General features: G+C 69.9%; 46 protein-coding genes and 1 pseudogene (2 of these 47 cut by a window edge). 19 read left to right on the top strand and 28 right to left on the bottom strand.

From position 1 onward, the window contains the following. From panB to ACZ4N5_RS11160, 3 genes are all read right to left on the bottom strand, one after another. Positions 1 to 500, bottom strand: partial view of a 3-methyl-2-oxobutanoate hydroxymethyltransferase gene (gene panB / locus ACZ4N5_RS11170; protein WP_467756827.1) — the 5' portion only. It extends 388 nt beyond the left edge of the window; 500 of the gene's 888 nt are visible here — the first part of the coding sequence; it begins with the start codon at positions 498 to 500; the stop codon falls past the left edge of the window. Positions 501 to 754: 254 nt separating this feature from the next. After that, positions 755 to 1,342, bottom strand: coding sequence for a TetR/AcrR family transcriptional regulator (locus ACZ4N5_RS11165; protein ID WP_467756826.1), 588 nt, complete (start codon positions 1,340 to 1,342; stop codon positions 755 to 757). A 53-nt stretch (positions 1,343 to 1,395) separates the two neighbouring features. Continuing rightward, a complete protein-coding gene (locus ACZ4N5_RS11160; RefSeq protein WP_467756825.1) occupies positions 1,396 to 2,094 on the bottom strand; it encodes an NADPH-dependent F420 reductase in 699 nt (232 codons plus the stop codon). A gap of 232 nt (positions 2,095 to 2,326) precedes the next feature. On the opposite strand from ACZ4N5_RS11160, the gene ACZ4N5_RS11155 reads away from it, so the two are divergent. The 4 genes from ACZ4N5_RS11155 to ACZ4N5_RS11140 all read left to right on the top strand — a co-directional run bounded on the left by ACZ4N5_RS11155 (position 2,327) and on the right by ACZ4N5_RS11140 (position 7,309). Next, positions 2,327 to 3,928 carry an MFS transporter gene (locus ACZ4N5_RS11155; RefSeq protein WP_467756824.1) on the top strand — a complete coding sequence of 534 codons (1,602 nt, stop codon included), beginning with the start codon at positions 2,327 to 2,329 and terminating at the stop codon, positions 3,926 to 3,928. Positions 3,929 to 4,026: 98 nt separating this feature from the next. Then, complete coding sequence (locus tag ACZ4N5_RS11150) at positions 4,027 to 4,647, top strand: TetR/AcrR family transcriptional regulator (RefSeq protein ID WP_467756823.1); 621 nt, start codon at positions 4,027 to 4,029, stop codon at positions 4,645 to 4,647. 200 nt (positions 4,648 to 4,847) lie between these two features. Beyond that, complete coding sequence (locus ACZ4N5_RS11145; protein ID WP_467756822.1) at positions 4,848 to 5,885, top strand: endonuclease/exonuclease/phosphatase family protein; 1,038 nt, start codon at positions 4,848 to 4,850, stop codon at positions 5,883 to 5,885. Between the two features lie 203 nt (positions 5,886 to 6,088). Next, entirely contained in the window at positions 6,089 to 7,309 is a 1,221-nt protein-coding gene (locus ACZ4N5_RS11140) for an MFS transporter (protein ID WP_467756821.1), read from the top strand. 85 nt (positions 7,310 to 7,394) lie between these two features. Here ACZ4N5_RS11140 and ACZ4N5_RS11135 read toward each other — a convergent pair whose 3' ends face one another. Both ACZ4N5_RS11135 and ACZ4N5_RS11130 read right to left on the bottom strand, forming a co-directional pair. Further along, positions 7,395 to 9,440 carry an NAD(+) synthase gene (locus tag ACZ4N5_RS11135; RefSeq protein WP_467757115.1) on the bottom strand — a complete coding sequence of 682 codons (2,046 nt, stop codon included), beginning with the start codon at positions 9,438 to 9,440 and terminating at the stop codon, positions 7,395 to 7,397. 174 nt (positions 9,441 to 9,614) lie between these two features. Then, complete coding sequence (locus ACZ4N5_RS11130) at positions 9,615 to 11,555, bottom strand: S53 family peptidase (protein WP_467756820.1); 1,941 nt, start codon at positions 11,553 to 11,555, stop codon at positions 9,615 to 9,617. 304 nt (positions 11,556 to 11,859) lie between these two features. Here ACZ4N5_RS11130 and ACZ4N5_RS11125 point away from each other — a divergent pair, with 304 nt between their 5' ends. Both ACZ4N5_RS11125 and ACZ4N5_RS11120 read left to right on the top strand, forming a co-directional pair. Further along, a complete protein-coding gene (locus tag ACZ4N5_RS11125) occupies positions 11,860 to 12,360 on the top strand; it encodes a SigE family RNA polymerase sigma factor (RefSeq protein ID WP_467756819.1) in 501 nt (166 codons plus the stop codon). Then, positions 12,357 to 12,992, top strand: a complete 636-nt coding sequence (locus tag ACZ4N5_RS11120) for a hypothetical protein (RefSeq protein ID WP_467756818.1) — start codon at positions 12,357 to 12,359, stop codon at positions 12,990 to 12,992. The genes ACZ4N5_RS11125 and ACZ4N5_RS11120 overlap by 4 nt, the downstream gene beginning before the upstream one ends. A 213-nt stretch (positions 12,993 to 13,205) precedes the next feature. On the opposite strand, the gene ACZ4N5_RS11115 is transcribed toward ACZ4N5_RS11120, so the two are convergent. Continuing rightward, positions 13,206 to 13,829 carry a DUF305 domain-containing protein gene (locus ACZ4N5_RS11115; protein ID WP_467756817.1) on the bottom strand — a complete coding sequence of 208 codons (624 nt, stop codon included), beginning with the start codon at positions 13,827 to 13,829 and terminating at the stop codon, positions 13,206 to 13,208. Next, positions 13,826 to 14,497, bottom strand: a complete 672-nt coding sequence (locus ACZ4N5_RS11110) for a DUF3105 domain-containing protein (RefSeq protein WP_467756816.1) — start codon at positions 14,495 to 14,497, stop codon at positions 13,826 to 13,828. Before ACZ4N5_RS11110 ends, ACZ4N5_RS11115 begins: the two co-directional genes overlap by 4 nt. A 209-nt stretch (positions 14,498 to 14,706) precedes the next feature. On the opposite strand from ACZ4N5_RS11110, the gene ACZ4N5_RS11105 reads away from it, so the two are divergent. Further along, positions 14,707 to 15,141: an RrF2 family transcriptional regulator gene (locus ACZ4N5_RS11105; RefSeq protein WP_467756815.1), complete on the top strand. Its 435-nt coding sequence runs from the start codon at positions 14,707 to 14,709 to the stop codon at positions 15,139 to 15,141. 52 nt (positions 15,142 to 15,193) lie between these two features. On the opposite strand, the gene ACZ4N5_RS11100 is transcribed toward ACZ4N5_RS11105, so the two are convergent. Both ACZ4N5_RS11100 and ACZ4N5_RS11095 read right to left on the bottom strand, forming a co-directional pair. Next, positions 15,194 to 15,727, bottom strand: a complete 534-nt coding sequence (locus ACZ4N5_RS11100; protein WP_467756814.1) for a hypothetical protein — start codon at positions 15,725 to 15,727, stop codon at positions 15,194 to 15,196. 124 nt (positions 15,728 to 15,851) lie between these two features. Continuing rightward, on the bottom strand, positions 15,852 to 17,057 hold the full coding sequence (locus ACZ4N5_RS11095; RefSeq protein ID WP_467756813.1) for a globin domain-containing protein: 1,206 nt from the start codon (positions 17,055 to 17,057) through the stop codon (positions 15,852 to 15,854). A 326-nt stretch (positions 17,058 to 17,383) separates the two neighbouring features. Between ACZ4N5_RS11095 and glnA the strand changes: the two genes are divergently transcribed. Further along, positions 17,384 to 18,745, top strand: a complete 1,362-nt coding sequence (glnA, locus tag ACZ4N5_RS11090) for a type I glutamate--ammonia ligase (RefSeq protein ID WP_467756812.1) — start codon at positions 17,384 to 17,386, stop codon at positions 18,743 to 18,745. 162 nt (positions 18,746 to 18,907) lie between these two features. On the opposite strand, the gene ACZ4N5_RS11085 is transcribed toward glnA, so the two are convergent. From ACZ4N5_RS11085 to ACZ4N5_RS11060, 6 genes are all read right to left on the bottom strand, one after another. Beyond that, positions 18,908 to 19,039 carry a hypothetical protein gene (locus ACZ4N5_RS11085; RefSeq protein WP_467756811.1) on the bottom strand — a complete coding sequence of 44 codons (132 nt, stop codon included), beginning with the start codon at positions 19,037 to 19,039 and terminating at the stop codon, positions 18,908 to 18,910. 345 nt (positions 19,040 to 19,384) lie between these two features. Next, complete coding sequence (locus ACZ4N5_RS11080) at positions 19,385 to 19,576, bottom strand: hypothetical protein (protein ID WP_467756810.1); 192 nt, start codon at positions 19,574 to 19,576, stop codon at positions 19,385 to 19,387. A 1,271-nt stretch (positions 19,577 to 20,847) separates the two neighbouring features. Continuing rightward, complete coding sequence (locus ACZ4N5_RS11075; RefSeq protein ID WP_467756809.1) at positions 20,848 to 21,120, bottom strand: hypothetical protein; 273 nt, start codon at positions 21,118 to 21,120, stop codon at positions 20,848 to 20,850. Between the two features lie 335 nt (positions 21,121 to 21,455). After that, entirely contained in the window at positions 21,456 to 22,475 is a 1,020-nt protein-coding gene (locus tag ACZ4N5_RS11070) for a TolB family protein (protein ID WP_467756808.1), read from the bottom strand. Next, positions 22,472 to 23,824, bottom strand: coding sequence for an MFS transporter (locus ACZ4N5_RS11065; RefSeq protein WP_467756807.1), 1,353 nt, complete (start codon positions 23,822 to 23,824; stop codon positions 22,472 to 22,474). The genes ACZ4N5_RS11070 and ACZ4N5_RS11065 overlap by 4 nt, the downstream gene beginning before the upstream one ends. Before the next feature lies 1 nt (position 23,825). Further along, complete coding sequence (locus ACZ4N5_RS11060; RefSeq protein ID WP_467757114.1) at positions 23,826 to 24,698, bottom strand: alkaline phosphatase family protein; 873 nt, start codon at positions 24,696 to 24,698, stop codon at positions 23,826 to 23,828. Between the two features lie 318 nt (positions 24,699 to 25,016). On the opposite strand from ACZ4N5_RS11060, the gene ACZ4N5_RS11055 reads away from it, so the two are divergent. Beyond that, positions 25,017 to 28,013 (top strand): bifunctional [glutamine synthetase] adenylyltransferase/[glutamine synthetase]-adenylyl-L-tyrosine phosphorylase, encoded by a 2,997-nt coding sequence (locus tag ACZ4N5_RS11055; RefSeq protein WP_467756806.1) that lies wholly within the window; start codon positions 25,017 to 25,019, stop codon positions 28,011 to 28,013. 123 nt (positions 28,014 to 28,136) lie between these two features. On the opposite strand, the gene ACZ4N5_RS11050 is transcribed toward ACZ4N5_RS11055, so the two are convergent. Together ACZ4N5_RS11050 and ACZ4N5_RS11045 are read right to left on the bottom strand one after the other, a co-directional pair. Then, a complete protein-coding gene (locus ACZ4N5_RS11050; protein WP_467756805.1) occupies positions 28,137 to 28,982 on the bottom strand; it encodes a phosphatase PAP2 family protein in 846 nt (281 codons plus the stop codon). A 123-nt stretch (positions 28,983 to 29,105) separates the two neighbouring features. Next, positions 29,106 to 30,140, bottom strand: a complete 1,035-nt coding sequence (locus ACZ4N5_RS11045; protein WP_467756804.1) for a LacI family DNA-binding transcriptional regulator — start codon at positions 30,138 to 30,140, stop codon at positions 29,106 to 29,108. Between the two features lie 469 nt (positions 30,141 to 30,609). On the opposite strand from ACZ4N5_RS11045, the gene ACZ4N5_RS11040 reads away from it, so the two are divergent. The 8 genes from ACZ4N5_RS11040 to ACZ4N5_RS11005 all read left to right on the top strand — a co-directional run bounded on the left by ACZ4N5_RS11040 (position 30,610) and on the right by ACZ4N5_RS11005 (position 44,520). Continuing rightward, entirely contained in the window at positions 30,610 to 31,884 is a 1,275-nt protein-coding gene (locus ACZ4N5_RS11040; RefSeq protein WP_467756803.1) for an extracellular solute-binding protein, read from the top strand. A 131-nt stretch (positions 31,885 to 32,015) separates the two neighbouring features. Continuing rightward, positions 32,016 to 33,020: a carbohydrate ABC transporter permease gene (locus ACZ4N5_RS11035; RefSeq protein ID WP_467756802.1), complete on the top strand. Its 1,005-nt coding sequence runs from the start codon at positions 32,016 to 32,018 to the stop codon at positions 33,018 to 33,020. 13 nt (positions 33,021 to 33,033) lie between these two features. Then, positions 33,034 to 33,942 (top strand): sugar ABC transporter permease, encoded by a 909-nt coding sequence (locus tag ACZ4N5_RS11030; RefSeq protein ID WP_467756801.1) that lies wholly within the window; start codon positions 33,034 to 33,036, stop codon positions 33,940 to 33,942. A 237-nt stretch (positions 33,943 to 34,179) separates the two neighbouring features. Beyond that, positions 34,180 to 35,859 (top strand): glycoside hydrolase family 13 protein, encoded by a 1,680-nt coding sequence (locus ACZ4N5_RS11025; protein WP_467756800.1) that lies wholly within the window; start codon positions 34,180 to 34,182, stop codon positions 35,857 to 35,859. A 418-nt stretch (positions 35,860 to 36,277) separates the two neighbouring features. Beyond that, the gene (locus ACZ4N5_RS11020; protein ID WP_467756799.1) at positions 36,278 to 36,724 is read left to right on the top strand and encodes a transposase; all 447 of its coding nucleotides are present in this window, start codon (positions 36,278 to 36,280) and stop codon (positions 36,722 to 36,724) included. A 355-nt stretch (positions 36,725 to 37,079) separates the two neighbouring features. Then, a complete protein-coding gene (locus ACZ4N5_RS11015; RefSeq protein ID WP_467756798.1) occupies positions 37,080 to 38,462 on the top strand; it encodes an alpha-amylase in 1,383 nt (460 codons plus the stop codon). 144 nt (positions 38,463 to 38,606) lie between these two features. Continuing rightward, positions 38,607 to 44,006, top strand: a complete 5,400-nt coding sequence (gene pulA / locus ACZ4N5_RS11010) for a pullulanase-type alpha-1,6-glucosidase (RefSeq protein WP_467757113.1) — start codon at positions 38,607 to 38,609, stop codon at positions 44,004 to 44,006. 157 nt (positions 44,007 to 44,163) lie between these two features. Then, positions 44,164 to 44,520, top strand: a complete 357-nt coding sequence (locus tag ACZ4N5_RS11005) for a 5-carboxymethyl-2-hydroxymuconate Delta-isomerase (RefSeq protein ID WP_467756797.1) — start codon at positions 44,164 to 44,166, stop codon at positions 44,518 to 44,520. 109 nt (positions 44,521 to 44,629) lie between these two features. Here the strand turns inward: ACZ4N5_RS11005 and ACZ4N5_RS11000 are convergent, their stop codons facing one another. From ACZ4N5_RS11000 to ACZ4N5_RS10990, 3 genes are all read right to left on the bottom strand, one after another. Beyond that, on the bottom strand, positions 44,630 to 45,331 hold the full coding sequence (locus ACZ4N5_RS11000) for a TetR/AcrR family transcriptional regulator (protein ID WP_467756796.1): 702 nt from the start codon (positions 45,329 to 45,331) through the stop codon (positions 44,630 to 44,632). 151 nt (positions 45,332 to 45,482) lie between these two features. After that, positions 45,483 to 47,411, bottom strand: coding sequence for a hypothetical protein (locus ACZ4N5_RS10995; protein WP_467756795.1), 1,929 nt, complete (start codon positions 47,409 to 47,411; stop codon positions 45,483 to 45,485). Between the two features lie 50 nt (positions 47,412 to 47,461). Continuing rightward, positions 47,462 to 47,971: a tetratricopeptide repeat protein gene (locus ACZ4N5_RS10990; RefSeq protein WP_467756794.1), complete on the bottom strand. Its 510-nt coding sequence runs from the start codon at positions 47,969 to 47,971 to the stop codon at positions 47,462 to 47,464. A 156-nt stretch (positions 47,972 to 48,127) separates the two neighbouring features. Between ACZ4N5_RS10990 and ACZ4N5_RS10985 the strand changes: the two genes are divergently transcribed. Beyond that, positions 48,128 to 48,565 (top strand): hypothetical protein, encoded by a 438-nt coding sequence (locus tag ACZ4N5_RS10985; protein ID WP_467756793.1) that lies wholly within the window; start codon positions 48,128 to 48,130, stop codon positions 48,563 to 48,565. A 119-nt stretch (positions 48,566 to 48,684) separates the two neighbouring features. On the opposite strand, the gene ACZ4N5_RS10980 is transcribed toward ACZ4N5_RS10985, so the two are convergent. From ACZ4N5_RS10980 to ACZ4N5_RS10950, 7 genes and pseudogenes are all read right to left on the bottom strand, one after another. Further along, a complete protein-coding gene (locus tag ACZ4N5_RS10980) occupies positions 48,685 to 50,244 on the bottom strand; it encodes a DUF1996 domain-containing protein (RefSeq protein WP_467756792.1) in 1,560 nt (519 codons plus the stop codon). Positions 50,245 to 50,731: 487 nt separating this feature from the next. Then, positions 50,732 to 51,718 (bottom strand): SDR family oxidoreductase, encoded by a 987-nt coding sequence (locus tag ACZ4N5_RS10975; protein WP_467757112.1) that lies wholly within the window; start codon positions 51,716 to 51,718, stop codon positions 50,732 to 50,734. A 230-nt stretch (positions 51,719 to 51,948) separates the two neighbouring features. Beyond that, the gene (locus ACZ4N5_RS10970; RefSeq protein ID WP_467756791.1) at positions 51,949 to 52,581 is read right to left on the bottom strand and encodes a winged helix-turn-helix domain-containing protein; all 633 of its coding nucleotides are present in this window, start codon (positions 52,579 to 52,581) and stop codon (positions 51,949 to 51,951) included. A 330-nt stretch (positions 52,582 to 52,911) separates the two neighbouring features. Beyond that, a pseudogene (locus ACZ4N5_RS10965) lies at positions 52,912 to 53,193 on the bottom strand (DUF6891 domain-containing protein); the annotation flags it as partial. Positions 53,194 to 53,450: 257 nt separating this feature from the next. Continuing rightward, positions 53,451 to 54,479, bottom strand: coding sequence for a glutamine synthetase (gene glnII, locus ACZ4N5_RS10960; RefSeq protein ID WP_467756790.1), 1,029 nt, complete (start codon positions 54,477 to 54,479; stop codon positions 53,451 to 53,453). Between the two features lie 418 nt (positions 54,480 to 54,897). Next, on the bottom strand, positions 54,898 to 55,572 hold the full coding sequence (locus ACZ4N5_RS10955) for an RlpA-like double-psi beta-barrel domain-containing protein (protein ID WP_467756789.1): 675 nt from the start codon (positions 55,570 to 55,572) through the stop codon (positions 54,898 to 54,900). A 242-nt stretch (positions 55,573 to 55,814) separates the two neighbouring features. Then, positions 55,815 to 56,174 carry an arsenate reductase family protein gene (locus tag ACZ4N5_RS10950; RefSeq protein ID WP_467756788.1) on the bottom strand — a complete coding sequence of 120 codons (360 nt, stop codon included), beginning with the start codon at positions 56,172 to 56,174 and terminating at the stop codon, positions 55,815 to 55,817. A gap of 164 nt (positions 56,175 to 56,338) precedes the next feature. Here ACZ4N5_RS10950 and ACZ4N5_RS10945 point away from each other — a divergent pair, with 164 nt between their 5' ends. Continuing rightward, positions 56,339 to 56,647, top strand: a complete 309-nt coding sequence (locus ACZ4N5_RS10945) for a hypothetical protein (protein WP_467756787.1) — start codon at positions 56,339 to 56,341, stop codon at positions 56,645 to 56,647. Between the two features lie 404 nt (positions 56,648 to 57,051). On the opposite strand, the gene ACZ4N5_RS10940 is transcribed toward ACZ4N5_RS10945, so the two are convergent. Further along, positions 57,052 to 57,671 carry the 3' portion of a winged helix DNA-binding domain-containing protein gene (locus tag ACZ4N5_RS10940; RefSeq protein ID WP_467756786.1) on the bottom strand. Its footprint extends 634 nt past the window's final position, so 620 of the gene's 1,254 nt are visible here — the last part of the coding sequence; its start codon lies beyond the right edge, outside the window; it ends in the stop codon at positions 57,052 to 57,054.

Below are 57,671 nucleotides of genomic sequence, written 5' to 3'. Positions count from 1 at the left end.
GCCATCACCGGGATGCCGGACTCCACCAGCAGCTCGATCTGACGGTGCGAGCGCTCGCCGCCCTCCAGCTTCACCGCGCCCACCCCGGCCTCCTTGACCAGGCGGGTCGCCGAGCGCAGGGCCTGCACCGGACCCTCCTGGTAGGACCCGAAGGGCAGGTCGCCGACGATCAGGGCGCGGCTGGTGCCTCGTACGACCGCGGCGGACAGCATGGTCATCTCGTCCATGGTGACGGGGACGGTCGTCTCGTACCCCAGGTGGCAGTTGCCCGCCGAGTCGCCGACGAGCATGACCGGGATGCCGGCCTCGTCGAAGACGGACGCGGTCATCGCGTCGTAGGCGGTGAGCATGGGCCACTTCTCGCCGCGCTCCTTGGCGGCGGTGATGTCGCGCACCGTGATACGGCGGGTGATCTTGCCTCCGTACAGCGCCTTGCTGCTGTCGGTGGCCTTGAGGGCACCCTCCGCAGGCTGCTTCTGGGCAGCAGAGAGCTGCGTCATCGCAACGGCTCCTTCTGTCATCTCGAGGCACCCTGACGGCGTCCCCGGATCACCTCCATGGTGGCACCTCGTGCTACGCGCGGCTAGACCGGGCCCGCCGGACTCGATGTCGTCCTCGCCACGCCCGCCTCTTCCGGCAGTCCTGGAAGTCCTCGCAGTCCCGGCGGTCCCGGCACTCTCCGGCCGAGGACCCGGCCCAGCCCGGAAACACCCTGCGAACCCCGCCCTCACACGGGACGCGGCCGTGGCCGCGGTCAGGCGCCCGATCCGCGCAGTCCGGCCAGGGCCAGGTCAACGGCCTGCTCGGCCCACGTGGGGCGGCCGCCGCGTCCAGCCATGTAGTCGGCGTAGAACGAACCGAGGAGCGCTGAGACGACTGCCTCCAGGTCGGCGTCTTCCGTGATCTCTCCCCGGGTCCGGGCTTGTTCGAGCACCTGGCGCAGCAGTGCCCGCCGGGGCAGAACGGTCCGCTCGCGGAGCAGGGCGAGCAGTTCCGGGGTGTGGGCCTCCTCGGCCAGGCAGGTTCCGATCAGGGCCATGCCGCGCACCCGCTCCACCGTGCCCGCGAAGTCCTTCAGGACGGCCACCAGGTCCGCCCGCGTGTCCCCGCTGGTGGGCGGGGCGTCCGCCATGCGCATGGCCTCCAGTGCGGCGGTGACCAGGTCTGCCTTCGTCTTCCATCGCAGATGGATGGTGGACTTGCTGACCTGCGCCGCTGTGGCCACCTGGCTCAGGCTCATGCGCGTGTAACCGTGGGATGCAAGGAGCTCCAGGGCCGCGCGCAGGATGGCCGTGTCCTTCTCCTCGGACCGTGGTCGTCCCGCGCCCTTGACGGTGTTCATATCGCGCATTCTGGCAGATGGGGATTTCCGGTACCGAGCGGTTCGGTCCGGGTTCAGGCGCTCGTGCGGGCACCCTGGACATGGAAGTTGAAGTCGGCGTGGCCCAGGGCGCCCCACAGCCGGAGCCAGATCGGCAGGAGCATCTCTGTGCCGCGCGCGGTAGTGATGTCACCCAGTTCGACGACGTCGCGTGACGGCCAGCCGAAGGACACCAGCAGTTCGGTGACGGCCTTCTTGGCCCCGGTGTCGTCTCCGGACACGAAGACGTTGTGCTCTCCGGCCACGCGGGACGGTTCCACCATGACCTGGGCGTTCATGGTGTTGAGGGTCTTGACGACCCTCGCCTCGGGAAAGGCGCGCTGAATCTGCTCGCCGAGACTGTCGGTGTTGACCGGGTTCAGAGACGGCGGCATACCGCCGGAGAAGTCCAGCGGGTTGGCGATGTCGATGAGTGTCTTGCCGGCCAGGTTGTCGCCGCCCGCGGCCTTGAGGACCTTGAGCGAGGCGCTGCCCGCGGTGGTGTTCACCACTGTTTCCGCGAAGGCCGCAGCATCGGTGAAGGACAGCAGGCGCACCTGTTCGTGCCCGGCCAGCCAGTGGCCGACGGGCGGGTTGCCGTAGGCGTCGGGTTCGGTGCGGGCCAAGGTGGCTCCGGGGTCGCGGGTGCCGAGGACGACTTCGTGGCCCAGGGAGGTGAGCTTGCCGGCGATGGTCTGGCCGACGACGCCGGTGCCGAGGACTGCGTAGCGCATGGACGAGGTCCTTTCCAGGGATCGGTGCCGACGAGTGGTCCCCGTGCGGCACTTCCTAAAATCTAAACCGAGCGGTTCGGTATTTCAAGTGGAGCGGTGGGATACGCCGGGGAGCGGAGGGGCCGGAGTGCCGAGGGAGTGAAGCGGTCGGCTCAGGTCTCTTCGTAAGTTCTGCGTAAAGCCTTTCCGATACGAGACGGTGTCGTATCGAATTCCCCCTAGGGTGGTTGGCATGACAACTTCCGCTCCTCCGCTCGACCGCCGGGTACCCGAGGCGGTGCACCGGCGCCGCTGGGCGATCCTCGGCGCGCTCATGCTGAGCCTGCTGATCGTGGTGCTCGACAACTCCATCCTGAACGTCGCGATCAAGACGATCTCGACCCCGGCGCCCACCGGGATCGGCGCCACCCAGGGTGAGCTGGAGTGGGCCATCAACGCCTACACCCTCGTCTTCGCCGGGCTCCTGTTCACCGCCGGCCTTCTCGGTGACCGGCTCGGCCGCAAGAAGGTGCTGCTCGCCGGACTCGCCGTCTTCGGCATCGGTTCCGCGCTCGCCGCCGAATCCGGCTCGCCGGTCCAGCTCATCGTGTTCCGCGCGCTGATGGGCCTCGGCGCCGCCTTCGTGATGCCCGCCACCCTCGCCGTCCTGATGAACGTCTTCGAGCGCGACGAGCAGCCCAAGGCCATCGGCATCTGGGCCGGCGGCGTCGGCCTCGCCATCGCGATCGGCCCGATCACCGGCGGCATCCTGCTCGACCACTTCTGGTGGGGCTCGGTCTTCCTGATCAACGTGCCGATCGTGATCCTCGCGATCGGCCTGATGATCTGGCTGGTCCCGGACTCCCGCGACCCGAACCCGGGCCGCCTGGACCCGGTCGGCGTGGTCCTCTCCATCATCGGCCTCGTCCTGCTCGTCTACGGCATCATCAAGGGCGGCCAGCTCGCCGACTTCACCGACCCGCAGGTCCTCGCGACCATCGGCGCCGGTCTCGTCGTCCTCATCGCCTTCGTGGTGTTCGAGAAGCGCAGCGACCACCCGTCCATCGACGTCACCTACTTCAAGAACAAGGTCTTCTCGGCGGCGATCTCGGCCATCGCGCTGGTCTTCTTCGCGCTGATGGGCGTGACCTTCTTCTCCGTCTTCTACACCCAGAGCGTGCGCGGCTACTCGCCGCTGCAGACCGGCCTGTTGATGCTCCCGCTGGCCGTGGCCCAGATCATCTTCGCCCCGCGCGCCCGGCTGGTCGTGGACCGCTTCGGCAACCGCGCCACCTGCACGGCGGGCCTGGTGATCATCGCCGCGATGCTGGCCGCGTTCGCCACGCTGGAGGCGGACACCCCGATCTGGATCCTCGAAGTCATCTTCTTCCTGATGGGCACCGGAATGGCGCACATCATGACCCCGACCAGCGTCGTCATCATGCAGGCGCTGCCGCGCGAGAAGGCCGGTTCCGCCTCCGCGCTGAGCAACACCTTCCGCCAGGTCGGCGGCGCCCTCGGTATCGCGGTCCTCGGTTCCGTGCTCTCCACGGCCTACCGCAACGGCATCGAGAGCAAGCTCGACCTCGTCCCGGCCCCGCTGCGGCACACCGCGGGCGAGTCCATCGAGGCCACCCTCGGTGTCGCCGCCAAGCTCGGCCCGCAGGGCAAGGCCCTCATCACCCCGGCGAACGACGCCTTCCTGCACGCCATGCACGTCACCGCCCTGTGCGGCGCGGGTGTCGCGGTCATCGGCGCGGTGGTCGTCGCGCTGTTCCTGCCGGGCCGTCCGGCGGCCCCGCAGGAGGGCAAGGACGAGGCCGAGTTGGTGACAGCCGACCTCGGACAGGACTGACATCGGCGTGAGCGACCGTGGGCACCCCTCACCGGGTGCCCGCCGTCGCCGTACACGGGGGAGAATGACACCTGGTCAACGATGGAACGGAGTTCGACGTGAGCCTCGCGGACAGCCGAGACAGGCAGGCGTGCCCCGGCCGTGGACGCCCCCGCAGCGAGGCGGTGGAGCGCGCCATCGTCGAGGGCGTGATGAAGCTCCTGGAGGACGGGGTTCCGCTCGCGGACATCTCCATCGAGCGCCTCGCGCGCACCGCGGGCGTCGGCAAGGCGACGATCTACCGCCGCTGGAGCGGCAAGGAAGAGCTCTTCGTCGACGTGCTGCGCGGTGCCGAGCCCGCGGACCCCGAACTCCCCGGCGTCTCCATGCGCGACGACCTCGTCGTCCTGCTGGAGTCGCTGCGCCGGCGCGGCCTGGTCAGCCGTTCGTCGGCGATCCTGCACAACGTCTACGCACAGATGAAGAGCAGCCCCAAACTGTGGGCCGCGTACGACGCCACGGTCATCGCCCCGAGACGCCAACTGGGTTACGAGGTGCTGCGCCGCGGCCAGCAGAACGGCGAACTCCGCGACGACGTCGACATCGAGCTGCTCAACGACATGTTCGTCGGCCCGATGCTCGTCCGCTCCGTCATGCGCCCGGACACCGAACTTCCCGAGGACCTCGCCGAACAGATCGTCGACACGCTGCTGGAGGGCCTGCGCCCCGCCCGGCCGTGACACGACCACTTTCTGACGGGGCGAATGTGCGCGTTTCGTCACAGAGGGCGCAACGCGTGCCAGGATGCGGAACTCCGGACGTGAAGTTGAACGTCCCCTTGCCTGTACGGCCGTCATGGACGGCGAGAACGACACCGGACATCCCCTAGGGTCGTAGTCGAGGGGCAGACGGTGCGCACGGCAGTTTGTGAGGCGACGGTATGGCGCAGGCGTATATGACGGAGACGGGCAGCGACGGCCAGGGGCCGGAGCGCAGAGAGTCCCGGCTTCGGCGCCTGCTCGACGGCTGGCGCGGCGACCGCGGCATCTGGCGGCGCGGGCTGATCCTCGCCGCCCTCGCGCTGCTGCTCGCCCTCGTGATGCTGACGCACGGGCGGATCCCGAACCGGATCGGCAACCTCGGAAGCCTCACAGAGACGTTCCTGCCGTGGCTCGGGGTGTTCATCCCGGTCCTGCTGGTCCTCGCGTTCGTGCGGAAGTCCGCCAGCGCCCTGATCGCCGTGCTGCTGACCGGCGTGGTGTGGCTGAACCTCTTCGGTGGACTGCTCACCGACAAGACCGGCGGGGGTGGCGATCTGACCGTCGCCACCCACAACGTCAACGCCGACAACCCGGACCCGTCCGGCACCGCCCGTGACGTGGCCGCCTCCGGCGCCGACGTGCTCGCGCTGGAGGAGCTGACGGCCTCGGCGGTGCCGGTGTACGAGAAGGCGCTCGCCTCGACGTACAAGTACCACTCGGTGCAGGGCACCGTCGGGCTGTGGAGCAAGTACCCGCTCAGTGCCGTCCGGCCGGTGGACATCAAGCTGGGCTGGACGAGGGCCATGCGGGCGACCGTGGCTGCGCCGGCCGGCCGGGTCGCCGTGTACGTGGCCCATATGCCCTCGGTGCGGGTGAAGATGAAGGCCGGGTTCACCGCCCGGCAGCGCGACAAGAGCGCGAACGCGCTGGGCGAGGCGATCGCCGACGAGCCCCTGAAGCAGGTCGTCCTGCTCGGTGACCTCAACGGCACGATGAACGACCGGGCGTTGAACGCGGTCACCGCCCAGATGCGTTCCACGCAGGGCGCGGTGGGCAACGGCTTCGGGTTCAGCTGGCCGGCGTCGTTCCCGATGGCCCGGATCGACCAGATCATGGTCAAGGGCATCGAGCCGGTGACCTCGTGGACCCTGCCCGCGACCGGCAGCGACCACCTCCCGATCGCCGCCCGCGTCAAGGTGGACGCAACCGCTTCTTAACTCTGTGGAATCGCTTCTTCATCTCCTGGAATACTGGGCCCGGCAGACATTGTTCACTGGCTGAACTTAACATTCGTCCGACCAGTGATCCGCTGCCCGCGCACATCGCCGTGCGCGGGCGCGTCCGTGCCCGCGCGTGTTCCCGCATGCCGCCCGCGTTCGTACGGAGCCCCGCTCGTCCCCGCTCCTTCGAAAGGCCTCTCATGCCTCTGGCCCTGCTCGCCCTCGCCGTGGGCGCCTTCGGCATCGGCACCACCGAGTTCGCCATGATGGGCCTGCTGCCCGACGTCGCCGACGACCTGCACATGTCCATCCCGGCCGCCGGACACCTCGTCTCCGCGTACGCGCTCGGCGTCGTCATCGGCGCCCCGCTGCTCGCCGCGGCCACCGCCAGGATGTCCCGCCGCAAGGTCCTCATCGCCCTGATGGGCCTCTTCGTCGCGGGCAACGCGCTCTCCGCCCTCGCCCCCGACCAGAACTGGCTGCTCGCCGCCCGCTTCCTGAGCGGTCTGCCGCACGGCGCGTTCTTCGGCGTCGGCGCCGTCGTCGCCACCGGCCTGGTCGCCCCCGAGCGCAAGGCCCGATCCGTGTCGCTGATGTTCCTCGGCCTGACCGTCGCGAACATCGCCGGTGTCCCGGCGGCCACCCTCGTGGGGCAGCACCTGGGCTGGCGGGCCACCTTCCTCGGGGTGAGCGTCATCGGCGTGGCCGCCATCGCCTCGCTGGCCCTGCTGATCCCGCACACCCCCGAGCACACCCCCGTCGGCGGCCTGCGCGGCGAGCTCGCCGCGCTGCGCCCGCTGCCCGTCTGGCTCGCCCTCGGCACGACGGTCGCGGGCTTCGGGGCCCTGTTCTCCGCGTACAGCTACATCACGCCGATGCTCACGAACGCCGCCGGATACACCGAGGGCAGTGTCACGCTGCTGCTGGCGCTCTTCGGGGTCGGCGCGACGGCGGGCAACCTGCTCGGCGGCCGGCTCGCGGACCACGCGATGCGCCGCACCCTGTTCGGCGGCCTGGCCTCGCTGGTGGTCGTGCTGGCCGCCTTCCCGCTGCTGATGCGTACGGAATGGAGCGCGGCGGTGGCGGTGGTGCTGCTCGGCACGGCCGCCTTCGTCACCGGCTCGCCCCTCCAGCTGATGGTCATGGAGAAGGCCGCCGCGGCGCCCTCCCTCGCGTCCTCCGCCAACCAGGCCGCGTTCAACCTCGCCAACGCGGGCGGCGCGTGGATCGGCGGGCTCGCCCTGGCGGCCGGCTTCGGCGCGACGGCGCCGGCCGTCGCCGGCGCGGGGCTCGCGGTCGTGGGGATCGGGGTGGCGGGTGCGGCCTACGCGGTGGACCGGAGCCGCGCGATGCGTCCGGCCCGGCGCGCGCGGGTGGTCGCCGCTGGCGTCCCCGACCGGCCGGAGGCGCTGCGCCGCTGAGACCGGCCGGGGGTGCTGCGCGGCTGAGAGCGGCCGGGGGTGCTGCGCGGCTGAGAGCGGCCGCGGGTGCTGCGTCGCTGAACGGTCAGCCCTCCGCCTCCGGGAGGTCGAAGCGGGCCAGGTCGCGCAGCCAGGTGCGGGCCGAACTGTCGGACGGCGCGCGCCAGTCGCCGCGCGGTGAGAGCGAACCACCGGCCGAGACCTTCGGCCCGTTCGGCATGGCCGAGCGCTTGAACTGCGCGAACCCGAAGAATCGGCGGCAGAACACGTCCAGCCAGCGCCGGATCTCCGGCAGGTCGTACGCGACCCGCTCGGCCTCGGGGAAGCCCGGCGGCCAGGCACCCGCGCCCTGGTCGTGCCACGCGTGCCAGGCCAGGAAGGCGATCTTCGACGGCCTGAAGCCGTAGCGCAGCACGTGGAAGAGGGTGAAGTCGTGCAGGGCGTACGGGCCGATCTTCGACTCGGTGGACTGCATCTCCTCGCCCGGTACGAGCTCCGGGCTGATCTCCGTGTCGAGGATCGCTGCGAGCGTCCGGTCGGTGTCCTCGCCGAACTGGTGGCTGCCGATGACCCAGCGGATCAGATGCTGGATCAGTGTCTTCGGCACACCCGAGTTGACGTTGTAGTGACTCATCTGGTCACCCACGCCGTACGTGGACCAGCCGAGCGCCAGCTCCGACAGGTCACCGGTCCCGAGCACGATGCCGCCACGCTGGTTCGCGAGCCGGAACAGGTAGTCGGTGCGCAGTCCGGCCTGCACGTTCTCGAAGGTGACGTCGTACACGGGCTCGCCGGAGGCGAAGGGATGGCCCATCTCGTCCAGCATCAGCCGGGCGGTCGGTGTGATGTCCAGCTCGGCCGCGGTGACGCCGAGGGAGCGCATCAGCTCGTGCGCGTTGCCCTTGGTGTGGTCGCTGGTGGCGAAGCCGGGCAGGGTGAAGGCGAGGATGTCGCTGCGCGGGCGGCCCGCCCGGTCCATCGCGCGGGCGGCGACGATCAGCGCGTGCGTGGAGTCCAGACCGCCGGACACCCCGATGACCACCTTCGGGCCACCGATCGCCGCGAGCCGCTGCTGGAGCCCCGCGACCTGGATGTTGTAGGCCTCGTAGCAGTCCAGGGCCAGCCGGTCGGGGTCCGCGGGCACGAACGGGAAGCGCTCGACGCGGCGCCGCAGGCCCAGGTCGCCGGTCGGCGGGTCGAGCCGGAACGACAGCGTCCGGAAATCGGCGGTGCGGGCGGTGTGGGTGCGCCGGTTGTCGTCGAAGCTGCCCGTCCTGAGCCGCTCCTGCCGCAGCAGGTCGAGGTCGACGTCCGCCACGGCGAACTGGTCGTCGAGCGGGAAGCGGTCGGACTCGGCCAGCAGCGTCCCGTTCTCGTAGATCATGGTCTGGCCGTCCCAGGACAGGTCGGTGGTCGACTCGCCCAGACCGGCCGCCGCGTACACGTACGCGGCGATGCAGCGTGAGGACGCCGAACGGCACATCAGCTTGCGGTCCTCGGCCCGGCCGACGGTGATCGGGCTGCCGGAGAGGTTGGCGAGGACGGTGGCGCCCGCCAGGGCCGCTTCGGCGCTCGGCGGCACCGGCACCCACATGTCCTCGCAGATCTCCGTGTGCAGCACGAGGCCCGGGACGTCGTCGGCGGCGAACAGAAGGTCCACGCCGAACGGCACGGACTCACCGCCGACCCGGATCGTGCCGCCGCGCTCGTCGTCGCCCGCGGCGATCTGCCGGCGTTCGTAGAACTCCCGGTAGTTCGGCGGGTACGACTTGGGTACGACACCGAGGACCCGGCCACGGTGGACGACGACCGCGCAGTTGTAGACCCGGTTGCGGTGGCGCAGCGGGGCGCCCACGACCAGGACCGGCAGGAGTCCCGCCGACCCCGCCACCACCGTTCGGAGCGCCTCCTCGACCTGGTCGAGCAGCGCGTCCTGGAGCAGCAGGTCCTCGATCGAGTAGCCGCACAACCCCATCTCCGGGAAGACGGCGACGGCGACACCCTCCCCGGCGCATCTGCGCGCCTGGCGCAGGACCGCCTCGGCGTTGGCGTGCGGGTCCGCGATGACGGTGTGGCCCGTGCAGGCGGCGACGCGTGCGAAGCCGTGCTGATAGAGCGACCGGAAGTTCAGAGGAGGCACCCGGCCAGTGTAATCGTCAGAGCGACGCGATGGGGTGGCGCGGGGTGTGTGGCGGACCACCCTCCACGGCAGACGTCAGGTGCCGGGATGTCCTGCGGGTCCGGGAAGAACGTGCGATGCGCCCGCCTCCACTGGAGAGGCGGGCGCATCGTCCGTGACAACGGGTCAGCGGCGGCTGAACGAGTCGACGTAGCCCGGGGCGGGGGAGCCCACACCGGTGACGTCGTCGTAGCCCTTCACGGCCGACAGCGAGCTGTCCTTGCCGAGGCTGCGGACGGAGACGACCTGACCGCCCGCGGCGTCGAAGCCGTTCGCGAAGTCGACGCGCGCCACGGCGAGTCCGGAGCCCGTGGGGTTGTCCGTGACGTCGTGGTACGCCTTCGAGCCGAACTTGGAGTAGATCGACGGGTTGGCGAAACCGATGGCCTTGCCGCCGCCCGCCTCCTGGGCGAGCGCCTGGACGGCCGCGATCACCGGAGCGGCCAGCGAGGTGCCGCCGATCCGGTACTCGCTGTACTGCTCCGTCCCGTCCGGGAAGGTCTGCGTCTGGCCGACCTTGAAACCGGTGTTGGGGTCGGCGATCGCCGAGATGTCCGGGACGACCCGGTTACCCGCGGCGTTGTTGGCCTTGGCCAGCGCGTTCGGGACGACACCCTTCTGGTAGAAGGGCTCCGCCACGGTCTTGCTGGTGCCACCGCCCGCACCCGAGGTGAACGCGCCCGGGAACCCGGTCCAGCTCTTGCCGTCCGTGGACAGCGCGGCCTTCTCGGTGCCCCAGCCGGTCTCCCACAGGTACTTGTCGCCCTTGCCGACCGCCAGCGAGGTACCGCCGACCGCCGTCACCCACGCCGAGTTGGCCGGGGTGTCGACCTGCTTCGTCCCGGTGTTGGCGACCTCGTCACCGTTGTCACCGGAGGAGAAGTAGAAGCCGATGCCCTCGACCGCGCCGAACTGGAAGGTCTGGTCGTAGGCGGCAGCCAGGTCCGGGGTCTGGTTGGCCTCGATGTCGCCCCACGAGTTGGAGACGATGTCGGCCAGGTGCCCGTCGACGATCTTGTTGAGCGAGGCGAGCAGGTCGTCGTCGTAGCAGGACGCGGCACCCACGTACGTGATGCTCGCGCCCGGCGCGACCGCGTGCACGGCCTCGACGTCGAGGGTCTCCTCGCCGTACCAGCCGGCCGCCCCGCACTCATCGGTCTTCGTGTACTTCTTCGGCAGCACCTGACGCAGCTGACCGCTGGTGTACGCGGCGTCGCCGTGCTTCCCGGCGTAGGTGGCCGCGTCGAAGGCGATGGTCGGCGAGGCGTACGCGTCGGTGATGGCGACCCGCACGTTCTTGCCGGTACGCGTGCCCGCTCCGTACGCCGCGCGCAGCTGCTTGCCGGTGTACCCCTGGACCGCGTACGGGATCTTCGTTCCGTACGCGTCCGGCAGGGTGCTCGCGATGTTCGAGCCGTAGTACGAGGAGAACGGCCCGGAGTTCTTGAACACCGCGTCCGGAGGCGGCAGTTGATCGGCGTGCGTCGCCTTGTGCGGAGCGTTGTCCAGGCCGGTGACGGTCAGGACGGCGCCGTTCAGGGCGGCAGGCGCGGAGGCCGTCTTCGACGGCGCCCGGTAAGTCTTCTTGCCCTTGGTGTAGTTGTGCAGCTGGGTACCGAACGCCTTCTCGGCGGCGGCGACGTCGCCGGTCACCGAGACGTAGTGCTGCGTCGTTCCGGTGACCTTCAGGCCCGCCGACTTGAGCCAGTTGGTCACCGCGGTGACCTGGGCCTTGGTGGCGCCGAAACGTGCCTGCGCCTTCTTGGCGCTGAGGTATTTCCCGTACGAAGCCGAGTGCGGGTCGGACACGGACCTGGCGTATGCCGCCAGACCCTTGGCATCCCGTCCGGCGTAGTACACCCGGGCCGAGACCTGGGAGCTGTCGGACGCCGCTCCCTTGTCCGCCTTGGCGGTCGCCCACGCGGGCCTGGTGCCCGCGAGAGTGTCCCGGCTCGGGCCGTCCGTGGCGTGGGCCGCGGGTATGCCGAGCGCCAGCGCACCGGCGAGCAGTGGCAGTGTCGCCGCCAAGCTCACTCCGGCGCGCGCGGTGGCGCGGTTGGATCTCATAGAACCCCCTGCGATGCGGTTCGTCGCATGTAGTGGTTGGTCGGTGATCCACGCGAGAGCCTCACGCCCTGTCAGAGCGTGAGGAATGGATCACAGATGGGGGTCACTCTTTCGGTGAACGGTTCATGCCAGGGGAATGAAAAAGCCAAGGAAAGACCAAGTGGCCGCGATTGGCGATCATTTGGGATGGTTTGAAGTGGGCCCTTGCTCAAGGTCGAGGGTTTTCCCTCTATGCCGTTCCGGGCTCTGTAAAGAGGTGCCCGGCTTCCGTAAGCGGATCGAGTCCCCGCGGCGTGTTGGTGGTGTGAAGCAGCTGGAGTTCGAAGAGTTCTACCGGAGCGGGCGGGACGTCTGCCTGCGGGCGGTCCTCGCCGCGGTGGGCGACCGTCAGCTGGCCGAGGACCTCGTGGCCGAGGCGTTCGCCAGGGCCTGGGCGGGATGGCCCCGGGTCCGCGGCCATCCCGCCCCCCGCGCGTGGATCGTCCGGACGGCGCTCAACACCCGTATCTCGTGGTGGCGTCGGCGCCGGCACGAGGTCGCGCTCGGCGACCACGACGGCCGGGACACCACGGCCGCGGAGTCCGGCGGCGCCGGACTCGACCCCGCGCTGCTGGCCGTACTGCGCGAACTGCCGCGCAGACAGCGGGAGGTCGTCGCCCTGCGGGTCTTCCTCGACCTCGACACGGCGACCACGGCCAAGACGCTCGGGATCGCTCCCGGAACCGTCACCGCCCATCTGGCACGGGCCGTCGGGACACTCCGCGGCCATCTCGTCACCCTCGACACACCGGAGGCAGGATCATGAACGGAACCGACGACAGGGACGTCCTGGACGCACTGAAGGGCTCCCTCGACGACATCACGATGGCGGTGCCCGTCGAGCGGATCGTGGCCGAGGGCCGCTCGGTCCGGCGGCGGCGCCGGCGCGTGGCCGTCGCGGCCGTGGGCGCCATGGCGGCCGCGGGCCTCGCGCTCGGCGCGCCGGGTTACGGCCACCCGTCCACCGCGCCGCCCACGGGCGGGAACACCGAGGCCGTCGCGTTCACCGTCGCCAAGCGGTCGGACGGCACGGTCGCGGTGACCTGGACCAAGGAGCAGTACTTGAAGAACCCGGCGGGACTCCAGAAGGCGCTGCGCAGGGCGGGATTCCCCGTCCTCGTGAAGACCGGAGTGTTCTGCAAGGGCCCGGACGACCACACACAGGTCGACAAGCACGGCTCGGGAGCGGGGGTCGACAAGGTCGTCGAGCGGGAGCGGCGCGGCGACGGCACCGTGGTCTTCATCTACGACCCGGCGGCGATGCCCGCCCACACCCAGCTCTTCATCGGCTACCTGAACAAGGCCCAGCTCGCCGTCACCCACGGCCGGCCCGGCTCGATGGAACGGCTCGTCCCGACCGACGCCGTCCTGAAGTGCGGTACGGACTGGCGCGGTTGACCATGCGGCGGAGGGGGTGAACGGGTCCGGGGCAGCGCCTCGGACCCGTTCCGCACACCCGTCCGCCGGGCGGACGCGGGGCACTGCTCGCGCTGCGCGGGCCGGGCGACACCGCCGCCGGCGACGCCGCCGCACCCACCGGCCGGCCGCGCTCCGCGACGGCACACCGCGCTCGCCGTCGCCGGGCGGACGCGCCCAGGCTCCGGGCCTGTCCTAGTCGCGCGCCTTCGCCCCCCGCTCCTTCAGCATGTCCGCCATCATCTTGATCTCCGACTGCTGGGCGTCGACCATGCCCTGTGCGAGCCGTTTCTCCACGCCGACGGTGCACTTGGCGACACAGCCCTCGGCCATGTGGATACCGCCCTTGTGGTGGTCGGTCATCAACTGGAGGTAGAAGACCTCGGCCTGCTTCCCGTTGAGCGTGCCGAGCCGCTTCATCTCGGTGTCGGTGGCCATGCCCGGCATCAGCGAGCCGTCCTCGCCGGACGCCATGTCACCCATGCCCATCCAGGTCATCGGCGCGGCCGAGGACACCTTCGGCAGCTCCCACAGGTCGAGCCAGCCGAGCAGCATGCCGCGCTGATTGGCCTGCGTCTGCGCGATGTCGTACGCGAGACGCCGTACCTCCACGTCCTTGGTGCGGTCCCGCACGATGTACGACATCTCGACGGCCTGCTGGTGGTGGACCGCCATGTCCCGGGCGAAGCCCGCGTCCGCCGAGTCCGCGGCGGGAGCCCGCGTCCCCGAGTTGTCGCCGTCGGCCACCGCGTACGTGATCGCCCCGGCCGCGACGAGCACGGTCGCCGCGGCGCCCGCGATCCATCCGATGTGCCTCACTGGGACAGACCGTTGGTGCAGGCCGCGCCGGGCTCGGGCGTCTGCTTGCCCTGCACGAACTCCGCGAAGAACGCGTCGACGTTCTTGTCGCTCGCGCCGGTCACCGTGCGCTGCTTGCCCCAGGCGCTCAGCATGATCGGGTCCTTCTGGTCCTCGACCGGGCTCATCAGCGTGTACGGGGTCTTCTTGACCTTCGCCGCGAGCGCCTTCACATCGGCGGCGGACGCCTTGCTGTTGTACGTCACCCAGACCGCGCCGTGCTCCAGCGAGTGCACGGCGTTCATGTTGTTGACCGCCTTGGTGTAGACGTCGCCGTTGCAGTTCATCCAGACCTGGTTGTGGTCACCGCCGACCGGCGGCTCCATCGGGTACGTCACGGTCTTCGCGACGTGGTTGCGCGCCAGCGTGCCCTTCCAGGTCTTCACCCCGTCCGCGCCCGTGACGAAGTGCCCCGACGCCGCCTTCGAGTCGCTCGCCGTGTCCTTCTTGCCGTTGTCCGACTGCGACCGGAGGAGCACGACACCACCGGCGACGAGACCGGCGACGACGACCGTACTGGCGGCTATCACGAGGATCCGGTTGCGCCGTTCACGGGCGCGCTCGGCACGGCGCAGCTCCTCGATGCGTGCCTTGCGCGTTCCGGTGCTGGTGTTCTTGGCGGAACCCATGGTGAGTCCTTCATCGGGATGGGACGGTCGGGTTCGCCGATCGTAATCGGGAAGGGTGGGGCGTCGGCAGGGAGGGCGCGGGATTGGCCGAAGAAGGGGGTGGCGGACTGGGGCGGGGTGCGCTCGGCCCGCGGTCGGCCGAAGGGCGTCCGACGGGGGGACGGCCAGAAAATTTGAACCGGAGATGCGCATTACCTACGCTGTCGGGTATGCGGTTGTTGCGATCCACCGACCTGGCCCTTCGCGTCCTGATGCGACTGGCCGTCGTCGGCGACTCGACGCCCACCACGCGCGAGGTCGCGGACGACATGCGCGTCCCCTACACGCACGCCGCCAAGGTCGTCGCCGAACTCCAGCACCTCGGGCTGCTCGATGCCCGGCGCGGCAGGGGAGGCGGTCTCACGCTCACCGAGAAGGGGCGCGGGGAGTCCGTCGGCGCGATCGTGCGCTCCTTCGAGGGCGACGGCGACGTCGTCGAATGCGAGGGGGCCACGCCGTGCCCGCTCCTCTCCGCGTGCCGGCTGCGGGGTGCACTGCGGCGGGCCCAGGAGGCCTTCTACGCCTCACTGGACCCGCTGACGATCGCCGATGTCGTCGCCGATCCGACCGGGCCCGTGCTGCTCGGCATCAGCCGCAGGCCTTAGCGGTGTCCAGCCGACCGGTCGTGCCCGCTTCCTGACCTGCCCCTGCGCCCGCTCAGTCCCCATCGCGCGGAACCGGGCCGGGCGGGCCGGGTCGTCCCGGTCCCGCGCCCGCCTCTGCCTCCGCCGACGCGCCCGGCTCCGTTCCCGCCGCCTCCGCGCCGGGCGCGGTCTCCGGGGCAGGCACGCAGACCGGCGCGCGGGTATGGCGGGGACTGCGGGACGCGGGCATGGCGGGGACTGCGCGGCGCGGGCGGCACCTCCGGTCAGGACTGGTGTCCGCGGCTTTCATGGAGCTGGGGGCGTCGGCGATCGTGGTGCGGTACAGGCTCAGCTGCGGCTTCAGCAGGAGCGCGCCCGAGCCGAGCGGGAAGTCGTGCGGGTCGGCGTCGGGCATGTGGTCGTCGCCGTCGGCCAGGAAGTTCAGTTCGTCGATGCCGGAGACGGTGCCGGTGGTCGCCCCGCTGGGGCCGAGGTCGATGACGGCGTAGGCGGTCTGCCCGGTGTACCCCGGGTAGGCGGGGGCCCCGCCGAGCCCGCTCGGGACCGGCGGCTTGACGATCTTGCCGCGTCGTGACCGTGCGCACACGGTTGTCGGCAGGCGCCGGCGATCAGGTGCGACGCTGCCGCGTGCCGCTGGCTGTTCGGCGAGGGGGAGCGGGGTCCGGTGCGTGCCCGGACCCCGCTCGCTGCCGCGTCTCCCGACGATGGCCCTAGGACTGGGCCAGCCAGAGGTCCGGTCCGAACACCTCGTAGTGGATGTCGCAGGCGGGCACGCCCTTCTCCAGGAGCTGGGTTCGTACCGCGCGCATGAAGGGGAGCGGACCGCAGAGGTAGGCGTGCGTGCCGGGCCGCACGGTCACTCCGGAGAGGTCGACCAGACCGGTCCGCTCGGCGGGGTGGCCCGGCTCGGGCCGCTCGTACCAGAAGTGGGTCTCCGCGTCGGCGAGCTTGCCCGCGAAGGCCTCGTGGTCGGCGCGCAGCGCGTGCTCGGCGGGGGAGCGGTCGGCGTGCACCACGGTGACGGGGGCCTTGTGGCCGCTGATCGTCAGCTGCTCCAGCATGGCGATCATCGGGGTGACGCCGATGCCCGCGGAGGCGAGGAGGAGGGGGGCGTCCGTGTCGTCGAGGACCAGGTCGCCGTACGGCGCGGAGACCTCCAGGACACTGCCCTCGCGGACGTGCGCGTGCAGATGGTTGGAGACCTCGCCCTCGGGGCTCGTCATGCCGGCGTTCTCGTCCGCGCGCACCCGCTTGACGCTGATCTGGCGCACCGGGGAGCCGGGCGCGCTGGAGAGGCTGTACTGACGTATCTGGCGGGCGCCGTCCGGGAGTTCCACGCCGACGGAGACGTACTGGCCCGCACGGAAGTCCGGCAGGGCGTTGCCGTCGGCCGGGCGGATCCGGAAGGTGGCGACGTCGGCGGTCTCCTCGACGCGCTCGGTGACCACCCAGGCGTGCAGGGCCCCGTCGTCCGCGTTCTCGTCGTACAGGCGCTTCTCGATGGCCATCAGGGCGTTCGCCATGAGCCAGTACACCTCGTCCCAGGCGGCGGCGACCTCCGCGGTGACCGCGTCGCCGAGCACCTCGACGATGGCGGCGAAGAGGTGCTCGTGCACGACCTTGTACTGCTCGGGCGCGACGCCCAGGGAGGCGTGCTTGTGGGCGATGCGGCTCAGCATCGCGTCGGGCCGCTCGTCGGGGTGTTCGACCAGATGGGTGGCGAAGGCGGCGATGGATCCCGCCAGGGCCTGACGCTGGGTGCCCGCCGCCTGGTTGCCGCGGTTGAACAGGTCACGGAGCAACTCGGGGTGGGCCGTGAACAGTCCGGCGTAGAAGCGCTCCGTGATCTCGCCGATGGCGGCGCCGACGACGGGGAGGGTCGCGCGCACGGTGGAGGCGGATTGTTCGGACAGCATCAGGACTCCTCAAAGCCAGGGCGGGAACGGTGGGTTGCGCCCCCTATCTGCCCCGCACACTATTAAAACTTGCATCTGAGATGCAAATTAAAGCCCGCGCGACGAGAGAGTGCCGGTCGGCTCTTACGGGTGCGCGTGTGAGCAGGCAGTATGTGCGGCAGAGCAGGACACCTGCCGTACGCGAGGCGTTCAGACCGAGGTCGCCCGGCCGATCATGGTCCGCAACGCGCATGAAATGGTGTTGTGGTGGGATGCTCAGGTGCGCCGATCGTCTTCGAGGCGTGGGAGCAGGCGGCCTGACCAGCAAGGATGGGTGGAAGCGGAAGATGGACAAGCAGCAGGAGTTCGTGCTCCGGACACTGGAGGAGCGTGACATCCGGTTCGTACGTCTGTGGTTCACGGACGTACTCGGCTTCCTCAAGTCGGTGGCAGTGGCCCCGGCGGAGCTGGAACAGGCCTTCGACGAGGGCATCGGCTTCGACGGCTCGGCCATCGAGGGCTTCGCCCGCGTGTACGAGTCGGACATGATCGCCAAGCCGGACCCGTCCACCTTCCAGGTGCTGCCCTGGCGCGCAGAGGCCCCCGGTACGGCCCGGATGTTCTGCGACATCCTCATGCCGGACGGCTCCCCGTCCTTCGCGGACCCGCGCTATGTCCTCAAGCGCGCCCTCGCCAGGACCTCGGACCTGGGCTTCACCTTCTACACCCACCCCGAGATCGAGTTCTTCCTGCTGAAGGACCGTCCGCTGGACGGCTCGCGGCCCACCCCCGCCGACAATTCCGGCTACTTCGACCACACCCCGCAGAACGTCGGCCAGGACTTCCGGCGCCAGGCCATCACGATGCTGGAGTCGATGGGCATCTCGGTCGAGTTCAGCCACCACGAGGGTGCCCCCGGCCAGCAGGAGATCGACCTGCGCTACGCCGACGCGCTCTCCACGGCCGACAACATCATGACCTTCCGGCTGATCATGAAGCAGGTCGCGCTGGAGCAGGGCGTCCAGGCCACCTTCATGCCGAAGCCGTTCTCGGAGTACCCGGGCAGCGGTATGCACACGCACCTCTCCCTCTTCGAGGGCGACCGCAACGCGTTCTACGAGTCCGGCTCGGAGTACCAGCTCTCCAAGGTCGGCCGCTCCTTCATCGCAGGCCTCCTGAGGCACGCCGCGGAGATCTCCGCCGTCACCAACCAGTGGGTCAACTCCTACAAGCGCATCTGGGGCGGCTCGGAGCGCACCGCGGGCGCCGGCGGCGAGGCCCCCTCGTACATCTGCTGGGGCCACAACAACCGCTCCGCCCTCGTGCGCGTGCCGATGTACAAGCCCGGCAAGACCGGCTCGGCGCGGGTCGAGGTCCGCTCGATCGACTCGGGCGCGAACCCGTACCTCGCGTACGCGCTGCTCCTGGCCGCCGGCCTGAAGGGCATCGAGGAGGGTTACGAGCTCCCGCCGGGCGCCGACGACGACGTCTGGGCCCTCTCCGACGCCGAGCGCCGGGCCATGGGCATCGAACCCCTCCCGCAGAACCTCGGCGAGGCGCTGGCCCTCATGCAGCGCAGCGAACTCGTCGCCGAGACCCTCGGCGAGCACGTCTTCGACTTCTTCCTGCGCAACAAGAAGGCGGAGTGGGAGGAGTACCGCTCCGAGGTCACCGCCTTCGAGCTGCGGAAGAGCCTGCCGGTGCTGTAGGCGCAGGTCAGAGGCGTTTTTTGGCGTCCAGTACGCGGGGCCCACGGTCGGTGACCGTGGGCCCCGCGGCTGTCCTCACGACCCCTGGGCCGTCTGTGGAGCACCGACGCGCAGAAGTGCCTCAGTGCGTGCGTCCCGTGCTCTCGTGCCGCCTGGAAGCGCTCACCCGGTTCGGTAGCGGTACTCCCGCTCCTTGTCGCGCTTGGGCGGAGCGAAGACGAGCCGCCTTCCACTGGCGACCTCGACCTGATAGCCGATGTGCAGCCAGCCGGTGTCAAAACGGATTCTGGCCACGAAGACCAGGCTTTCAATTCCGACAGGGCCCGGATGTCCTACCGCTCTAGGCGGTGGTGCGCGCCTCTGGCTCAGATGCTTTGCTCTGCGCATGCAGGCTGTCTACGCAAGTCTTGTAGCTGTGTTCGGCACGCTACTTGGAGCAGTGACCACCTATGCATTCCAGCGCCGTGCAGCGGAGCCCGCACGCGCAGCTCCCGGGCGGATCGCCTGCGCGAAGACCGGCTGGCTGCCTACAGCGCCTTCGCGGAAGCTGTGACGGACTATCGGAGCAGCCAGTATCGGCGTTGGGAGCTCATGCAACTCGATCCAGCGAGCCCCGAATCGACAGCGGCGACACTCGAATCACACCGCCTGCGCGGCGTCACTCGACAGATTCGCTGGCGCATGCAACTCCTTACTGACGACCAGGAGCTCGTGCGCCTTGCGGACGCGGCAGTCATCGAGGCCAGAGACGTGGGTTCGGCTGATGATGTGGCTGACCGCAAGAGCAGACATGATCTCACCGGCGTAGCGGTCGAGCGGTTCATTCTTCATGCGGCCACGCACGTGCGCTGACCCAGTTCTCAATCATGAGACGGCAGAGTGCGACTGACCACCGGCAACTGACCACCGGCCCAGCCCTCTGTCTCGCTTTCCGTCTCATTCGGTCGGACTGCCCCTTCTCGTCGGCCTCTCGGTTGGCAACACCCACGACAGTGAAAGGCCCTGAGGGGCAATTCAGGGCGTGACACCCGCCCTTGATCAGTTGCTGCCCTCTCCCCCTCCGGCTACTGTGACGCCCGCAGCACAGGTAACACGGTTGATGCGTTTGTGAGTTGATGAGGTCTGCAGACCACCAGACCTGACGAGGCGCATCCAGTCGTGATGTCCGCGAGTAAGGGCTTGCGGCAGAGGGGGAAGGTAATCAGTGATTCAACGAGTTCTGGCGGCAGGAGCCGCCGCCGCAATAGCATCCGTGATTTTCAGCGCTCCTCCGGCGAGCGCGGCGAATACGTTCTGCGTCTACACAACGGACGCGTTCAAGGGCGGGCAGGCCTGTTGGACGCCCAACGGGGACAAGCTCGAGGGCTGCGACATCGAAGCGGACGGCCTCCGGCCAAGTCTGGAAATGACGTACGCAGGCGGCTCCTTTTCTTTCGATGTTTACGGGGGAAACGGGAAGTGCAGGGCGGAGGTCAACAACCTCCGTGAAGGAACCCGGGTCACGGTGAAGGTGTGCCTGCAGAAGGGCGATGCCGGCAGAGAGGTGTACTGCAACTCGAGAAGTGGCGTCGCGTAGGACTTCTCCCGACCAGGAGGCCGAAGCCGACCTGGATTCCAGTTGTGGTGTCTACGACGGTGGTTCCACGGGGTCCTCGAAGCTGAGCTGCCTCGGGGCGGTGTCGAGTGGCTCCGGTGGCTGGTCGAACACGACGCGGTAGTCCCCGCCGGAGGTCCGGTTGATGGGTGGCCGGTCTTCGAGCGCGGAGTGGGGCCGCGGCCCTCTTCACCTGATGGCCGGCACGCAAGCGGCATGGACCGTTCCGGCAACCAGCCTCGGCATTTCGCGACGGCTCGTCAGTTCAACTGGCGGGACGTTTCGGCTTGTCGGGCTGGTGAGGGGCAGGCTTCGGGCCCGGCTGTCGCGTCGGGTGCGCGTCGGGTTCCACGGCTCCGGTGGGACACCGCTGCCCGCAGGAACGGGAAGTACGGGCCAGCCGGGGTCCGGGAGAGTGTCCAGCCGGGCCAGGGCAGTCCAGGACGGGCCGCGGGCCCGGACCACGAGGAGTGGTCCGGGCCCGCGGCCGCGTTGAGCCTTGGTGTCGTCAGACGGTGGGGACTCCGCCGACGCTCGGAACCTCGGACAGCGCCTTCTTGATGGTGACCTTCGCGAAGTAGCCGGCGCCGAAGAGTATGCACTGGATGACGTACCAGAACTTCTCGGCACCGGTCATCTCGACCAGCCCGTACTCGCTCAGCGCCTTCTTCACCGGGACCTTCTGCATGTAGGCCGCACCGAAGTAGATGCAACCCAGGATGTACCAGAACTTCTCCGCCGAGGTGGTGGAGCCCTGACCGAGGTACTGACGTTCTGCCATGACGTTCTCTGCCTTCCGATGACCGTGGGACCCGGGGGAAACGCGCCGATCCGGTCCCTTGCGGGCAGCCTCGGGCAGCAGTCGCGCACGCCTGGCGGCATGCTGAAGCTCGAGTTGAGATGGCGTGGGTGCGCACTTGTCACGGTGCTGGTCGTCATGACGGCCAGCCGCCCCCCGGATGTGCAAGCCGCAGCATAGGGCAAGAGACCTTGATCGTCACCTTGGCTCTACCGAAGGCGTGAGCGCGGCTCGGAGCCGAGCGGCGACGAGTTCCGCGTGGGCCCTCGCGGCACGCACCTCGGCCGACGCTGAGGCTCCCGGCGAGGGGTGCGTCCCTAGCGCACGTACGCGGGAGACACCGCCGCGGTGCTGATGCGCCGCGGCTTTCCCGTGCCGTCGGGCGGGAGGGTCCAGAGGTCGGCTCCGTAGTCGCCGGGGAGGGCGTAGACGAGGGTGTGGTCGTCGCGCCAGACCACCTGGTCGTCGACGCTGCGGGGTTCGGCGAGCGGGGTCTCGTGCCCGGTGCGCAGATCGAGGACGTACAGATGCCAAGGAGCGTCCTTGGGAAGGCCCTTGACGCGCTTCTTGAACGCGATGCGGGTGCCGTCGGGGGAGAGGGACGGGCATTCGACGTTCGTGCGCAGGGTGGTGACGGTGCGGGTGGCCAGGTCGCCGCGGACCAGGTGGGTGGTGCCGTGCGTGGCCATGGTCGCGTAGAACGTGCGGTCGTCGGCCGCGAACGTCACGCCCCAGAAGTTGACGTCGGCCGCGTGGTAGGTCCTGCCGTCCTTCACGACGCGGTACGCCTCCAGGGACGACGTCAGTTCTCCCGTGCGGGTGTCGACGATCGCCGCCCGGGTGGAGAAGTTGGTGCCCGCGTAGGAGTCGCCGCCCACGAACGCCGTCCAGGCCGCGTACCGCCCGCTGGGCGAGACGCGGGCGCGGGACGGGATGCCGGGCACGTCGTAGCGGGCCCTCACGCGCAGGCCGGCGTCGAGGATCACCGCCCGGTAGGTGTCCTGGACCGTGCCGTGCACCGCCTGAAGGCACACCCCGGTGCCCGAAGCGGCGTAGAAGCGCAGGCACTTGACCTTGGACGCCGTGCGCGGGCCCGACGGGTCGGACGCCGGGACGGACGTCAGCTCGTCGCGGTGCGGGCCCCACGCCATGTTGCGGAACACCAGCCGCCGGGAGTCGGTCAGGGAGACGGGCCCCGCGGTGATCCGCGGGCCGCCCGGCTGGGCCTGGTTGCGGCGCTCCGCGCGGGCCGAGGCGTGCAGCACGGAGGCCGTCGCGACGCCCGCCAGGACGACCAGGGCGCAGACCAGGACCAGGATGCGGGTTCGCAGTGTCATACGGGGCCTTCTGAGGGGGTGCGGCGGACGGGGCGCAGGCTCATCGAGAAGAGGGCGCACAGGGCGAGTGCCACGGCCGACGCCGTGAGTGCCGTACGGTCGCCCCACGCCGTCCAGGCCGCGCCGAAGGCGAGCGAGCAGACGAAACGGGCCAGCGCCTGCCCCGTCTGGACCAGCGCGAGCCCGGACGACCGCAGTTCCTCCGGCACGCTGTCCGAGGCCGCGGCCATGAGCACGCCGTCCGTCGCCGCGTAGAAGCCGCCGTGCAGGAACAGGACGGCGAACGGCAGCGCCGTGCCGTGCCAGGACGTGAGCAGCAGGGCGTACGCGAGGAGCAGCGCGCCGTGGCCGGCCAGGAACACCCGCCAGCGGCCGGCCCGGTCCGCGAGCCGGCCGAGCGGGACGGCCAGCAGCAGGAACGCGGCGGCCGTGCCGACGGGCAGCAGCGCGAACCAGCGGTCCGGCACCCCGAGCCTGCGCTGGAGCAGCAGGAACATGAACGAGTCGCTGACCGTGGCGAGGCCGAGCAGGAGCGCGCAGAGCGCGATACCGCGCAGCTCCGGGCGGCGCAGGAGGGCGAGGGCGGCGCGCAGGGTGGGCCGCGGCGCGGCGGGGCCGACGGGCCCGGCGGGCACCTCGGCGCCTTCGGCCGTCGTACCCGGCCCCTGGGAGCCCCGGGAGCCCCGCGCGGCCGGACCGCCCGGCACGAACAGCATCAGGACCAGGAAGCCCACCACGGCCACGCAGAAACTCACCATGAACACCGCGTCGTAGCCGTCGACGGTCGCCCGGAGGATCAGAAAGGCGACCAGCGGGCCCAGCAGCGCGCCCGCCGTGTCCATCGCGCGATGGACGCCGAAGGCGCGGCCGCGGGTCTCCGGGGTGCTCGACAGGGAGATCAGGGCGTCGCGCGGGGCGGTGCGCAGGCCCTTGCCGGTGCGGTCGGCGGCGAGGACCAGGCCGATCGGGGTCAGGGTCTGTGCCACCAGAAGCAGTGGTTTGCAGGCCGCCGACAGGGCGTAACCGGCACCCGCCACCCACTTGTGGCGGCCGCCGCCCCGGTCGGCGAGATGCCCCCCGACGAGGCGGACCAGCGCAGAGAAGCCGTTGTAGATCCCGTCGAGGAGTCCGAAGCCGAGGGGCGACAGGCCGAGGCCCGCCACCAGGTACAGGGGCAGGACCGCCGTCACCATCTCCGAGGAGACATCGGTGATCAGGCTGACCGTGCCGAGTGCCAGCACCGTGGGCGCCACCGCGGCGAGGCGCCGCCCGGCTTGTGGCCGGGCGGCGCTTTCCGCGGACGCCGCCGGAGTCTCCGGTGTACTGGCGCGGCTGTCCGCTACGTACATGTCAGGACGTCCAGATGCCCGTGATGTCCTTGGCGGAGGCCGCGTTGCCGGCGTGCGTGAGGCCGTGCATGTCCTCCAGCGTGCGCAGCAGGTCGTAGTGGTTGCAGGTGGTGGCGGACGAGGAGCCCGGGGTCACCTGCTGGCCGTACAGCACCGTCGGGATCTTGTTGCCGGCGAGCCGGTTGTCCTCGTCGAAGGTGACGACGAGCAGGCTGTTGTGGGTCTTGGCCCAGGTGGCGTAGGCGTTCAGGTTGTTCTTGAGCCAGGTGTCACCGGTGGACACCGAGCAGTCGTGCATGTCGCTGCACAGGTTCGGGACGACGAAGGAGACCTGCGGAAGCGTCGTGTAGTCCGTCGGGAACTGGGCGAACGTCTTGGCGCTGGACGTCGGTACGTTGCTGAAGCCGAACCAGGGGTTGTGCTTGCGCGCGTAGTTCCCGCTGCTGCACGTGGTCGAACCCTGGCTGGGCAGCGTCTCGTTGTAGCTGCCCCAGGTCTTGCCCGCGGCGATCAGCTCGGAGGCGAGGTTCGGGGCGGAGGAGAAACCGGGCGTGTAGCAGCTGTCGTCCGTGATGCCCTGGGTGGCGCCGGAGAACAGGGCGAAATAGTTGGGCTGGCTCGGGTGCGTCTCGGCGTACGACTGGGAGAGGTTGGCCCCGCCGGTCTTGAGCGAGTTGATGTACGGGGCGCTGGAGGAGCCGATCACCTGGCTGTACGCATGGTTCTCGAAGACCACGACCACGACGTGGTCCGGGGTCGGGACCGCGGCCGCGGCGTGCGCGGGGGCCGAGCCGGCGAACCCGGTCCACAGCCCGACCGCGGCCGCGGTGAAGGCGAGGGCGGATGCGACGACGGCACGACTGCGGGTGAACACGTTTCTGCCGGACACTTCAGACCTCCGGTGGGGGGAGAGGCGACGGTGGCGGTGCGGACAGAGCATGCACACGCCAACATTCCCCTCGCTCACATCCCTCAACCGGCGGGATGAAGAGCCGGTGAACTAATGCCTCCACGTCCTTTGTACCGCCTCGCACGGTCGTCGGCACGGGGCGCCACCGGGCGGACCGGGGTTACGCTCAGGCGCGTACGACCTTGATCGGGCCAGGTGTGCGGAACGGGGACAGGTGTACGGGACGGGGCCAGGTGTGCGGGCCGGGACCGGGCGTACGACGTCGATCGACAGGAGGCCGGGATGACGGCGCCGGGGCGCAGAAGCAGTACCTTCACGCGACTGCTGCGGCACGGCTTCACCGATCCGTCGGCGGCCGAACGGCTCCTGGAGGGGCCCGAGCTGGCACCCGTACGGTCCGACCCGGTCCTCCTGGACGCGCTGGGCGCCACCGCCGACCCGGACCTCGCCCTGCTCGGCCTCGTCCGGCTCGTCGAGGCGCAGGACGCGCACCCCGCCCAGCGGGAGCTCCTCGACACGCTGATCGCGGCCAAGCCGCTGCGGGACCGGCTGCTCGGCGTGCTCGGCGCCTCCGCCGCGCTCGGCGACCACCTCGCCCGGCATCCGCACGACTGGCAGGCCCTCGTCACCTACGAGGCGCGGGACCTGCATCCCGGGGTCCAGGAGTTCGAACGAGGGCTGGCGGACGCGACGGACCCCGTCTCGTTGCGCGTCGCCTACCGCCGCTGCCTGCTCTCCATAGCCGCGCGCGACGTGTGCGGCACCACCGACCTCGCCCAGACCGCCGCCGAACTCGCCGACCTCGCCACCGCGACCCTGCGCGCCGCGCTCGCCATAGCCGAGGTCGCCGCGCCCGACGACGCCGCGCTGTGCCGGCTCGCGGTCGTCGCGATGGGCAAGTGCGGGGGACACGAACTGAACTACGTGTCCGACGTCGACGTGATCTTCGTGGGGGAGGGCGTCGACGGGGCCGACGAGAGGAAGGCCGTGCAGGCGGCCACCCGGCTCGCCTCGCACATGATGCGGATCTGCTCCGAGACGACCGTCGAGGGCACCATCTGGCCGGTCGACGCCAATCTGCGTCCCGAGGGCCGCAACGGCCCCCTGGTACGGACGCTCAGCAGTCATCTCGCCTACTACCAGCGGTGGGCCAAGACCTGGGAGTTCCAGGCCCTGCTCAAGGCCCGCCCGGTGGCCGGGGACCTGGAGCTGGGCGAGGAATACGTCGCCACCCTGGCTCCGCTCGTGTGGCACGCCGCCGAGCGGGAGAACTTCGTCGCCGATGTGCAGAAGATGCGGCGCCGGGTCGTCGAGAACATTCCGGCCGCCCAGATCGAGCGGGAGCTGAAGCTCGGTCCCGGAGGGCTCCGGGACGTCGAATTCGCCGTACAGCTCCTGCAGTTGGTGCACGGTCGGGCCGACACCTCCCTGCGCAGCGGTACGACCCTGGACGCCCTGAAGGCGCTCGCCGCGGGCGGATACGTGGGCCGCGCCGACGCCGTACAGCTCGACGACGCCTACCGCTTCCTGCGGTCGATGGAACACCGCATCCAGCTCTTCCGGCTGCGGCGCACGCATCTGGTGCCGGAGGACGAGGCCGATCTGCGGCGGATCGGGCGGTCGCTCGGGCTGCGCGTCGACCCGGTCAAGGAGCTGAACCGGGAGTGGAAGCGGCACGCGTCCATGGTGCGGCGGCTCCACGAGAAGCTCTTCTACCGGCCGTTGCTCGACGCCGTCGCCCAACTGGCTCCGGGCGAGACCCGGTTGAGCCCGGACGCGGCCCGCGAACGGCTGGTCGCGCTCGGGTACGCCGATCCGGCCGGCGCACGGCGCCATCTGGAGGCACTGGCGTCCGGCGTCAGCCGCAAGGCCGCCATCCAACGGACGCTGCTTCCCGTGCTGTTGGGGTGGTTCGCGGACTCCGCCAATCCCGACGCCGGCCTGCTCAACTTCCGGAAGGTGTCGGACGCGCTCGGCAAGACCCCTTGGTATCTGCGGCTGTTGAGGGACGAGGGCGCCGCAGCCGAGAACCTCGCGCGGGTCCTCTCGGCGGGCCGGCTCGCCCCCGACCTGCTGATGCGCGCGCCGGAGGCGGTGGCCCTCCTCGGCGACGGGGAGAGCGGCGGCCTCGAACCGCGCGGCCGCGCCCATCTGGAGCAGGAGATCCTCGCCGGGGTGCGGCGGGCCGAGGGCGCCGAACAGGCCGTGACCGCCGCGCGCGGCGTGCGGCGCCGGGAGCTGTTCCGTACCGCCGCGACGGACATCGTCGCCTCGTACGGAACCGAGGAGACACCGGCCGTCGCCGACCAGGGGGCGCTGGTCGACCTCGTCGGCGCGGCGGTGTCGGATCTGACGGCGGCGACGATCGCGGGAACCCTGCGGGCCGTGGTCCGGGACGGCTGGGGCGACACGCTGCCCACGCGGTTCGCGGTGATCGGGATGGGCCGCTTCGGGGGCCATGAGCTCGGCTACGGCTCCGACGCGGACGTGCTCTTCGTGCACGAGCCCCGGGAGGGTGTGGACGATCAGGAGGCGGCGCGGGCCGCGAACTCCGTGGTGTCCGAGATGCGGCGGCTGCTGCAGCTCCCCAGCGCTGATCCGCCGCTGCTGATCGACGCGGATCTGCGCCCCGAGGGGAAGTCCGGGCCACTGGTACGGACGCTGAAGTCGTACGAGGCGTACTACCGGCGCTGGTCGCTGGTGTGGGAGTCGCAGGCGCTGCTGCGCGCCGAGGTCGTGGCGGGGGACGCCGAGCTCGGAAGCCGGTTCATCGAGCTGGTCGATCCGCTGCGGTATCCGGCGGAGGGGCTGGGCGAGGAGGCCGTACGGGAGATCCGGCGGCTGAAGGCCCGGATGGAGTCGGAGCGGATGCCGCGCGGCGCCGACCCCACCCTGCACACCAAGCTCGGGCGCGGCGGTCTCTCCGACGTGGAGTGGACGGTCCAGCTGATCCAGCTCCAGCACGGCTGGGTCGAGCCGGGCCTGCGCACGACCCGGACCCGGGAGGCGCTCGCCGCCGCGTGCGCCGCGCAGCTGCTGTCCACCGAGGACGCGGCGACGCTGGACGAGGCGTGGGTGCTGGCCACCCGGGTGCGCAACGCCGTGATGCTCGTACGGGGGAGGGCCGGCGACACCTTCCCCTCGGACGGGCGCGAGCTCGCCGCCGTGGGCCGCTATCTGGGATATGACCCGGGCCACGTCGGAGACATGCTCGACGACTACCGGCGCACCACCCGGCGGGCCCGGGCCGTGGTGGACGAACTGTTCTACGGCGCGTGAGCCACGCGCCCGGCGCGCGCCGGGCGCGTGGCTCACGCGCCGGGCGCGTACCGTCGGTCGGTTCGGCAAGGGCCACAGGGGGACGCCCCGGCGGTCACCGAACGTGACGAAACGGGGCGTCGTTCAGACCTTCACGGGCAGGACCGGTGCCCCGCGCGTCCCCGGTACCCACTGCGGCAGCGCGTACGGCAGCGCTCCGTACCACAGGCGGGCCACCAGGAAGCCGAAGGCGAGGCAGAGCATGCCGCCCACCGCGTCCAGCCAGAAGTGGTTGGCGGTGGCGACGATGACCACGAGGGTGGCCGCGGGGTAGAGGATGCCGAGGATGCGGGCCCAGGGGGCCGAGGCCAGCGCGAACACGGTCAGCCCGCACCACAGGGACCAGCCGATGTGCATCGACGGCATCGCGGCGTACTGGTTGGACATGTGCTTGAGGTCGCCGGAAGCCATCGAGCCCCAGGTCTCGTGGACCGTGACCGTGTCGACGAAGGTGCCGCCGGTCATCAGGCGGGGTGGCGCGAGCGGGTAGAGGTAGTACCCGACGAGGGCCACCAACGTGGTGGCGAAGAGCGCGAGACGGGCCGCCGCGTAGCGGCCCGGATGACAGCGGTACAGCCAGACCAGAACACTCAGCGTCACCAGGAAGTGCAAGGTCGCGTAGTAGTAGTTCATCCCGATGATCAGCCAGCCGACCGAGTTCACCGCATGATTGACGGACTCCTCGACGGCGAGACCGAGATGGTGCTCCGTCCGCCAGATCCAGTCCGCGTTGCGCAGCGCTTCGCGTCTCTGCTCCGGCACGGCGTTCCGGATCAGCGAATACGTCCAGTAACTCATGGCGATGATCAGGACTTCGAACCAGAGGCGGGGGCGACGCGGGGCCCGCATACGACGCAGGACTTTGTTTCCCGCCTTCTCCTCCGCGACGGGCTGTGGAGTGGCCTGGTCCCGGCCTTCCAGTGTCGTCACGGTGTCTCACCCATAGGCACAGAGTCTGCCAGAAAAGCCTCAACTCACCGATCATCCCTCGGTCGGTTCCTGGCCGCACGTTCTACGCCTGAGGGAGGCCGAGAGCCCCCCTTACCCTCCTACTCAGGGACGATTCCGGTCCCCAGGCGCAGAAGCGGTCGAACCGCGCACCACCAATTCCGGCATAAATACGAATTCACTGTGCGGCGCGGGCGTCCCGCCGATCTCCTCCAGCAGCGTGCGCACCGCCGCCTGGCCCATCGCGGGCACCGGCTTGCGGACCGTCGTGAGCGGCGGGTCGGTGAAGGCGATCAGCGGCGAATCGTCGAATCCCACGACCGAGATGTCCTTGGGGACCTCCAGGCCGCGCTGACGCGCCGCCCGTATCGCGCCGAGCGCCATCATGTCGCTGGCGCAGACGATCGCCGTGCAGTCACGGTCCATGAGCGCGCTCGCGGCGGCCTGGCCACCCTCCAGCGTGTACAGAGAGTGCTGGACCAGTCGCTCCTCGACGTCCGCGGGGCTCAGGCCCAGCTGCTCCTGCATCGTGCGGACGAAGCCCTCGATCTTGCGCTGCACCGGCACGAACCGCTTGGGGCCGAGGGCGAGCCCGATGTTGGTGTGCCCGAGCGAGGCGAGGTGGGTGACCGCGAGGGCCATCGCCGCGCGGTCGTCCGGCGAGATGAACGGTGCCTGCACCTTCGGCGAAAAGCCGTCGACCAGGACGAACGGGACACCTCGGCCCCGCAGTTGCTCGTACCGCTGCATGTCGGCCGAGGTGTCGGCGTGCAGACCGGAGACGAAGATGATGCCGGCGACCCCGCGGTCGACCAGCATCTCGGTCAGTTCGTCCTCGGTGGAGCCGCCCGGAGTCTGGGTCGCGAGGACGGGGGTGTAGCCCTGGCGCGTCAGGGCCTGCCCGATGACCTGCGCGAGGGCAGGGAATATCGGGTTCTCCAGCTCGGGGGTTATGAGGCCCACCAGGCCCTCGCTGCGCTGCCGAAGGCGCACCGGGCGCTCGTAGCCCAGTACGTCGAGAGCGGCCAGGACGGACTGGCGGGTGGTCGCGGCGACGCCCGGCTTCCCGTTCAGGACGCGACTGACAGTCGCCTCACTGACCCCCGCCTGGGCTGCGATGTCGGCAAGCCGTGTGGTCACAGGATTGGACTGTACCGGTCGCATCTCACCCTGCCCACCAACCAGACGCCGTGTGCGGGCGGTTGATCGGCCCGCTCCGGGCTGCTGCGTCATCGCGCTCCCTCGTGTTCTGGTCGGCTCGGTGTCCCGTGCGTGCGCCGCGCGGGAAAGGGTGGCTCCTGCAAGGCGCTGACGGGCCGATGATCCCCGTGCGCGACACCCATGGCAAGAGCTTGCAGAGTCTTGCACAGAGGTCCGGATGTCTGCTGATCGGCCTGGCAGCAGGGTTTCGGGACGGCTGCCGCGAGGTCACGGGCCCGTAACTGTCGCCAGTTCTTGCACTTTTTTGCTGCAAGGTCTTTCGCGCCGCTTACAACGCTGTTACGTTCACGTCGCCCGGCGGACGCAACGGCGCAGTCGGCAAGTCGGCAAGGGGATCGGGCGGGACCGATTCTCCACCTACTCGGGCTTTCACCCTCAAGGAGATCTCATGCGGCGTGGCATAGCGGCCACCGCGCTGGTGGCGTCCATCGCCCTCGCGGCGACGGCCTGCGGCGGCAGTGACAGCAGCAGCGACAAGTCTGCGGGCCCCACCACCATCACATGGTGGGACACTTCCAACGCCACCAATGAGGCGCCGACGTACCAGGCCCTGGCCAAGCAGTTCGAGAAGGCCAACCCGACCATCAAGGTCAAGTACGTCAACGTGCCCTTCGACCAGGCGCAGAACAAGTTCGACACGGCAGCCGGTTCCAAGGGCGCCCCGGACATCCTGCGTTCCGAGGTCGGCTGGACCCCGGCCTTCGCGAAGAAGGGCTACTTCCTGCCGCTCGACGGCACCGCCGCCCTCGCGGACCAGGCCAAGTTCAAGCCCAACCTGATCGAGCAGGCCAAGTTCGAGGGCAAGACCTACGGTGTGCCGCTGGTCACCGACACCCTCGCGCTCGTCTACAACAAGGCGCTGTTCGAGAAGGCCGGCATCAGCGAGGCCCCGAAGACCTGGGCCGACCTGAAGACCGCCGCCGCGACGATCAAGAAGAAGACCGGCGTCGACGGCTACTGGGGCTCGACCCAGGCCTACTACGCCATGAACTTCCTCTACGGCGAGGGCACCGACACCGTCGACGCCACCGCCAAGAAGATCACGGTGAACTCGGCCGCCGCGAAGAAGGCGTACGGCACCTGGCAGGGTCTGTTCTCCGGCAAGGGCCTGCACAAGGCGGACACCACCGCCGACGCGTACGCCCACATCCAGGACGCGTTCGTCAACGGCAAGGTCGCCGCGATCGTCCAGGGCCCGTGGGAGATCACCAACTTCTACAAGGGCTCGGCGTTCACGGACAAGGCGAACCTCGGTATCGCCACCGTCCCGGCCGGCTCCACCGGAAAGGCGGGCGCCCCGACCGGCGGCCACAACCTCTCCGTGTACGCGGGTTCGGACAAGGCCCACCAGGAGGCCTCGCTGAAGTTCGTGAAGTTCATGACCTCGGCGTCGTCGCAGGCGACGATCGCTCTCAAGAACTCCACGCTGCCGACGCGTGACGACGCCTACACCGACGCGGTCAAGGCCGACCCGGGCATCGCCGGCTACCAGGGTGTCCTCGCGGCCGCCCAGCCGCGCCCGGCGCTGCCCGAGTACAGCTCGCTGTGGGGCCCGCTCGACATCGAGCTGCCCAAGATCGCGGGTGGCAAGGAGTCCCTGGACAAGGGCCTGAGCAACGCCGAACTGGCGATCGCCAAGCTGGTCCCGGACTTCAGCAAGTGAGCCCGTGTGGCCGCCGGATCCTTCCCCGGCCCGACCTCGGTCGGGCCGGGGGGACCCCCGACAGGGGGAACGGAACCGGCGGCCACCGGCTGTGTGCGCCCAACTCCTGATCTTGCAGAAGGTGTCGAACCATGACAGTCGCCATCGACCGCGCGACCGGCAAGCGCCGCGGTGACCGAGCACCGCGTCCCGGCCGGATGCAGCGTCTGAAGCACTCGTACCAGAAATACTGGTATGCGTACGCGATGATCGCCCCGGTCGTCGTCGTACTCGGCGGATTGGTGCTCTATCCGCTGGTACGGGGCCTCTATCTGACGTTCACGGACGCCAACAGCCTCAACTCGGCCCGCACGATCGGCGTCAACCACATCGACGCCACCTACAAGTTCATCGGCCTGGACAACTACAAGGACATCCTGTGGGGTCCGACGTCGTACGACCGCTTCTGGTCGCACTTCATCTGGACCATCGCCTGGACCGTCCTGTGTGTGGCCCTGCACTACTGCATCGGCCTGGGTCTCGCGCTGCTGCTCAACCAGAAGCTGCGCGGCCGTACCTTCTACCGGCTGATCCTGGTGCTGCCGTGGGCCGTGCCGACCTTCGTCACCGTCTTCGGCTGGCGCTTCATGCTCGCCGACGGCGGGATCATCGACTCGATGCTCCACGCGGTGCACCTGCCCTCGCCGGCGTGGCTGGAGGACACCTTCTGGCAGCGGTTCGCCGCGATCATGGTCAACACCTGGTGCGGTGTGCCGTTCATGATGGTGTCGCTGCTCGGCGGGCTCCAGTCCATCGACGGCACGCTGTACGAGGCCGCCGAGATGGACGGCGCGAACGCCTGGCAGCAGTTCCGCTACGTGACCCTGCCGGGCCTGCGTTCGGTCAGCTCCACCGTCGTGCTCCTCGGCATCATCTGGACCTTCAACCAGTTCGCCGTGATCTTCCTGCTGTTCGGCAACACCGCGCCGGACGCGCAGATCCTCGTCACCTGGGCCTACTACCTCGGCTTCGGACAGCAACCGCGCGACTTCGCGCAGTCGGCGGCCTACGGCATGCTGCTGCTGGCCATCCTGATCGTCTTCACCTCCTTCTACCGCCGCTGGCTGAACCGCAATGACCAGCAGCTCGCGATCTGAGGCAGGAGTCTCCATGAGCACCACCACACTTCAGACGCCTCCGGCCGACCAGGCTTCCGTGCACGAGGAGGCGCCGCGTCCGGCGCGCAGGCGCGGTGAGCGCGGCCTCGCCGGCAAGCTCGCCTCGCACGCCGTCCTGATCGTCGCGAGCCTGGTCGCGCTGTTCCCGATCGCCTGGCTCGTCTTCCTGTCCCTCGGCCCGGACAAGGACGACTATCTGCACCCCGGACGCATCTGGCACACGATGACGTTCGGCAACTACTCCTTCGTGCTCCAGCACACGAACTTCTTCGAGTGGATGAAGAGCTCGCTCATCGTGTCGCTCGGCACCACGGTCATCGGCGTGATGGTCGCGGCCACCACCGGCTACGCGGTCTCGCGCATGCGCTTCCCCGGCTACAAGAAGTTCATGTGGGTCCTGCTGGTCACCCAGATGTTCCCGATCGCCGTGCTGATCGTGCCGATGTACCAGATCCTCTCGGACCTGCAGCTCATCGACTCCTACTTCGGCCTGATCCTCGTCTACTGCTCGACGGCGGTGCCCTACAGCGCCTGGCTGCTCAAGGGCTACTTCGACACCATTCCGTTCGAGATCGACGAGGCCGGACGCGTCGACGGGCTGAGCCCCTTCGGCACCTTCTTCCGGCTGATCCTGCCGCTCGCCAAGCCGGGTCTCGCGGTGGCCGCGTTCTACAATTTCATTACCGCGTTCGGTGAGGTCGCCTTCGCCTCGACGTTCATGCTGGACGACTCGAAGTACACCTTCGCCGTCGGACTCCAGAGCTTCGTCAGCGAGCACGACGCACAGCGCAACCTCATGGCGGCGACCGCCGTGCTGGTCGCGATACCTGTCTCCCTCTTCTTCTACCTGGTGCAGAAGAACCTGGTGACCGGACTCACCGCGGGCGGCACAAAGGGCTGATCCGTCAAGGACGCCCCCCCAGAACGCCCGAAGACTCCCGCGCGCTCGACGCGCGCGGGTGGCGGCCGCGGTGCCCATCCGACCCCGCCGGTACCGCGGCCGCCTCATCCCCCCGCCCCGAAGCCTCTCGCCCCGTGCTCCCGGCCTCGCGTGAGCAGGGGTCTGCCCCCACAGCCGAATTCCTCCCCACGCCCGACCGCACTCGGACACGGGGACCCTCATCGCATCAAGGACGCCATGAGCCAGCACTCCGCCGACCAGGCCCCGAACTCCGTTCTCGCCACAGTCGCCGCGCATCGCGACTGGTGGCGCGACGCGGTGATCTACCAGGTCTATCCGCGCAGCTTCGCCGACAGCAACGGCGACGGCATGGGTGACCTGGAGGGCGTACGTTCCCGACTCCCGTACCTGCGCGACCTCGGCGTGGACGCCGTGTGGCTCAGCCCCTTCTACGCCTCGCCGCAGGCCGACGCCGGCTACGACGTGGCGGACTACCGGGCGGTCGACCCCATGTTCGGCAACCTGCTGGACGCCGACGCCCTGATCCGTGACGCCCACGGTCTCGGCCTGCGGATCATCGTCGACCTGGTGCCCAACCACTCCTCGGACCAGCACGAGTGGTTCAAGCGCGCGCTGCGCGAGGGCCCCGGCTCCTCGCTGCGCGACCGCTACCACTTCCGGCCCGGCAAGGGCGAGAACGGCGAACTGCCGCCCAACAACTGGGAGTCCATCTTCGGCGGCCCGGCCTGGACCCGGGTCACCGAGCCCGACGGCACCGCCGGCGAGTGGTACCTGCACCTGTTCGCGCCGGAGCAGCCCGACTTCAACTGGGAACACCCGGCCGTGGGGGACGAGTTCCGCTCGATCCTGAGGTTCTGGCTGGACATGGGCGTCGACGGCTTCCGTATCGACGTCGCCCACGGCATGGTCAAGGCGGCGGGCCTGCCGGACCTCGGCGACCACGACCAGCTGAAACTGCTGGGCAACGATGTCATGCCGTTCTTCGACCAGGACGGCGTGCACGACATCTACCGGCAGTGGCGCACGATCCTCGACGAGTACTCGGGCGAGCGCATCTTCGTCGCCGAGGCGTGGACGCCGACCATCGAGCGCACCGCGAACTACGTCCGCCCCGACGAGCTGCACCAGGCCTTCAACTTCCAGTACCTGGGCACCCATTGGGACGCGGCCGAGCTGCGCTCGGTGATCGACCGCACGCTCGACGCGATGCGCCCGGTCGGCGCCCCCTCCACCTGGGTGCTGTCCAACCACGATGTGACGCGGCACGCCACCCGGTTCGCCAACGAGGCCGGCCTCGGCACCCAGATCCGCACCGCGGGCGACCGGGCGCTGGGTCTGCGCCGGGCCCGCGCGGCGAGCCTGCTGATGCTGGCCCTGCCCGGCTCCGCCTACGTCTACCAGGGCGAGGAGCTCGGCCTGCCCGACGTCGTCGACCTGCCGGACGAGGTGCGCCAGGACCCGGCCTACTTCCGGGGCGCCGGACAGGACGGCTTCCGCGACGGCTGCCGGGTGCCGATCCCGTGGACCCGCGCCGGCTCGTCGTACGGCTTCGGCGACGCTGGCAGCTGGCTGCCGCAGCCCGCCGAGTGGGCCGAGCTGAGCGTCGAGGCGCAGACCGGTGCGGAGGGCTCCACCCTGGAGCTGTACCGCGAGGCGCTCGCGGTCCGGCGTGAGCGCGCCGACCTCGGCGCGGGCGACAACGTCAGCTGGCTGAAGGCACCGGAGGGCGTTCTCGCCTTCCAGCGCGGCGATTTCGTCTGCACGGCGAACACCGGCAGCGAGGCCGTGACCGTCCCGGCGTACGGCCGGGTGCTCGTCGCCAGCGGCGAGGTGACCCTGTCGCAGGACGGCGAGGCGAAGCTGCCCGCCGATACGACCGTGTGGTGGGCGGTCTGACCCATGCGTGAGCGGTGCTCCGGTCCTGACCGCCGGAGTTCCGCTCGCCTGCCGGGCGTCCCGGCCTACGCGTGAGTGGTGCTCCGGTCCTGACCACCGGAGCCCCCCTCACCTGATGGCCGGCCAGACCCGTGCGAGAGCGGTGCTCCGGAACCTGACGGCCGGAGCACCGCTTCCGTGTGTGCCCACTTCCACCTCGTTTCCTCGCAGGGGTGCCCCCGACCTTCGAGCCGGGGGTGAATGCGAGCTGCTGCGGAGCAGGACGGGGGCGGAGGAATCGTCGTCAGGGCGATTCGTCGTCGCCCTGACGGCGTCGAGGGCGATCTCGGGCAGGTGCAGGATCTCGGCGGGGAGGGGCCGCCGGTCGGCGGCCGCTTGAGCGGTGAGCGGCCTTCCGCGTCACCTACCGCAACGGCCAGTGGCACATCGCCTTCGCAGTCATACCCCTCCGGTCGCCGCACCCGGCACCGGAGAGGTCATCGGCATCGACCGCGGCGTGACCATCACCGCCGCCCTCTCCGACGGACGGAAGCTGAACTGCCCGCAGCTCACCGTGAAGGAACGCGCGCAGGTCCGTAAACACCAGCGGCGTGCCGCTCGCGCCCCGAAGGGAAGCGAGCAGAAGACCGCCGAGTACGCCAAGGCGGCCAGGCTCAAAGTACGTGAGGCCGACCGGCGCAAGGACTGGTGCGAGAAGACGTGCACGATGCCGGCCCGCACCTACCGCCTGGTGCGGTTCGAGAAGCTGGGCGGGTTTCCCCGCCCCGGCGCTCAGCCGGCGCCGGAGGGACGACACCGCCCGAACAGCGGTCGAGCGTCCGTGAACCCCAACCCAGCAGGGTTGGAATCCCCCTCTTTTGAGTAGGGGGAGGATGCCAGTCCCACAGGTTGGCGATCACATCGCCGTTGGCGACACCGGTGTCCGCCGCCGCTGCCTGCCGGGCGGGCAGCGCGGCCAGGCCAGCGAGCGCCGGCGCGACGGTCACCAGCAGCCGGGAAACCCTTCTTCGTCGTAAGGCCATCGGGGTTGCGGCTCCTCTCCGGATCCGGTCGGCACGTCCGCGGGGCGCGGAGAGCTCACCCCTGTGGAGCGTGGGACTGCCGAAGGGAGCGCGTCAATAAGGGAGTTGGAAGTTCTTTCGACATCTTGCTGAAACTTGATTGCAAGCGGTACGTTCCGATCCCCCCACCCGCACGACGAAGTGCAGGAGTACACACACATGGCAAGGAAAACGCTTGCCGCCTCGTTCGCCCTCGTGGCGGGCCTGGCGGTCTCGGTGACCGTTCCCCCCGGTACGGCGGCGGCCTCGCCGCCCGGCACCAAGGACGTCACCGCAGTCCTGTTCGAGTGGAAATTCGACTCGGTCGCCAAGGAATGCACCAACACGCTGGGCCCCGCCGGATACGGCTACGTCCAGGTGTCCCCGCCCGCCGAGCACATACAGGGCTCGCAGTGGTGGACCTCGTACCAGCCCGTGAGCTACAAGATCGCCGGCCGGCTCGGCGATGCCACCTCCTTCAAGAACATGGTCAGCACCTGCCACGCGGCCGGTGTGAAGGTCGTGACGGACACGGTCATCAACCACATGTCGGCCGGATCCGGCACCGGCACGGGCGGCTCTTCGTACACGAAGTACAACTACCCGGGCCTGTACTCGTCCGCCGACATGGACGACTGCACGGCCACCATCAGCGACTACACCAACCGCGCCAACGTCCAGAACTGTGAACTCGTCGGCCTCGCCGACCTGGACACCGGCGAGACATATGTCCGCTCGGCCATCGCCGGCTACATGAACACCCTGCTCGGCTACGGCGTCGACGGGTTCCGCATCGACGCCGCCAAGCACATCCCGGCGGCCGACCTCGCCAACATCAAGTCCCGGCTGAGCAATCCGTCCGTCTACTGGAAGCAGGAGGTCATCTACGGCTCGGGCGAAGCCGTCCAGCCCACCGAGTACACCGGCAACGGTGACGTCCAGGAGTTCCGCTACGCCTACGACCTCAAGCGGGTCTTCAACAACGAGAACCTCGCCTACCTGAAGAACTACGGCGAGGGCTGGGGCTACATGAGCAGCTCGGTCGCGGCCGTCTTCGTCGACAACCACGACACCGAGCGCAACGGCTCGACACTCAACTACAAGGACGGGGCGAACTACACCCTCGCCAACGTCTTCATGCTCGCCTACCCCTATGGCGCCCCCGACATCAACTCCGGCTACGAGTGGTCCGACGCTGACGCCGGGCCGCCCAACGGCGGTACCGTCAACGCCTGTTGGCAGGACGGCTGGAAGTGCCAGCACGCCTGGCCGGAGATCAAGTCGATGGTCGCCTTCCGCAACACCACCCGCGGACAGGCCCTCACCAACTGGTGGGACAACGGCGGCGACGCCATCGCCTTCGGCCGTGGCAGCAAGGGCTTCGTGGCCATCAACCACGAGACCTCCTCCCTGAGCCGGACGTACAGCACCTCGCTCGCCGCGGGAACGTACTGCAACGTCCAGAACAACACGAGCATCACGGTGAACAGTTCCGGCCAGTTCACAGCGACGCTGGGTGCCAACACGGCACTTGCCATCTACGCGGGCAAGTCCACCTGCTGAAAAGTCTTTCCGCACGTTGCAAGACTCTTGCTGTAAACCTTGCGTGAGCGATACGGTCACGCGGGCGTTCGGCATCGTGGCCGAAACGCTGCGCGGGGTCGGACCCGAGTACGCCGTAATCGCTAGGAGTTCACAGCTGTGGACCTGATACCGAGAGGGCCGGCGCGTCGTATAGGCCGCCCCAGGCTGCGCGCAGCCGTCCTCGCCGCCGCATTGGCCGTATCGCTTGCGCAACCCCTCGTGGCGCGGGCCCAGACCCCGCCCGCACCGCCGTCGGACGCGAAGCTCGCCGCCGAGCCGGCGCGACACGACTCCACCCATGACCAGTTCTACTTCGTCATGCCGGACCGCTTCGCCAACGGCGACACGTCCAACGACGAGGGCGGACTGACCGGATCGCGGCTGTCGACCGGTTACGACCCCACCGACAAGGGCTTCTACCAGGGCGGCGACCTCAAGGGACTGACCAAGAGGCTCGACTACATCAAGGGCCTCGGCACCACCGCCATCTGGATGGCGCCGATCTTCAAGAACCAGCCCGTCCAGGGCACCGGCAAGGACGCCTCGGCCGGTTACCACGGCTACTGGATCACCGACTTCACCCGGGTCGACCCGCACTTCGGCACCAACAAGGACCTGGAGACCCTGATCTCCAAGGCCCACGCCAAGGGCATGAAGGTCTTCTTCGACGTCATCACCAACCACACGGCCGATGTCGTCGACTACAAGGAGCAGTCCTACAACTACCTGTCCAAGGGGGCCTTCCCGTATCTGACCAAGGACGGGAAGCCCTTCGACGACGCGGACTACGCGGACGGCACCCACGGGTTCCCGTCCGTGGGCACCGGCTCCTTCCCCCGTACGCCGACGGTTCCCGCCGCGAAGAAGAACGCCAAGGTCCCGTCGTGGCTCAACGACACGACGATGTACTCCAACCGCGGCGACTCCACCTACGCCGGTGAGTCCACCACGTACGGAGACTTCTCCGGCCTCGACGACCTGTGGACCGAGCGTCCCGAAGTGGTCAGCGGCATGGAGAAGATCTACGAGAAGTGGGTTGAGGACTTCGGTATCGACGGCTTCCGGATCGACACCGTGAAGCACGTGAACATGGAGTTCTGGACGCAGTGGGCGACCGCCCTCGACGCGTACGCGGCCAAGCACGGCCGCAAGAACTTCTTCATGTTCGGCGAGGTCTACTCCGCCGACACGTCGATCACCTCGCCGTACGTCACCCAGGGCCGCCTCGACGCCACCCTGGACTTCCCCTTCCAGGACGCGGCCCGCTCGTACGCCTCGCAGGGCGGCAGCGCGCAGAAGCTGGCGTCCCTGTTCGCGGACGACTACAAGTACACGACCGACAAGGCCAACGCCTACGAGCAGGTCACCTTCCTCGGCAACCACGACATGGGCCGCATCGGGTACTTCCTGAACCAGGACAACCCCAAGGCGACAGACGCCCAGCTGCTGAAGAAGGACAAGCTCGCCAACGAGCTGATGTTCCTCAGCCGCGGCAACCCCGTCGTCTACTACGGCGACGAGCAGGGATTCACCGGCTCCGGCGGTGACAAGGACGCCCGGCAGACGATGTTCGCCTCCAAGGTCGCGGACTACCTCGACGACGACGAGATCGGCACCGACCGTACGCACGCGAGCGACGCGTACGACACGAGCGCACCGCTCTACGACGAGATCAGCGCTCTCTCCAAGCTGCGCAAGGACAACCCGGGCCTCACCGACGGAGTCCAGACGGAGCGGTACGCCGCGGACGGCGCCGGTGTGTACGCCTTCTCCCGCACGGACGCGAAGACCGGCACCGAGTACGTCGTCGCCGTGAACAACGCCGACGAGGCGAAGTCGGCCACGTTCGCGACGGGCTCGGCGAACATGAACTTCCGGGCCGTATACGGAACGTCCGCCTCGGTGAAGAGTGACGCGGACAAGAAGGTCACCGTCACCGTCCCGGCCGGTTCGGCCATCGTCCTCAAGGCCGCGGGCCGGCTCGACGCTCCCGCCGCCAAGCCGACGCTGACGCTGAAGGCCCCCGCCGCGGGCGCCACCGGCACCGTCGAACTGTCGGCGGACGTCACCGGCGGACAGCTCGACCGGGTCGTCTTCGCCGCCCAGGTCGGCGACGGCAGCTGGCGGACGCTCGGCTCCGCCGACCACGCCCCGTACAAGGTCACCCAGGCCATCGGCAAGGACGTACCGGCCGGAACCGCCCTGCGCTACAAGGCCGTCGTCATCGACTCGGCCGGACACACGGCGAGCGCGACAGCCGCGTCCACCAGCGGCACCGCGCCCGCCGCGGAGATCCCGACGGCCTCCTCGCGCGACTACGCGATCGTCCACTACAAGCGCACCGACGGCGACTACACCGACTGGCGCCTGTACGCCTGGGGCGACATCGCCGACGGCGAGTCCACCACCTGGCCGGCCGGCCACGACTTCGTCGGCCGCGACGCCTACGGCGCCTTCGCCTACGTGAAGCTGAAGCCCGGAGCCTCCAGCGTGGGCTTCCTGGTCATCGACAAGGACGGCAACAAGGACGTCGCGAGCGACCGCACGATCGACGTCACCAAGACGGGCGAGGTCTGGGTCGAACAGGGCAAGGACGCCGTGCTCACCCAGCAGCCCGACCTGCCCGCCCAGGACAAGACCAAGGCGGTCATCCACTACCACCGCGCCGACGGTGACTACGCCGGCTGGGGTCTGCACGTGTGGACCGGGGCCGCGACGCCCACGGACTGGACGAAGCCCCTGGAGCCGGTGCGGACCGACGCCTACGGCGCCGTCTACGAGGTACCGCTCGCCGAGGGCGCCGGCAGCCTCAGCTACATCCTCCACAAGGGCGACGACAAGGACCTGCCCACCGACCAGTCGCTGGACCTCACGGCCAACGGCCACGAGGTGTGGCTGCTGAACGGCCAGGAGAAGTACCTGCTGCCGCAGCCCGCGGGCAGCGCGGCCGCACTCGACCTGACCACCTCCAAGGCGGTCTGGATCGACCGCGACACGGTCGCCTGGAACGGCTCCGACGCCGCCGTGTCCACCCAGCTCCTCTCCTCCCACGACGGCTCGATCGCCGTCAAGGACGGCGGCCTGACCAGCGACGACGAGCGCTGGCTGCGGTTGTCCAAGACCACGCTCACCGACGCCCAGAAGGCGAAGTTCCCCTACCTGAAGGCGTACACCGCCTGGTCCGTGGACCCGCGCGACCGCGACCGGGTGCGCTCGGCGCTCGGCGGCCAGCTCGTCGCCTCGCAGCGAGCCGCGAACGGCGCCGTGCTGGCGGCGACCGGCGTGCAGATCGCCGGAGCTCTCGACGACCTGTACCCCGCGACGAAGGCGAACCTCGGACCGGTCTTCCACCACGGAGTCCCCACCCTCTCGGTGTGGGCCCCCACCGCCCAGTCGGTCGCCCTCGACCTCGCCGGCTCCACCGTCGCCATGAAGCGCGACGACGCCACCGGCGTCTGGTCCGTCACCGGCAAGAAGTCCTGGACGGGCAAGCCCTACCGCTATGTCGTGAAGGTGTGGGCGCCGACCGTCCGGAAGATCGTCACCAACAAGGTGACCGACCCGTACTCGGTGGCCCTGACCGCCGACTCCGAGCGCAGCCTGGTCGTCGACCTCGACGCCAAGTCCCTCGCCCCGTCCGGCTGGTCGGCGCTGAAGAAGCCCAAGGCGGTGCCGCTGAACGACGCGCAGATCCAGGAACTGCACATCCGGGACTTCTCGGTGGCGGACAAGACGGTTCCGGCGAAGGACCAGGGCACCTACCTCGCCTTCACCGACAAGAACAGCGACGGCTCCCGGCACCTGAGGAAGCTGGCCGCGTCCGGCACCTCGTACGTGCACCTGCTGCCCGCGTTCGACATCGCCACCATCCCCGAGAAGAAGGCGGACCAGCAGAGCACCGACTGCGATCTCGCCTCCTACGCGGCCGACTCCCAGAAGCAGCAGGAGTGCGTGGCGAAGACCGCCGCCAAGGACGCCTACAACTGGGGCTACGACCCGTACCACTACACGGTCCCCGAGGGTTCCTACGCCACCGACCCCGACGGCACCGGCCGCACGGTCGAGTTCCGCAAGATGGTCAAGTCGCTGAACGAGGACGGCCTGCGGGTCGTCATGGACGTGGTCTACAACCACACCGCCGCGAGCGGCCAGGCCGACACCAGCGTCCTCGACAAGATCGTCCCCGGCTACTACCAGCGGCTCCTCGCCGACGGCAGCGTCGCCAACTCCACCTGCTGCTCCAACACGGCGACCGAGAACGCCATGATGGGCAAGCTGGTGGTCGACTCGATCGTCACGTGGGCCAAGGAGTACAAGGTCGACGGCTTCCGCTTCGACCTCATGGGACACCAGCCCAAGGCCAACATCCTCGCGGTCAGGAAGGCCCTCGACGGGCTCACCGTCGCGAAGGACGGCGCCGACGGCAAGAAGATCATCCTGTACGGCGAGGGCTGGAACTTCGGTGAGGTCGCCGACGACGCCCGCTTCGTCCAGGCCACCCAGAAGAACATGGCGGGGACGGGGATCGCGACCTTCTCCGACCGTGCCCGTGACGCCGTCCGCGGCGGCAGCCCCTTCGACTCCGACCCCGGCGTCCAGGGCTTCGGCTCGGGTCTCTACACCGACCCCAACTCCTCCACCGCCAACGGCACTCCGGCCGAGCAGAAGGCCCGCCTGCTGCACTACCAGGACCTCATCAAGGTCGGCCTGAGCGGCAACCTGGCCGCGTTCCACTTCACCGACTCCGCCGGCAAGGAGGTCAAGGGCTCCGAGATCGACTACAACGGCCAGCCCGCCGGCTACGCGGCCGCGCCCGGCGACGCGCTCGCCTACGCCGACGCGCACGACAACGAGTCGCTGTACGACGCGCTGACGTACAAGCTGCCCGCGACGACGAGCGCCGCGGACCGGGCCCGGATGCAGGTCCTGGCGATGGCGACGGCCACCCTCTCGCAGGGACCGTCCCTCTCCCAGGCCGGCTCCGACCTGCTGCGCTCCAAGTCCCTGGACCGCAACTCCTTCGACAGCGGTGACTGGTTCAACGCCATCCACTGGAACTGCCAGGACGGCAACGGATTCGGCCGCGGGCTGCCGATGGCCGCCGACAACGCCTCCAAGTGGCCCTACGCCACTCCGCTGTTGACCTCCGTGAAGGTGGGCTGCAACCAGATCGACGGCACTTCGGCAGCCTTCCAGGACCTGCAGCGGATCCGTACGACGGAGAAGGTCTTCTCGCTCTCCACGGCCGACCAGGTGCAGTCGAAGCTCTCCTTCCCGCTGTCGGGGAAGGACGAGACCCCCGGGGTGATCACCGTGCGCCTGGGTGATCTCGTGATCGTCTTCAACGCGACCCCCGAGAAGCAGGAGCAGACCGTCGGCTCCCTGGCCGGGACGGGATACACGCTGCACCCGGTGCAGGCGGCGGGCGCGGACTCGGTCGTCAAGTCCTCGTCCTACGCCGAGGGAACGGGCACGTTCGCCGTTCCGGGCCGTACGGTGGCGGTGTTCACGCGAACTCCGTGACAGCGGGCCAGCTCGGTGAGGGCGGAGCCGGAGACCGGGAGCAGAACCGGTGTCCGGAGCCGCCCTCACCGGCGTCCGCCCCCCCGGCCACGGGGTCGTTCCGGTCTCCGGCGCTGCCGCTAGGGTGATCACGACTGTCCCCGGACCAGGAGTGCTCATGCCGCAGATCATCGTCGACTACTCCGCGCCGCTCGAAGACGCCTTCGACCGGCACGGGTTCGCCCTGGCCCTGCACGCGGAGGTGGTCGAGACGGCGGCCGCGAAGATCGGCGCGTGCAAGACGCAGTTCCGCCGGACCGAGGACACCGTCGTCGGCGCGGACACCGGCGGGCACGCCGTCGTCCATGTCACCCTCGGTCTGCTCGCCGGGCGGACCGAGGCGGTCAAGGTGAAGCTGACCGAGGCCGTACTGGAGCTGCTGAAGACCCATGTGAAGCAGGCCGAAGGGCTGGAGCTGCACGCCTCGGCCGAGGTACGCGACCTCGACCCGTCGTACCGCAAGTTCGAGGCGTAGTTCCGCGAGTTCGAGGTGTGGTCCCGCCCGCGCTCCCGGCCGGTTCCGGGGCGCGCCCAATCCGCGGGAGGTCAGCGCGGGGCCCGCGCGGGCGGAACCGTGCTTGGTCCTACGCCTCCGGTGGTGAGGCGAGCGCGAGCAGCCGGACGACGAGGTCGGTGAACGGTCCGTCGCCCGGCTCGTCGCTGAGACGCCTGCGCAGCAGCTCGGCGACCTCCGGGTCGTAGGCGGCGCTCACCGCCGCCAGGGCCGCGAAGTCGTGCACGAGCTGCACCTCCAGCTCACCGCGTGGAATCCGCCGCCCGTCCAGCCAGATCAGCGCGGTCGACTCGACGAGCGAGATCCAGGAGCGGATCACCAGCTCCAGCCGGGCGGGCGGGTTCTCGACGTCCAGATGCGACAGGATCTGGACGTACGCCGCCTGCCGTACGGCGTCGACGAGGGCGTTGGTGGTCGACGAGCCGACGGCCGGGCCGCCCCGCATCAACGCGGCGAAACCGGGCCCGTGGTCGTCCACGAAGTCGAAGAACCGGCGCATCACCCGCAGCAGCCGCGACCCCAGCGGCCCCTCGCGGGACTCCACGAACCGGCCCGCGAGATCGTCGGCGGCGCGCTGCAACGCCGCTTCGTACAGGCTGAGTTTGCCCGGAAAATAGTGGTACACCAGCGGTCGCGAGATGCCCGCCGTCGAGGCTATCTCGTCGATGGAGACCTCGTCGGGCGAGCGTCGGCTGAACAGGTCGAGGGCGACGCCGATCAGCTGCTGCCGTCGCTCCTCGACACCCATCCTGCGGCGTACCCCGGTTGTCATGCGAACACCTTACCGATCGGATCCGGCCCGGAACGGGCCGGTCCGGCCGAGAGTGTTCACGTGGCGGGCACAATTCGCTCACCGTTCGTACGCGCATCGTGGATCAGCATCGAATAGTCGGCGATGCGTGTCGGCAACGCGTCGGGGGAGTTCAGCGCAGCCCGGCGATGCCCCGGCCGTCCGCCAGGGTGCCCTTCAGCTCGGCCTGCGCCCCCTGCCTCGTCCGTACGGCGAGCAGGGACCCCGCGGCGGACCCGCGCACTCCGCCCGTCGCGTCGACCGACACCGTGCCCTTGCTGCCGGCCGCGAGGAGGTACCACGCTCCCGTGCCCGACTTCCACAGGACGCCCGCCAGCACATGTGGATCGCGGGAGCCGCACGCCGGGGAGTTCTCGGCCTTCGCGGCGACCGCCCCGTACATCCCGCCGGGGGTGCGGAACTGGGCCAGCACCCGGGTGCCGCCGCCCCGCCAGGTGTCGGCGCGTGTGCACACCCACGCGGCCGATCCGCTCCCGTCCGGCAGCGGCTGGCGCGCGTACTGCCAGGCGTTCACGGACCGCACGCCCTGCGAGCGCACGGAGGCCAGCGAGCACGCGAAAGGCGCCCACTCCCGCAGGTTCTCGGCGCCCGCGGCCTCCTGGGGCGCAGCGGGTCGGCCCGCGGTGAGGTGGGCCGGGACGAGCTCGCCGAGGTCGGTCAGCAGACGGGTGCCCGAACCGTCCTTGATCTGGAGCACGTTCCACGACGTGCACGCGCCGGTCTGCGGTGGTCCCGCCAGCGGCGAGGTGGCGCCGTCCGCGGACAGGGTGAGGTCCATCGCCCCGGCGGAGGGCTTCAGCAGGTCGCGCTCGGCGGCCTTGGTCACCCACGGGGCGGTCAGATAGCGGACGTTGCCGTCGGCCCGGCCCAGCACCACCGCGCTCGCCTCGGCCCCGCTCGCCCCGTCGGCCCGCGCGAAGTCGAGGGCCGCGCCGCCCGTGCCGTTCCTCGGCTCGGCGTAGCGCACGATGCGCAGCCCGTCGTGGAGGAGCACCACGCGGGCCTGGTCGACATCGCCCGCGTACAGCAGCTGGGGCGGACCGGGCGGGGCGCCGGAAGGCGTGTCGGGCGTCGCCGAGACCTGTACGGACTCGCCGGGCCGGGCCCAGACGGCCAGCGCGCGGCGTAGCAGCGCGGTGTCCTTGACGAGGTTGCCGCGCGCGGGCCACACGGAGAAGTCCGTGCGCGCGGAGGACTCCCAGGCCGCGGCCGGCACCCGCTCCAGCCGGCCCGGGTCGAGGGCGGCCTCGGCGGCCGGGTTCTGCGCGTAGGAGGGGGCCGCGGCGCCGTCCGGGCCCCAGCCGTCGCCCGGCAGTCCGAGCAGCGCGCCGCACACGATCACGGCCGCGGTGGCGGCGAGCGCGGCCTTCATGTGCTGCCTGCGCCGCATCAGGTCGGTGGGCCGGGCGTGCAGCGTACAGGGGTCGAACTCGGGGGAGTCGAGCAGTGCGTCCCGCGCCTCGACGCCCGCGGCCTCCTTCAGCGCCGCGGCCGGGTCCTCGACGCCCGCGGCCGCCAGCACCTTGCGCAGATGCGCGTCGGACAGCTTCTCCAGACCGCGCAGCACATACGCGGCGCGGGCCGGCCCCGAGAGCGCGGACAGCCGCTGGTCCAGGGCGAGTTCGTCGGCGCCACCGGAGCGCGGGAAGAGCCTCAGGCCCCACACGTGGGGGAGGAGGGGCGGCAGCTGGGACCGCTTGGGCCACGCCCGCCGCTTCAGCGGCAGCCCCGCCTCCAGTGCCGTACGCACCACCTGGAGGCGTACGAAGGTGTAGCCCGGGTCGCCGTCGCGGCCGCCGCCGCTCTGCTGGGCCGGGATCACCGACGCGTCGCCCGACGCCCGGCCCCGCGGCAGCGCGCGCTGGGTGAGGGCGTGCGCGGTCAGCACCCTGCGATTGCGGCCGAGGCTCGGCGGAAGCATCAGATAGGCGAGCCGGACCAGCCGCGGGTAGTGCTCGACGAGCGCGGCCTCGGCCTGCTCGACGTCGACGACAGCTCCGGAGGAGGGTGCGGGGCGCGGGGCTACATCCTGTGACTGCACGTTCAGCAAAACGAGCGAATCGGTGGATGGTCACCGGCCCCGCCGAGGGCTCAGTCCCCGGATTCCCCGGGCTCCACGAGCAGGCGCGCGTAGTTCGCCATCGACCGCTGGTAGCGCGGCAGATGGGGGGCCAGGGCGCCGATCACCAGGGCCAGGCCCTCGCGTTCGCGGCCGAGGTCGGCGAGGCACAGCGCCAGACAGGCCCGCACGGCGTCGTCCAACTCGTCCGAGGGTCCGACCAGTTCGGGGCTGAGGAGCTTGACGCCCTCGTCCGCCTGTCCGATGTTCCGCAGCGAACTGGAGAGTTGGATCTTCGCGCGCCGGCCCTTGTATCCGCTCAGGCCTCGGGCCAGCGCCTCCCGGTACAGCGGTACGGCCTTGTCGGAGTGACCCGTCGAGTCCCAGGCACAGGCCTGCTCGAAGGGGCCGAGGGGGCTGTCCGCGGGCACCTCGGCGACCAGCGCGTCGATCACCGCCCGGAAGTCCGCCGCCCGCTCTTCCTCGTAGTCGTCGAAGGTGGCCCAGGCCGCCGCCGTACGCTCTTCCCAGTCTGCGTTCACGGGTGCCACCCTCGCACAGCCGTACCTCTGGCGGTACCGGGTTCCCCACCCGTGACGGCGGCCGATTGAGCACAGGGCGGCCCGGAGCCGTATCGAAGGCAGAGCCCTCGCCGGGGCTCTCCTCGGCGTGAACGCCGACAGGTACCGGAGGAACGTATGAGGTTGACACGCGGGAAGCTTCTGGCCGGGGCGGCCGTGGCCGCTCTGCTGGCACTGAGTGGCTGCGGCGGCGGATCGGACGGCAAGGGCGCGGCGGCGAAGGAGACCGTCCCGCCCACGGCGACCGGCAGCCTGGAGGACCTGGCGGCCGAGGTGAAGTGCAAGCCGAGCATCCAGACCGACGCGGACGAGATCCGCCAGGGCGTCTGCAAGATCAGCGCCGGCAAGTTCATCCTGGCGACCTTCGCCACCGACCGCGGTCAGCGCGAGTGGCTCAACGGGGCCAAGGACTACGGCGGTTCGTACCTCGTGGGCGCCAAGTGGGTCGCTGTCGGGGACCAGAAGATGGTCACGACGCTGCGCGGCCGGCTCGGCGGGACCCTGGAAGAAGGGGCGTCGCACGCCTCGCACGCCGGTCACGAGCACAGCGGCTGACCGCGCGACGGCCTCGGGGCCGACCGTGCAGCCGCCCATGGAGCGTGCGGGCCGCGTATGTCAGGACACAAAAGAAAGCCGGTGGCGGGAGATCCCGCCACCGGCTTTCTCATGGGGGCTTACCTACAACGCTGACCGTTGTTGATGCAGGTGACCATCTTGTTCATCAGCGTCTCGTCGAAGACGTTGATGAAGTCGTCGTGGTCGGTGGCGGCCTTGTGCAGCTGTTCCGGGAAACCGTCCACCGCGTAGGCGTTCTTGATCTGCCCGTTGGTGAGGGTCGGGGCCCGGAAGTTGTAGACCAGGCGCATCGTCAGCTGCGGGATCGCCTTGAACCCGTTGGCGCAGTTGCCCTGGGCGTCGGCGAAGGCCACGTGCGTGCGGTGGTTCGCGCTGTCGATGTTCACCCCGTCCCAGCAGCTCTGGAAGGCGAAGGTGCGGACCACGGTGCTGCCCTTCGGGCAGATCGGGTACTGCTGCGTCAGCTGCACCTTGTTCTCGAAGCCGGTGCAGCTCCAGTGGGCGTTGGCGTTGGCGAGACCGTTGGTCGTGGTCTTCGCGTCACCGGTGATGATGCGCAGGAACTTCGGCATCGCGACGACCTTGCTGGTCGGGCTGCCGACGAACTTGATCTGCGCCTGCTTCACCTGCTGGATCTGGCCGACGTTGAGTTCCTTGCCGCCACCCAGGTTGTTCTGGTCGAAGTCCTGCGTACCGTTCTGGATACGCACGACCGGCCAGTAGTACGACGACTTGTCGCCCTGGTTGGCGCAGGACGTCTGGGCCGCCGCGAACGTGTCGTTGGTGGCGAAGGCGTCGTTGGACTGGTTGCCGACGTAGTCGTGCAGGTGGTGCGCACCGTTGGTGACACCGGGCGCCACGATCACGTTGTCCGTGTTGAACTTCTTGTTCGCGTTGACACCGCAGGCGGTCGAGAACACACCGGACGAACCGGCCGCCCCGATCCGGGCCTTGCGGGCGACGTTCGGCTGGACCTTCGTGATGTCGACGAAGTCGGCCGCGACCGGACCGTTTCCGGCCTGCCCGCCGCCCGCCTGCGCACCACCGGCGGGGGCACTGGCACTGGCACTGGCGGACGCACCGGCACCGGCACCGGCACCGGCGCCTGCGCCCGCACTCGCGCTGGCACTCGCGGACGGACTGGCCGCGGCGCCGCCGTTGTTCTGTCCGCCGGTGTTCGTCTGGTCAGCGGGCTGTCCCGTGCAGGTGGAGAGACCGTCGAGCCAGCCCGGAGCCTGCCCGCCGACGCGGTTGATCTCCAGCTTGATCCGGTCGATGATCACCGACCGGTTGTTCTTCAGCGGTCCGAGAATGGAGTTCTGGACGAAGCTCGCGTCCCTCGTCTGCGCGTCACGTGTGGTGGCGAGCCGCTGGTAGGCGGCGGTGATCTGCTGGTCGAGCGTCGCCAGCTCACCGTCGACCTGCCCCCGCGCCTGGTTCGGAACGCTGGTCAGCTTCTGACCGACATCCGGACAGGTGATGGTCGCCACCTGCGCGGTGGCGGCCTTGGTGGTGTTGTGGGCCGAGTTGTTGCTCTCGTGCGCCGAGGCGTAGAAATTCGCCCAGACCAGCCCACCCCCGCCGATCGCGAGCGCTGCCGACGCGGCAACGGCGCGAACGACCAGCGGCGAACGGCGTTTTCTGATGTTGCGTCCCATGGAACTCCTCTGACTTCCTTGCGGGGCAGCGAGGCGCCCGACAGGAGTGAAGCGGCTCCATTCCATACGCAGAAGGTGTGTGAGGTGTTCAGGGGTCTCGAAAAAAACTTGGAGGTTCCTGAGGCCAATTCGGGCACAATGGTCTCAGAAGCCCGCGAATTCACGAGAGTTGATCTCGCTATTCAGGTTTGAGAACGCTTTTTTGACTGATATTCAGTAGGCGCGCGGTCCGAATACGCCGTCGCTTTACGTCGACCGGTGCTCACGTCAGGCTCCAACTCGCCGACCATACGGCCAAGTTCGAGATCGCTTCCGACGGTCGCGGCGATCTCGAAGCCGTAAGCCGGAAGCATCCGGACCCGGTCGGCGGACAACAGGGGGATGTTCGCCGGCCGACGGGTCCGGTCGGTGAACCGAATCCCCTGGTGGTGTGCCGACGCCCCCCGAGCGCCGGCCGGAATGTCCGGGACCGGGAATTCCCGGGAGTTCAGATTCCGAGGGCCTTCGCCTCCACCGCGGGATCCAGTCCCACCATCGGCCGGTCGGCGCGCACGGGTGCGGCCCCGCCGAGCGACCTGAGCCAGCTCCAGGTGCCGGCGACGGTCTCCTGGACGGGCCGGCACCGCAGGCCCGTCCGCATTGCCCGGGAGACGTCCGCCGAGTACACCGAGGCATGGAGTTCGCTCCCGGGCGGCACCCACACCGGCAACTGTGTCCACGGCTCGATACCGGCGCCGAGCACGACCTCGGGGTCCGTCCAGCGGAGCTCGGCCCGCGCCCCGGTCACCTCCGCGCACGCGTCGAGCAGCGCCCCCATCGTGCTGTGCCCCGGAGGGCCGGCCAGGTTGTACGCCCCGTCGAGTTCCGCCTCCACCGCCCCGAGCGTCCACTCCGCGAGGTCGCGGACGTCGACGTACTGGAGCGGCAGATCGCGTGGCCCGGGAGCGAGCACCGGACCGCCCGCCGCGATCCGGTTCAGCCACCACGGCAGCCGCCCGATGTTCTCGTACGGCCCGAGAATCAGCCCGGACCGCACGAGCAGCGAACGCTCCGAGCCGAAGGCCTCGACAGCGGCCAGCTCCCCGCCGCGCTTGTCCCGGGCGTAGTCGGTCGCGTCCGCACCGGCCGACGCCCCCTCCACCAGCGGGGCGTCCTCGGTGTATCCGGCCGGCCGGGGCCACGCGTACACCGAGCAACTCGACACGTACACATGGCGGGACACCCGCCCGGCCAGCAGACGGGCCGCGTCCCGGACGGCCCGTGGCGCCGCCGACCAGGTGTCGACGACGGCATCCCACGTGTCCGTGGTGCCGGCGAGTGCCGCGAGCCCGTCCGGCACGGTGCGGTCGCCCAGCAACGACCGCACCCCGGCCGGGGGTTCGTGCCGTCCGCGGTGGAAGACGGTCACCTCCCACCCCCGGGCGAGCGCCGCCTCCACGACGGCGCGCCCCACGAACTCCGTACCGCCCAGCATCAGAAGTCTCCGCGTCATACGGACGACTCTGCACGGCCTGCCCACCCGGTGGCACGAAAATCTGCTGACAGAAGATTCCCGGGGCGGGTCGACGCCCGGCCGGAGGTGGTTCGTGGGACGGATCGAACCCGGGCCGGAGGTGCGTGAACGCCCCGCCGAAGGAGGACCGATTCCCGGCCGGACGTGGGTGGACTCCCGTCAGGAGGTGGGTGCATGTCCGATCGGAGGCGTCAACGGCCGGTCGGCGGGGTGTACTTGTACCCCACACGGCGCACCGTCTGGATCGCCTGCCGGTGCTGGGTTCCGAGCTTGCGGCGCAGCCGGGCGACATGGACGTCGACGGTCCGTCCGTCGCCGACATGCCCGTAGCCCCACACCGTGGAGACCAACTGGTCGCGGGTGTGCACCCGGTGCGGATGCCGGACGAGATGCGCGAGCAGCTCGAACTCCAGGTAGGTGAGGTCCAGCACCCGTCCGTCGACCTCGGCGGTGCGCTGCACGGTGTCGATGCGCACCAGCGGGTCGGTGGCACGGTCGGCGCCGCCGTCGGTGGCGGCCGGGGGCTTGGCCCGGTCCGTCACGGCGAGCGGGAACAGGGGCTGCTGGTCCGCCGGTACGAGGACCAGGTAGCCGATCATCGGCGGCTGCCCCGGCAGGACCGGCAGCGCGTGCTGAGGAGCGGGCAGCCAGGTGGCACCCGGCGGCAGGAAGTCGGCTACGGAGTTCCCCAAGCTCTCGACTTCGTTCGAGCGGGGGAGGCCCCAATCCTCGTCCCGGTCGACGGCACGCAGTCGGTGCCGTCCCGGAGCGGTCGAGGGGGTGGGGGCCGTCGCGACGGAGGAGAAGGAACGAGTGGTCGCCATGAGAGGTCAGCTCTTTCGCGCGAGAAGTTCGTCGGGAAGGTCGACGACCGCGAGTTCGTGGTCGGGGCCGTCGAGGACGTACGTCGTGCGCGCTGGCCGAAGGCCGGGGTGTACGGCTTTAGAGGGCCGGCGCGTTCATCGCGCGACAACACACCCGGTCGAAGTCGTGGTGCTGACGAGAGGGCCAGAAGGGCTCGAGGTCATGGCGACCCGTCGCGATGCACTTCTGGAAGCTGGCCATGACCCCATTGAAGCAGAAACACGAGCCCGGCAGCAGACTCCTTGCGAGCGCCGGACACTTCCTTGGCGTGAAGCTGACCGTGCGAACCTCTATCCGACCAGGCGCTTGTGCCAAGTCAGCCCAGTGACGCATATCGTGCTGTCGGCGGAGCCGTCCCACTGTGTGGACAGCCCGGCAGCGCCGAGCGCCGCGACGACCTCGCGTCCGACGGCCGCCGTCGTCTCGGCCGAGCCGTCGAACCCGCCGTAGAGCAGGCTCAGTCCGTAGCCCGTGACGGCGCTCTCCGTGCACTGGCTGTGGAAGTAGACGAAGCCACGCGCGCCCTCGCCGCGCTCCTCGGCCATCTCGGTGGTGCCGCAGTTGCGGCAGCAGGCGAGGAAGTGGTCGTCGTCACCGCCGATCCGGTGCACCAGCTCCCGCAGCCGCCCGCCCGAAATCCGCGCGTGCTTCTGCCGGTTCTCCGTCTCGACCTTGATGGCGAGGGACTCGTCGCTCTGCATGGATCAAGGCTGACACATCCGACTGACAACGCTTCGGACCGGGTGGAACGGCCTCCATGGCAGCGCAGGAAAAACGCAGAAGGGGCGCCCGCCGAGTCGGCGGGCGCCCCTTCGTGGGTGTGCGGGGATCAGACCTGGCCGGCCTTCTCCAGGGCGGTGCAGCAGGTGTCGACGATGAGGCGCGTCACGACGTACGGGTCGACGTTCGCGTTCGGGCGGCGGTCCTCGATGTAACCCTTGCCGTCCTTCTCGACCTGCCACGGGATGCGGACCGAGGCGCCGCGGTTGGAGACGCCGTAGCTGTACTCGTTCCACGGGGCGGTCTCGTGCAGGCCCGTCAGGCGGTCGTCGATGCCGGCGCCGTAGTTCTTGACGTGGTCCATCGGCTTGGAGCCCTCACCGAGCGACTCGCACGCGGTGATGATCGCGTCGTAGCCCTCGCGCATCGCCTTGGTGGAGAAGTTGGTGTGCGCGCCCGCGCCGTTCCAGTCGCCCTTCACCGGCTTCGGGTCCAGCGTCGCGGAGACGCCGAAGTCCTCGGCGGTGCGGTAGAGCAGCCAACGGGCGACCCACAGCTGGTCCGAGACCTCCAGCGGCGCCAGCGGGCCGACCTGGAACTCCCACTGGCCGGGCATGACCTCGGCGTTGATGCCGGAGATGCCGAGGCCCGCCTTGAGGCAGTTGTCCAGGTGAGCCTCGACGACGTCACGGCCGAAGATCTCGTCCGCGCCGACGCCGCAGTAGTAGCCGCCCTGCGCGGCCGGGAAACCGCCCTCGGGGAAGCCGAGCGGGCGCGCACCCTTGAAGAAGGTGTACTCCTGCTCGATGCCGAAGATCGACTCCTGCGCGCCGAACTTCTCCGCGACCTCGGCCAGCTCGGCACGGGTGTTGGACTCGTGCGGCGTCATGTCGATGTTGAGGACCTCGCACATGACGAGGATGTCGTCGCCGCCGCGGATCGGGTCCGGGAAGCTGGCCACGGGCTTGAGTACGCGGTCCGAGGCGTGACCCTCGGCCTGGTTCGTCGAGGAGCCGTCGAAGCCCCAGATCGGCAGCTCGGCACCCTTGGCGTCGTCGGCCAGGATCTTCGTCTTGGAACGGAGCTTGGCCGTCGGCTCGGTGCCGTCGATCCAGATGTACTCAGCCTTGAAGCTCACGGGCCACATCCTTCGGGGTGGGTCTTGATCGCACTTGCGGGTGCAGCGGCGCTGCGGCACTGGGGCGCCGCTGGGGATGCCCGGCAGCCTGTCAACCAGGGATTTCCCGAGCATTGCCCGAATGTGAACCCCGTGTTACCTGGGCTGTGTGTGCCCGGTCTCACACGACCTGCGCCGACGCGGTCGTCCGCGCGTGATCGTTCGCGACCGCGATCGGCCGGCTCGTCACGCGCCGGGGTCCCGCAGGTCCGGCGGGGGGCTGCTCGTATGCGATGTGCGTGGGAGCGTTACGGGGGATGTGGCCCGGTTCCGCCCCGGTTGAGCGCCCATGCGAACGGGTGCCCGCCCATGCGAAAACCCTGCCGCTTCCGACCCGGAGAGGATCGGCGACGGCAGGGCCTTCGACACGTTCTGCCCGTTATCCGACCTTCTCGATGCGGGCCTTGCGGATCAGGAACTTGCCCGGCTCCCGGACCTGTTCGAAGGCCGCGTTGTTCAGCAGGACACAGCTGCCGGAGACCGAGGTGACCTGGACGGTCGTGGACTTGTTGTTGTCCAGGTTGGTGACCTTCAGCTTCGTTCCGGCCGGGAACTGGTTGCTGGACGCGGCCGGTGCGCCGGCCTCGCCGGAGAGCGTGACGGTCGAACCGGTGCAGACCTGCTGGCCGGTGGCGGCGCCACCGCCGGCGTTGTTCGCGGGGGCGGTCTTCGCCGGAGCCGCCGGGGCGGGCGCGGCCTTGGCCGGTGCGGACTGGGCCGGCTGCTGAGCGGTCTGGGAGTCCTGAGCCGATTCCCCGACAGCGCAGCCGGAAGCCTGCTGCTGAACCTTGATCTGCGCGATGACCGCCTGGCGGTTGGCGATCCTGGCCGCCGACTGCGAGTCGGGGTGGGCCTGCTGGTCCGCGATGAACTTCTGGTTGTTGCCGAGCGCGGTGGCCAGCCCGTTGCAGACCACCGAACTCTGAGCGTTCTGCACCGACGCCGCGTTCGACGTGGCGGCCAGGGCGAAGGCTCCACCGCCGGCCACGGTCGCCGCGCTGACCAGCAGAGCGATCTTCTTCTTGGTGCTGAGAGTCCTTCTCCTACGCGACATGCGCGCCTCCAGAGCGTGGGGGAGGGGTACGCCGCTATGTACGAGATGCCGAACGCAGTTACTCAACGGTTACGACATTCACTTAAGTAACCTGGATCACACGGGAGTTGGGCGGAGCGCGTCCAGGGCCAGGAGTCGGCTGGGGTGCCGGAGGACCCGACGTCAGCCGGGTGTCGGCCCGGAGCCGGGGTCGGCGCCGCCCGGGTGGTCGCCCCGGTGCCGACCGCTCCGCCCCCGGCCCGCTACCGGGACAGGGCGTCCCGCACCGCCTCGTCCGTGCGGCCCACCAGCGCCGTCCCGTCGTCCGCGGTGATGATCGGCCGCTGGATCAGTTTCGGGTGCTCGGACAGCGCCTTGACCCAGCGGTCCCGTGAACCGGCGTCCCGCGCCCACTCCTTGAGTCCCAGTTCCTTCGCGTCGGCCTCCTCGGTCCGCGTGATGTCCCACGGTTCGAGGCCGAGGCGGTCGAGGACGTCGCGGATCTCGTCCTCGCTGGGCACGTCCTCCAGGTAGCGGCGAACGGTGTAGTCGGCGCCTTCGGCGTCGAGCAGGCTGATCGCGCTGCGGCACTTCGAACAGGCCGGGTTGATCCAGATCTCCATGTCGCACACGTTACGGGAGACACCTCCGTGTTCTGTTGTCACGGCACCCTCAAAGCCCCTGTGGCCAGCGGCTTTTGTCAGTGCCCGGCGGTAGAATAGAAGCAGTGTTCGAGGGTGTCGCCGGGAGGTCCGGACGGCGCCCTGACCGCGACAGGAGGATGCCTGTGCCCGCTGCCGCACTGAAGCCGCTGCCCACTCAGTCCACATCCAAGAGGGCGGTCCCGCTGGACCTGCCGTACGAGCCCGTGGAGAAGCGCCCGCTGCCGCCGGGGCGCCCCCGCGACTGGTATGTCACGCACAACCGCCGGCTCAAGGCGATGCGACTCGCCATCGCCCTGCTCGACTCCGGTGTGTACGTGCCGAACCAGGCCCGCAACGAGAAGATCCGCAGCACCGCGGAAGTCATCGGCGTTCACCCGCCGTCGGACACCACGTGCCACATGGTGCGTGCGCTGATGAGGTACGCGCGCTGAGGAGTTGAGCGCGCCGATCCACCGGTGCCGGGTGCCCGCGCCAGCCGCGGTAGCACCCGGCACCGACCTCGGCCCTGGCCCCGACCCCGGCGTTGACCTCGGCGTTGACCCCGGCGTTGACCCCGGCCCCGGCCCAGACCCCGACCCCGGCACCGGCCCCGGCCCCTGCCCCGGCGCCAGCGCCTGCACCCGCCTCGGTGCTGACCCTGGCCCCTGCCCCGGCCCCAACCCCCGGCGCCAACGCTGGCACCCGCCTCGGTGCCGACCCCGAACCCGGCACTGACCCCGGCACCGACCCCGGCCTCGGAGCCGGCCTCAACCCGGCGCCGACGTCGGCGCGGCCTCGGAACCGCCTCCGGCGCGGACCGGGACCCGGTCGGCGACTTCCGCTCCCGTACCGGCCGTCAGGCCGCCGACAGCTCCCGTTCCAGGGGCGTCCGGAAGCGTGGAGTGACCCGGGTCCGGCCGACCCAGGCCTGCAGGCGCTCGACCTCCGCCGAGATCGCGTCCTGTGCCTCGCGGCCCACACCCCCCGCGTCCAGCAGCCGCCAGACGACCTCGCCCTCGGGCCGCTGTGCCCATCCCCCGACCACCCGGCCGTCCCACCACACCGTCGGCCCGACATTGCCGCTGCCGTCGAACAGGGCGGGCCGCAGGGACGGTTCGAGATACCAGTCCCGCTCCTGCCGGCTCATGGGCGTCGGATCGAGGCCCGGCAGCAGGGCGGCCCAGGGCTCCCCCGGCCCGTCGACCGGGCCCTCGTCGCCCGCCGCCACGTACCCCGTGACCCCGTCGTCGAGCGAGACGGCGACCGCACCGATCGCGGCCAGCGTCCGCCGTACGTCGGTGACCTTCCACCCCGTCCACCACTTCAGGTCGGCCTCCGTGGCGGGCCCGCACGCCGTGAGCCAGCGGCTCAGCAGCTCGGACCGGGCCTCGGCGGGCGGGAGCGGGGGATGCGGTGGCGCGACCGCCCAGCGGAACTGGCTCGACGTCCAGGACCCGAGCGGGCGACCGCGCACCA

The sequence above is a fragment of the Streptomyces sp. NPDC026500 genome (assembly GCF_055567635.1).
This window is presented reverse-complemented; position numbering and strand designations above follow the sequence as displayed.

Excerpts from the sequence above, each read along its gene's own strand:
- ACZ4N5_RS10985 (WP_467756793.1), top strand. The coding sequence starts at position 48,128 with ATGAGGTTGACACGCGGGAAGCTTCTGGCCGGGGCGGCCGTGGCCGCT.
- ACZ4N5_RS10975 (WP_467757112.1), bottom strand. The coding sequence starts at position 51,718 with ATGCTGGGCGGTACGGAGTTCGTGGGGCGCGCCGTCGTGGAGGCGGCG.
- ACZ4N5_RS11120 (WP_467756818.1), top strand. The coding sequence starts at position 12,357 with ATGAACGGAACCGACGACAGGGACGTCCTGGACGCACTGAAGGGCTCC.
- ACZ4N5_RS11155 (WP_467756824.1), top strand. The coding sequence starts at position 2,327 with ATGACAACTTCCGCTCCTCCGCTCGACCGCCGGGTACCCGAGGCGGTG.
- glnA (WP_467756812.1), top strand. The coding sequence starts at position 17,384 with ATGGACAAGCAGCAGGAGTTCGTGCTCCGGACACTGGAGGAGCGTGAC.
- ACZ4N5_RS10955 (WP_467756789.1), bottom strand. The coding sequence starts at position 55,572 with ATGTCGCGTAGGAGAAGGACTCTCAGCACCAAGAAGAAGATCGCTCTG.
- ACZ4N5_RS11070 (WP_467756808.1), bottom strand. The coding sequence starts at position 22,475 with ATGACACTGCGAACCCGCATCCTGGTCCTGGTCTGCGCCCTGGTCGTC.
- ACZ4N5_RS10980 (WP_467756792.1), bottom strand. The coding sequence starts at position 50,244 with ATGGGACGCAACATCAGAAAACGCCGTTCGCCGCTGGTCGTTCGCGCC.
- ACZ4N5_RS11130 (WP_467756820.1), bottom strand. The coding sequence starts at position 11,555 with ATGAGATCCAACCGCGCCACCGCGCGCGCCGGAGTGAGCTTGGCGGCG.
- ACZ4N5_RS11015 (WP_467756798.1), top strand. The coding sequence starts at position 37,080 with ATGGCAAGGAAAACGCTTGCCGCCTCGTTCGCCCTCGTGGCGGGCCTG.
- ACZ4N5_RS11140 (WP_467756821.1), top strand. The coding sequence starts at position 6,089 with ATGCCTCTGGCCCTGCTCGCCCTCGCCGTGGGCGCCTTCGGCATCGGC.
- ACZ4N5_RS11035 (WP_467756802.1), top strand. The coding sequence starts at position 32,016 with ATGACAGTCGCCATCGACCGCGCGACCGGCAAGCGCCGCGGTGACCGA.
- ACZ4N5_RS11145 (WP_467756822.1), top strand. The coding sequence starts at position 4,848 with ATGGCGCAGGCGTATATGACGGAGACGGGCAGCGACGGCCAGGGGCCG.
- ACZ4N5_RS11105 (WP_467756815.1), top strand. The coding sequence starts at position 14,707 with ATGCGGTTGTTGCGATCCACCGACCTGGCCCTTCGCGTCCTGATGCGA.
- ACZ4N5_RS11000 (WP_467756796.1), bottom strand. The coding sequence starts at position 45,331 with ATGACAACCGGGGTACGCCGCAGGATGGGTGTCGAGGAGCGACGGCAG.
- ACZ4N5_RS10950 (WP_467756788.1), bottom strand. The coding sequence starts at position 56,174 with ATGGAGATCTGGATCAACCCGGCCTGTTCGAAGTGCCGCAGCGCGATC.
- ACZ4N5_RS11065 (WP_467756807.1), bottom strand. The coding sequence starts at position 23,824 with ATGTACGTAGCGGACAGCCGCGCCAGTACACCGGAGACTCCGGCGGCG.
- ACZ4N5_RS11075 (WP_467756809.1), bottom strand. The coding sequence starts at position 21,120 with ATGGCAGAACGTCAGTACCTCGGTCAGGGCTCCACCACCTCGGCGGAG.
- ACZ4N5_RS11055 (WP_467756806.1), top strand. The coding sequence starts at position 25,017 with ATGACGGCGCCGGGGCGCAGAAGCAGTACCTTCACGCGACTGCTGCGG.
- ACZ4N5_RS11005 (WP_467756797.1), top strand. The coding sequence starts at position 44,164 with ATGCCGCAGATCATCGTCGACTACTCCGCGCCGCTCGAAGACGCCTTC.
- ACZ4N5_RS11160 (WP_467756825.1), bottom strand. The coding sequence starts at position 2,094 with ATGCGCTACGCAGTCCTCGGCACCGGCGTCGTCGGCCAGACCATCGCC.
- ACZ4N5_RS11165 (WP_467756826.1), bottom strand. The coding sequence starts at position 1,342 with ATGAACACCGTCAAGGGCGCGGGACGACCACGGTCCGAGGAGAAGGAC.
- ACZ4N5_RS11080 (WP_467756810.1), bottom strand. The coding sequence starts at position 19,576 with ATGAAGAATGAACCGCTCGACCGCTACGCCGGTGAGATCATGTCTGCT.
- ACZ4N5_RS11040 (WP_467756803.1), top strand. The coding sequence starts at position 30,610 with ATGCGGCGTGGCATAGCGGCCACCGCGCTGGTGGCGTCCATCGCCCTC.
- ACZ4N5_RS11095 (WP_467756813.1), bottom strand. The coding sequence starts at position 17,057 with ATGCTGTCCGAACAATCCGCCTCCACCGTGCGCGCGACCCTCCCCGTC.
- ACZ4N5_RS11030 (WP_467756801.1), top strand. The coding sequence starts at position 33,034 with ATGAGCACCACCACACTTCAGACGCCTCCGGCCGACCAGGCTTCCGTG.
- ACZ4N5_RS11110 (WP_467756816.1), bottom strand. The coding sequence starts at position 14,497 with ATGGGTTCCGCCAAGAACACCAGCACCGGAACGCGCAAGGCACGCATC.
- ACZ4N5_RS11025 (WP_467756800.1), top strand. The coding sequence starts at position 34,180 with ATGAGCCAGCACTCCGCCGACCAGGCCCCGAACTCCGTTCTCGCCACA.
- ACZ4N5_RS10970 (WP_467756791.1), bottom strand. The coding sequence starts at position 52,581 with ATGGCGACCACTCGTTCCTTCTCCTCCGTCGCGACGGCCCCCACCCCC.